We start from the raw sequence: 55612 nt of genomic DNA on the forward strand, positions 1-55612 counted from the left end.
CGAACGCCGCGATCCTCAAGGACATGATGATCGCTTCCGAGGGCTTCACCAAGGGCGGTGGCAAGCGCGCGGACGTCAAGATCGCGTCGAAGACCGGCACCGCCGAGCACGGCACGGACTCCAAGAACACCGCCCCGCACGCCTGGTACACCGCCTTCGCCCCGGCCGACAACCCGCAGATCGCGGTCGCCGTGATCGTCGAGGACGGCGGCAACCGCGGCCTCGCGGCCACCGGCGGCACGGTCGCGGCGGAAATCGGCCGCGCGGCCATCAACGCGAAGCTCGGGGGTGGATAGCGCATGCTGTCCTCCGGTCAGCTGCTGGCCGACCGCTACAAGCTGACGAGCCGGATCGCCGTCGGCGGGATGGGTGAGGTCTGGCAAGCCAGCGACACCCGGCTCGACCGGACGGTGGCCGTCAAGATCCTCAAGACCGAACTCTCCGGCGACGCCGAGTTCCTCCACCGCTTCCGCACCGAAGCGCGGATGACGGCGTCCCTCAACCACCCCGGCATCGCCGCGGTGCACGACTACGGCGAGACCATCCTCGACGGCGACCTGTCGATCGCCTACCTGGTGATGGAGCTCGTCGACGGCGACCCGCTGGCCGGGTTGCTGGCCAAGCACGGGCGGCTGTCGGCGGAGTTCACGCTCGACATGCTCGAGCAGGCGGGCAACGCGCTGCAGGCCGCGCACTCCCACGGCCTGGTCCACCGCGACGTCAAGCCGGGCAACATCCTGGTGACGTCGGCCGGGCAGGTGAAGATCACCGACTTCGGCGTGGCGAAGGCAGCCGACGCGGCCCCGGTCACCCGGTCCGGCATGGTCATGGGCACGGCGCACTACATCGCTCCGGAGCAGGCGCTCGGGCAACCGGCCGAGCCGGCGTCCGACGTCTACTCGCTGGCGGTGTGCGGCTACGAATGCCTCGCCGGGCACCGGCCGTTCCTGTCCGAGAACGCCGTGACGGTCGCGATGATGCACATCCGCGACATCGCGCCACCGCTGCCGCCGGACGTGCCGCCCGCGGCGCGCGCGGTGATCGAGGCGACGCTGGTCAAGGACCCGCGGCAGCGCTACAACAACGGCGGTGAGTTCGCGTCCGCCGTCGCCGCGGTCCGCGCCGGGCTGCCGCTGCCCACGCCGTCCGGGCTGGTGAACGCCACCTACACGACGGGCCAGCAGCCGGTGGTGCCCCAGCAGGTGCCGCAGCAGCCGCCCCCGTCGATGCCGGTGCCGATCCCCCAGCAGCAGCTGCCCCCGCAACAGCAGCCGATGCCGGGCGGCCCGCCGTCACCCGCGATGAACCCGATGATCGCCATCGGCCCGCCGTCCCGCCCGGCCCCGCGGCAGGTCATGCCGCCGGCCCCGCGGAAGAAGACGCAGTGGGGCTGGTGGGCACTTCTCGCCGCGATCCTGCTCGTTGTCCTGGTGGCGGGCATCGTTCTGGTGGCGAAGATGCTGGGCGCCGGCAGCGGTGCACCGCCGCACAACGGTCAGCCGCAGAGCCAGGTGGTCCCGGGCAGACAGGTGCCCGCGGAGCAGTCTTCGAGCTTCTACCCAGCGGACACTCCCGGCACGACCGACGCGGGCCGGCAAGGCCTCATGACCACACCTTGGACGGAATGGAACGGCATCCAGAGATGAGCACACCCAGACTGCTCTCCAACCGGTACGAGCTGGGCGAGACGCTCGGCTACGGAGGCATGTCCGAGGTCCACCACGGCCACGACGTGCGTCTCGGCCGGGAAGTCGCGATCAAGATCCTCCGTGCCGACCTCGCCAGGGACCCGCAGTTCCAGGAGCGCTTCCGCCGGGAGGCGCAGAACGCCGCCGCGCTGAACCACCCGGCGATCGTGGCGGTCTACGACACCGGTGAGGCGAACACCGAGTTCGGGCCGTTGCCGTACATCGTCATGGAGTACGTCGAAGGCCGGACGCTGCGCGACATCGTCAAGACCGAAGGCCCGATGTCGCAGAAGCGGGCGATGGAGGTCATGGCCGACGTCTGCGCGGCGCTGGACTTCTCGCACCGGCACGGCATCGTGCACCGCGACGTCAAGCCGGCCAACGTGATGATCACGAAGAACGGCGCGGTCAAGGTGATGGACTTCGGCATCGCGCGCGCGATGCACGACGGCCAGTCCGCCATGACCCAGACGGCCGCGGTGATCGGCACGGCGCAGTACCTGTCGCCGGAGCAGGCCCGCGGCGAGTCGGTCGACGCCCGGTCCGACGTCTACGCCGCCGGCTGCGTGCTCTATGAGCTGATCACCGGCGAGCCGCCGTTCACCGGTGATTCGCCGGTCGCGGTGGCCTACCAGCACGTCCGGGAGGACCCGAACCCGCCGTCATCGGTGAACCCCGCCGTGGCGCCGGAGCTGGACGCGGTCGTGCTGAAGGCGCTGGCCAAGGGCCCGGCGAACCGCTACCAGTCGGCGGCGGAGATGCGCTCGGACCTGGTGCGCACCCTTTCGGGCCAGCGCCCGGTGGCGCCGATGGTGATGTCCGAAGACGAGCGCACGCAGGTGATGAACGCCGACCGGCGGCAGCCGCAGCGCTACGACGAGTACAGCGAGCCGGACGACGAAGACCCGCGCGCCAAGCGGCGGCGTCGCACGATCCTCACCGCGGTGGCCGCGGTGTTCGTGCTGGGCGCGGTGCTGCTGATCATGTGGCTGGCGGGTTCGTTCAAGAGCAACGACGCGAGCACCGTGGCGATCCCCAACGTGGTGCACCAGACCGTCCCGCAGGCGCGGGAGATGCTGAGCAGCAGCGGGTTCAACGGCAAGGTCGAGCAGAAGCCGGTGACCTGCGGGGTGCAGCCGACCGACGGCAGCCCGTCGTGCACCCAGGACGACGTCAACCGGGTCGTCAAGGTCGACCCGACGGTCGGGGTTTCGGTCGCGCCCAACACGACGATCACGCTGTACGTCGGCGTCGCGCCGGGCAAGGCCAACGTGCCGGACCTCAAGAACAAGACGCGTGACCAGGCCGAGCAGGCGCTCACCGAGGCGAAGCTGACCCTCGACCCGACCGTCCAGGAGACCGAGGTCAGCGACCCGAACCAGGCCGGCCTGGTGCTGGGGCAGAACCCGCCCGCGAACTCCCAGGTCGACCAGGGCACCAGCGTGAAGATCACGGTGGGCAAGTCGAAGCAGCTCAAGGCGGTCACCGACTTCACCGGCCAGTCGTACTCGAAGGCGAAGGCGGGCCTGGAAGGCCAGGGCTTCACGACGAGGCGGGTCGACCAGGCTTCGGAGACGGTGCCGAAGGACACGGTCATCACCCAGAACCCGAACGGCGGGCAGCTGGCGGTGGGCAGCCAGATCGTGCTGACCGTGTCCACCGGACCGGACAGCACGAGCCAGATCCAGATGCCGCAGCTGGCCGGGATGACCTTCGACCAGGCGTCGGAGAAGCTGCAGAGCATGGGCTGGACCGGAAAGCTGAACCAGAAGTCCGACAAGCAGAGCAACGCGCCCGAAGGCACGATCACGGGTCAGAACCCGCAGGCGGGCACGATGATCAACCGGGACCAGAACATCACGGTCAACGTGTCGGAAGGCAACGGCTTCCCGTCCATCACCTTCCCCACAACGACAACGTCACGCTGATCCACCGAAAAGGCCCGCACGGTTCGCCGTGCGGGCCTTTCGTCGTTCAGGGCTGGTCGAGAAACCCTTGCACCGCACCGAGAACTTGGTCGGCATCGCTCGCGGCCCCGAAGTCGAGTTCGAGTTCCTCAGCGGCGCCCGAGCGTTTGACCTTCAGCGAGACGCGCGCTTCCCGGTACCGCGTCAGCCACGCGAAGAGCGACCGGCAGAAGACGTCGGCCGAGGTGCTCGAAACGCCGACGACGACGGAATCGAAGACCTGGACACGGCCGCGGAGTTCGTCTTCGCCGCGCAGCCATTCGGCGAGCCCCGGAAGCTCGCTGCCGGAGTTTGGCACGGTGATCGCGACGATCCCAGCCGTCACCCGATCTCCCTTCACCCAGAACCGGAGAGGCCCCGAACCTTAGTCGGCCGCGTGGCCCCGCTGGAAGCCCGGGGCGGAAATTGAATTGTGCAAATTGCAGTCAGCGGCGGCGCGTCGGCCAGGGCTTAGGCCACGCGTTCTCCGTGGCGTGGCGTCGTAGTGCTCGGGCGGCGTTCTCGTAGGTCGTCAAGGCGGCTTGGTGGGTGGAGTAGACGGCGCCGTGGTGGTGGCGCAGCGCGACGGCGAGGGCGCCGGCGCGGTGTTCGTAGAGGGTGAACGGTTCGATCAGGCCGGGCGGGCAGTCGGCGGCGGGGACAATCCGCACGCCGATCCGCGGTTTTCTCGCCCAAGTGCGTAGGTGGTCGAGCTGGTCGCGGAGGACATCGGGGGTGCAAGCGTCGGGCCGCGTGGCGACTTCGCCGATCAGGAAGGTGTGCGGTGGACCGGGTTCGTCGGACAGGGCGAGCTGACGTGCGGTCCGGAGAAGACAACCTACGTCGGCGGCCTCCGGGTCGAGCAGGCCGGTGTCGCGCAAGGCGCGGGCGTACTCAGCGGTCTGCAGGACTTCGGGGATGAGTGTGGGCGACCATTCGGTCACGCGGGTGGATCGCTGTTCGAAGGCGGTGCGCAAGTGGGCTTCGGCGCGCCCGTCTCGGTCGATGAGGTCGTGGTCGTGGGACCGGCGGGCCAGGTCGATGAGGTGCTCGCGCACGCTTTGCGGTGCTCGCAGGACCCCGAGGATGTGGGCCACGATCGTGTCCTGTGGTGCGCGTTGGCCGAGTTCGAAGCTCGACAGCACGGCGGGGTAGATGCCGATCATGTCGGCGAGCCGGCGCAGGCCGATGCTGCGCTGGGTGCGGGCTTCGCGCAGGCCGCCGGCCAGGGCGATGACGGCTGGTCGGAGGGCAGTTTCGGTCACGGTTCAGACCGCTCCGTTCGGTCGTGGGTTTCTGTGTCGGGGTTGGTGAGCAGGGAAGTCGTCAGGTTTGGTGCCGGCGCGGCGGGTGAGGGCAACGCCGATGTGGACGAGTTGGCAGCCGAGGATGTGCAGGCCGACAGTGTCCGCCTTGAGGGTCAGTAGCTCGACCGTGACGCTTCCGATCTTGGAGTTGACCTTCGTGAGCGCGGCGAGCAGTTCGCGGTCACGAGCGTGCACGTGGCCCCCCGATCCGCCGGCGCTCGTTCTGGGCCGCGCAGACCGGACACACCCGACCCGGCTTCGGGATCACCTGGCGGCGGCTGATGCTGGGCCGGTCGTGTTCCAGCGGGAACCGGACGTCAGTCAGGCACCAAGGCAGCAGCATGACCAGCCGCGGGCTGGCCATCTCCGAGTCCAGGTACAGGTGCGCCCACCCGTCGCCCCCGGTGAACTCGTGCCACTCCCAAAAGTCCAGATGCGAGCTGGCGCCCGTCATCGGGCCGTCGTCCAAGGCGGTCATCGAAGCCCTCGCTCGACGTCGAACGCCCGGACCGCGGCGGCGGCCTGCTCCCAGTCGACATCGGTCATGTCCGCGTGCTTCTGCGGATGCTGGTAGGTATCAAGATCGATCTCGTTGAGCCGCTGACCATCCGAGTTGAACAGCGACGCACCGCACCGGAACGTTGGTCGGTCATCGAAGTGCTCCGCGGTCATGGTGCTTTGCACCCCCGAGCGGTGCGAGCGTCGCGCAGCGAGACGGTCAACGCGTCACCCAGCTGGTTCCGAAGCTGCGCGGCCGCCTCGGCGCTGAACAGGATCGGCTCACCTGGAGGCGCCGAGCTGATCAGCGCGATCCGGTCGTCATCCCGTACCTCGACCTCGACGTGTGCCGGACCGCCGAGCTGGTCCACACCCTCGGTGCTCTGTCGCGTACGTCGTCGATCACGCATAGTTAGTGACCGTACAAAGGTGCAGGTCACAAACGTTTCCTGCTGGGAAACCCAAGTCTGTACCCTGAGGCGCATGGACTCGATCGGCATCACGATCCGCCGGCTTCGCCGTTGGCGTGGCCTGTCCCTCGAACAGCTCGCCGGCCTATCCGGCCTGTCGAAGGGCTACCTGTCCAAGATCGAGAACGAACGCACGGCGATCGACAAACGCTCAACCCTGGTCGCAATCGCCGGCGCGCTCCGCGTCAGCCTCTCCGACATCACCGGCGACGGACTGGAAATCCGCGACCCGCAGGCCGACTCCGCCATCCCCGCCATCCGCGACGCCCTGCTGAGCACCGACCTCGACGGCACCGAGCCGCCCATCGGCGACCTCGCACAACTGCTGTCAGAGACGCAATTGGTCGCAGCCCTGCGGCAGGCGAACCAAGACGCCGAGGTCGGCGCCCGGCTCCCCGAACTGCTGCTGGCCCTGCACACTCACGTCGACAAGCCGGACGCGCTCCGCTCGCTCGTCACCGCCACCCACACCACGGCCCTGCTGACGAAGGGTCTCGGCGCGTTCGAGCTGGCTTGGATCGCCGCTGACCGCGGCCACGAGGCAGCGCAGCGGCTCGGCGAACCCGGCTGGATCGCCCTCGCCGAGTTCGCACGCACGCAGGCCCTGTCCGGCCTCGGCGCACACAAGCGAGCATCCAAGCTCGCCGAACGCGCCCTGGACTACGTGCCGGCCGACGCCTACGACGTCCGCGGCGCCCTCACCCTCACAACCGGCTACACCGAATCCGTCCTGGGCGGCGACGCCACCGCAGCGCTCGACGAAGCTGCCGGCCTGGCCGAACACGTCGAATACGGCAACAAGAACTTCCTGCTGTTCAGCCCGGCCAACGTCGTGCTCTGGCGCATCTCATCAGCCCTCGAACGCGGCGACCACGCCGAAGCCGCGCGGCTGGCCGCGACCGTTGACCCGGCCGAGCTGACCATCGACTCCCGCCGCACCACGTTCCTGATCGAGCACGCCCGCGCGCTTTATGGCATCCGTCGTCCTGACGAGGAAGTGTTGGCCCTGCTGGTCAATGCCGAGAAGCTGGGGCACATCCGAACCCGGACGAACCCGTTCGTCCGGGAGATCATCTCGACGATGCTTGCCCGGGCTCGGCGCGAGGGCGTGGCCCGCGAGGTCCGGGGCATGGCTGATCGGATGGGCTTGATCAAGACCGCCTAGAGCCGTGGTCAGGTGCCGACATGGGACGGCCTCTTGGGTACCGGCAAATGGCTAGAGGTGTGCAACCAGTTGCAAAACGTAGCGATATGAGACAAAAAGAAGACCCAGCCCCGCAAGGGGACTGGGTGGGTGTAATGGGAACGTACCACGGTGGTACATCAGTTGCCACTGGTGCGCTCTGGTTCACACGATAGAGGTAACTTAGTTCCCGCCTGTCTCTCCTGTGCGGAGGCATAACGCCTGTTCAGGAGGGGTGTTGGTGAGCGTGTGGTGTTAGTCACCACCCGGGAGGTCTCGTGAGGTGACCGACAGGGTTTGGCAGTTGATGAGCGACGAAGTCGGCTTGCGTCAGCTTGCGCCACCAGTGACGCCCAGCGCCGTCGCTAGCCGTCCCTCGCAGGGCGCCGGCAACCTGGTGCGGCGAGGGGCACACGACACCGACCGGTACGCGGTCGCGAGCTAGGCAAACCGGTAGCGCTAAGTCAGAGTCGTTGGAGATCACCACTGCTGCGTCTATGGCCCCGCTCAACACGTCGACAAGCAAGTGGGAGGCAACGTTGACGTCGCTGCCCTTCTCTTCCCGGATTAGGGCAGTCGCTCGCACCATCTTGTTGCCGTTCTTGGCAGTGATGATCTCCAGTGGAAGGTCTGTCTGAGGGAGTGCAGATGTCGGTTGGAAGATCTCCGGTCGCCCATTCGGAGATTCGGTAGCTAGCGGCACCTTCTTTGCATTCGCGACGTAGTAGCCGTACTCAACGTCGTCGACGGCGCCGGATGCCTTCAGGGCCTTGAGATAGACGTCTTGGTCGCGGTGGGGGCCAGGGGTGTCGTTGGGGTCAATTCTTGCTGTGCAGTAGATAACCCGTTCGATATGGGCTCCTGGCCAGTTGCGGCGCTCACCTACAAGAGTTGCGGCGAGATCGCGCGGTGACAGCCACTTCCATCCGGGTGTGCCGCGGCCAAACCATCGGCGGCCCCCGTAGTAGAGGTTGTAGCCGTCCACGTACACGCCAACACGCATCCAATGAGAATAGCGGCCGAGTGCGACATAGACGCACAACGATCCGCCGCGCGTCCCCATGTCCGGCCTTGATTAACACCTATGGCTGGCTAATCGGCGGATTATCCACAGATCTGCCCCCAGGTGCTGTGTACACGAGGATTCCTAGCCTCCCCAGCGTGAAGCCCTCGACCGGCAATGGCGACGGATGTCAAGTGGGTTTGCGGACGAGGCCGGTGTAGGCGGCGATGGCGAGGGTGGCCAGGCCCCAGAGGAGGGCTTGGAGTACCCAGAGGGCGGCGGTGAAGGTTTGGCCCCAGCCGGTGGTGGTGTCGAGGTCGCAGTGGGCGCGGATGCCGGTGGTGCCGACGGGGAGGCCGCGGTCGATGCCGAGGCCGATGAGTTCGACGGGTGAGCAGGGTGTGCCGGGGTCGGTGGGTTTCGCGGTGGCGAGTGGGACGCGTTCGGCGGCGTGGTGGCCGGGGTGGGTGGTGACGTTCCCCGCGAGCAGGCTGAGTGCGGCGGCGAGGGTGAGGACGACGGCGAGGGCGGTGACGAGGCGGTGGGCGCGGTAGCCGTAGCGGCCGAGCCAGCCCCACAGCGCGTGTCGCGATTGTGCGAGCCGGTTGCCGAGAGCCTGCGGTGTGCGGCGGCGGAGGTCGTTTTGCTGGGTGATGAGGATTTCGCGGGCGTTGTTGTCGTGGCCGGCGGCGCGTTCGGTTGCGGCGAGTTGCTGGAAGGGTTGAGGCCAGTAAGTCTCGGTGTGGTGGACCAGCAGATGCAACCATTGCCGCCACGAGATCGTGGAAAGGCTGGGGTAGGTCAATCCGCGGGCGGTGATGGTGCGGTCGCTGTCAGGGCAACCACGTCGGCTCATCCCCTGCCGACCGGACTTACACACCAGCGCCGATGGTAACTTGAACGCCCCGGCGATCTGTGCCTCATGCAGGACCAGAAGTGGACCTGAACTGCCAGCGAGGTGGGCCACCACCAGGACAGCTTGGCCGTCAATGTGGGCACCGGGCAGCCGGATTGCACCCAGATCTCCGTTGCTGGTGATATCGGCGTCCCGCATGAACAGGCTGCTGCCGACGCGGAGGTCATCGGCGCCCAGGGCGGGCCCGGCGGGGTTGATGATGGTTGCGCGTTCGAGACTGAGTTGGCCGCCGATCCGGGCACCGAGCAGCCGGATCGTGCCGAGTTCTCCGGCGCCGGTGATGTCAGCATCCCGCACGAACAGACTGCTGTCGGTGTGGAGGTCATCGGCGTACAGGGCGGGTCCGGCGGGATTGGTGATGGTGACGCGATCGAGGTTGAGTTGGCCGCCGATCCGGGCACCGAGCAGCCGGATCGCCCCGAACTCGAAGGCGCCTGCAACGGTGGCATCCGACATGAACAGGTTGCTGTCGGTGCGGATGCCGTCAGCGTGCAGGCAGGCGAGCAGACTACCGTTCAAGTAGAGGTGGCTAAGACGTGCGTATTGGCAGTGAATGCCATCAGGGAGCGCACATCGATCTAGGCCCAGACCAGTGATGGCGGTGACGTGATCGAGGTCAAGCCGTCCGACGATCCGCACATCTACTATCTGGATTCCGTGGGGGTCGAGGTCACCGCGCAGGCCGAGGAGCAGTTCGCGGAGCAGGCCGGCTCGTACCTGGAGTTCGGGTTCGTCGGTAACCGCCAGATTCTCCACCGTCATCGTGATAGCGGGTCTGGCGACTTCCCCGCGGCGGGCGGTGTCGACTACCCGTTGTTCAAGCTCGGTCAGGTCGGTAAGCATGGGCAGGGGCTGCGTCTCGTCCACGCTCCCAGTGTCGATTACGTGCTACGGAATGTGACATCCGATGGCCTGACTCGTCCCTAGTGCTTCCTTTGCGATCATAAGTTGCTCCTTCGTGCCGGAGCTGGGGTAGACACTTCCTACCTGCATGCAGCCGGGGTCGCTGAAGGCGAGTGACTAAGTGGGCGACAATTGCGGAGGTCGTCAACGGTGATCCGTGGACGCCCACGGACACCGAAACGCGAGGTTGCCAGGCATCTACCATGATCGGAAAGTCCTGATCTTGGCCTGATAACGAAGAAGTCCTAGGTCCTCGCAGGTCCGCGCGAACGAGTCCGGTTCGCATCTGATCGCGTTCAGACATCGCAGCGTCCCGGGGTCGGCGAAGCGTTGGTCGTGTTCCGCGGCGATTCAGAGATCGACGCGGCTCGGTACAGCCGGTCCTGCAGGTCATGCCTGATCAGTGGCCGACGTGGAATAGCTCAGGAGCGTCGGCGCACCAGTTCCGAAACGGCGAAGTAGCTGACGGCCAGCATCGCCACCGCCGTCACCAGCGCCAGTACCAGCGGCCCGGCGACCGGCTCATCGTCGGTCAGTGCGTGCAGCAACGGGTGGACCAGCGGGATCTTTGCCAGCAGCACGACGACGAGGGTGAGCACCGCGGCGAGCACCGTCCAGCCGATGCGGTTGACCAGCAACCGCGAGCACGGGAGGGCGATCGCGATGCCGAGCACCGCGCACGCGAAGTGCGCGAGCAACCCGATGCCCAGCGCGGCCGGCTGGACCTTGAACGACTTGAGTGCCGACCACACCTCGGTGATCGCGGTGAGGACCAGCGAACAGGCCAGCACCGTCAGCACCGCGCCGGTGATCATCCGGTGCCAGCGGCGCGCGTGGCTCAAGGTCACCAGGCGCTGCACCGGGTCTTCGATGTCGAGCAGGGCGATCGTCAGCCAGCACGAGACGACCAGCAACCCGCCGGCGCTGACGCCGAACAGCGGCAGCGGCGGCGAATGCGGGTCGGCGTAGAGGATCACGCAGAGCGCGAGGTAGGCCAGCAGCGCCGGCAGGTAGCGCTGTGAATGCCCGAGCAGCGCCAGGTAGTACCGGGTCAGGGCGAGCACGGCGCCACCTCCCGCACCGACCAGCCGTCTTCGAGCGCCCTCTTCAGCACCGCGTCGACGCGGGCGACCTCGACCGTCAGCACCACCTGGGGCCCTTCGGCGACGGCGTGCCGGACACCCGGCTCGTCGGTCCAGCCGGTGCCGCCGCCGCGCAGCACGATTCGCGTGGTCGGCTCCGTGCTCTCGGCCGTCAGCCGGCCCGCGTTCATCAGGTGGACGACGTCGGCGTGGTCGTGCACCACCTGCGGCCGGTGGTCGGTGAACACGACGCTCGCCCCGCGCGCCCGTGTCTCGGCGACGAGCTCGCCGAGGATCGCGTGCGTTCCGACGTCGAGGCCGGACCAGGGCTCGTCGAGGATCAGCAGGTCGGGCCGGACCATCACGGCCTGCGCGAGCCCGACCTTCTGCGCGTTGCCCTTGGACAGGGTGCGCAGCGGCGCCGCCGGGCCGCCGACGAGGGCGAGGCGTTCGAGCAGCGGGTCGATCACCGAGAGGTCGGCGAGCCCGTGGATGCGGGCCATGTGCCGCAGGTAGGCGCGGGCGCCCATGCGCTGGCCGGCCGGGAAGCGGTCCGGCAGGTAGCCGATCCGCGGGGTGCCGGTGACGGACCCGGTGGTGGCGTGCGAGACGCCGGCCATGATCCGCAGCAGCGTCGACTTCCCGGAGCCGTTGCTGCCGAGGATGCCGACGACGTGCCCGGGCTCGACGGTCAGGTCGACCTCACGCAGGACGAAGTCGCCGCGCCCGTACCGCTTGCCGACCCCCTCGAGCCGGATCACGCAACAGCGGCCTTCTGGAGCGCCTTGGTCGCCCGCTCGAGCTCGTTCACCCGGGCCGGGTCGACGGGGTGGCCCGCCGCGGCCAGCCAGTTCGCGAGCATCCGGTGGCCGCCCTCGGTGAGCACGGACTCCGGGTGGAACTGGACGCCTTCCAGCGGCAGCTCGCGGTGGCGCATGCCCATCACGATGCCGGACTCGGTGCGGCCGGTGATCTCGAAGACGGCGTCGGAGATGGTGTCCGGCACCACGGTCAGCGAGTGGTAGCGGGTGGCCGTGAACTCCTCGGGCAGGTCCGCCAGGATGCCGGCGCCGGTGTGGCGGACCTGGCTCGTCTTGCCGTGGAGCAGCTCGGGCGCGCGGTCGACGGTCGCGCCGTAGACGACGCCGAGTGCCTGGTGGCCGAGGCAGACGCCGAGCATCGGCGTGCGCGTCTCAGCGCACTTCCGGATGACGTCCATGCTCTGGCCCGCGCGTTCGGGGGTCCCCGGGCCCGGCGAGACGAGCACGGCGTCGAACTCGGGCACGCGGTCGAGGTCCACGACGTCGTTGCGCCAGACCGTGCAGTCGGCGCCGAGCTGGGCCAGGTACTGGACCAGGTTGTAGACGAAGCTGTCGTAGTTGTCGACGACGAGAACGCGCATGAGCCGAGCTTACCGGCTCCCACCTGCTGGACCGTACGCCAAATCACATTTCAGGTTAGGCGAACCTAACTTACCGTGGAGCGGGTGAGCCGTTCTCTTCGTGTAGCCGTGGTGGGCGCTGGTCCTGCCGGCATCTACGCCGCCGACATCCTGGACAAGTCCGACACCGACGTGCAGATCGACCTGTTCGAGCGCATGCCCGCGCCGTTCGGGCTGATCCGGTACGGCGTCGCGCCCGACCACCCGCGCATCAAGGGCATCGTGACCGCGCTGGAGAAGGTGCTCTCGAAGCCGAACATCCGGCTGCTGGGCAACGTCGACTACGGCACCGACATCAAGCTCGACGAGCTGCGCGAGTTCTACGACGCGGTGATCTTCTCGACCGGCGCGTCCGCCGACCGCGCGCTCGACATCCCGGGCATCGACCTCGACGGCAGCTACGGCGCCGCGGACTTCGTCTCCTGGTACGACGGCCACCCCGACGTCCCGCGCACCTGGCCGCTGAACGCCTCTTCGGTCGCGGTCCTCGGCGTCGGGAACGTCGCCCTGGACGTGGCGCGGGTGCTGGCGAAGACGGCCGACGAGCTGCTGACCACCGACATCCCGGACAACGTCTACCAGGGGCTCAAGGCCAGCCCGGTGACCGACGTGCACGTGTTCGGCCGCCGCGGCCCGGCGCAGGCGAAGTTCACCCCGCTGGAGCTGCGGGAGCTGGACCACTCGCCGAACGTCGAGGTCATCGTGTACCCGGAGGACATCGAGTTCGACGACGGCAGCATCGCGGCCCTGCGCGCGTCGAAGCAGATCGACATGGTGGTGAAGACGCTGCAGGAGTGGGCCATCCGCGAGCCGGGCTCCCGGCCGCGCCGGCTGCACCTGCACTTCTTCCACTCCCCCGCCGAAGTCCTCGGCGAGGACGGTCGCGTGACCGGCCTGCGCACCGAGCGGACCGAGCTGACCGGCGACGGGAACGTCCGCGGCACCGGCGAGTTCCACGACTGGGACGTCCAGGCGGTGTACCGCGCGGTCGGCTACCTGTCGTCGCACCTGCCGGAGCTGCCGTTCGACCACGTGGCGGGGGTGGTGCCGAACCAGGCCGGGCGCGTGCTGGACCTGGACGAGAACCAGCTGCCGGGCGTGTACGTGACGGGCTGGATCAAGCGCGGCCCGGTCGGCCTGATCGGCCACACCAAGGGCGACGCGGCCGAGACGATCGCGAGCCTCCTGGCGGACGCCGACACCCTGACCGCCCCGAAGTTCTCGTCGCCGGACGCGATCCTCGACTTCCTCGAGACGCGCGGCATCCCGTTCACGAACTGGGACGGCTGGGGCCGGCTCGACGCGCACGAGAAGGCGCTGGGCTCGGCGGCCGGCCGCGAGCGGGTGAAGGTCGTCGAGCGCGAGGAGATGACCCGGATCTCGCGCGGCTAGGAACCCAGGTACGCGAGAACGGCCAGCACGCGGCGGTTCGTGTCGTCCGAAGCGGCGATGTCCAGCTTCGCGAAGATGTTCGCCGTGTGCTTGCCGACCGCTCCTTCGCTGAAGTGCAGCCGGGCGGCGATCGCCGCGTTGGAACAGCCTTCCGCCATCAGCGCCAGTACTTCGCGCTCGCGCGGGGTCAGCGCCGCCAGCGGGTCGGAAGCGTTGCCCGCCACCAGTTTCGCGATCACCTCGGGGTCCATCACGGTGCCGCCCGCCGCGACCCGGCGGACGGCGTCGATGAACTGCTCGGCGTTGAAGACGCGGTCCTTCAGCAGGTAGCCGATCGCGCCCGTGCCGTCGGCCAGCAGTTCGCGCGCGTACAGCTGCTCGACGTGCTGGGACAGCACGAGAATCGGCAGCCCGGGGACTTCGCGGCGGGCCGCCAGCGCGGCCTGCAGCCCCTCGTCGGTGTTCGTCGGCGGCATCCGGACGTCCACAATGGACACTTCGGGGCGTTCGGCGCGCAGCGCGGCCACGAGCTCCGGGCCGGTGGCGACCGCGGCGACGACGTCGAAGCCGTGCGCCATCAGGAGATGTGTCAGGCCGTCTCGGAGGAGATATTGGTCTTCGGCGACAAGGGTTCGTGGTCGAGCTGACACGGGATCTCCAGGGTCGCCTTCGTCGGGCCGCCGATCGGGCTGGTGAGCGTCAACCTACCGTCGAAGCCACCCAGGCGGCGCTCGATTCCGCGCAGCCCTGAACCACCGGCCGGGTTCGCGCCACCCGGGCCTTCGTCGGTCACCACGACGGTCAGCAGGTCGTCGGCGAACTGCACGTCGACCGCCGCCCGCTTCGCGCCGTGCTTCGCCGCGTTGCCCAGCAGCTCGGACACCGCGAAGTACACGCACGCCTCGACCGGCTCCTCGACGCGCCCCGGCAGCGAGCCGGTGACCTCGGCCTTCAGCGGGCTGTCCATGGCCAACGCGCGCACGGCGTCCAGCAGCCCGCGCTCGGACAGCACCGGCGGGTGGATGCCGCGGATCAGCACCCGCAGTTCGGTGAGCGCTTCCGACGACGCCGTCCGCAGCTCGGCCGCGAGCCGTTTCGCGGCCGCCGGATCGGCGTCCACCAGCGCCTCGACCGCGCCGAGCTTCATCCCCATCGCGACCAGCCGCGACTGGATGCCGTCGTGCAGGTCGCGCTCGATCCGCCGCAGCTCGGCGGCCTGCGTGACGGTGACGTCCGACCGCGTCTGCTTCAGCCGTTCGACGCGCTGGGCCAGCCGCGACGACTTGGTCGGCCCGAACCACACGCGGGCGAAGCGCGCCTGCTGGCGGGCCAGCCACGGCGCCGGCGCCACCGCGGCGGCCAACGCCAGCAGGATCAACGGTGTCTGCGCGAGCGCGCCGAGGTGCGTCGTCACCGCGGGCAGCGGGAACCACTCGGCTCGCGGCGACACGAACGGCCGCCAGAACCAGAGCACCGAGAGACCGGTCATGGCCCAGCCGGCCAACACGAGTGCCGCCACCGAGCAGGCGAGCGACACGAGCGTGCTCAGCGCACCGCCCGCGATGTCGCGCCACGTGGCCCGGTCGCGCAGGATCCACCGCATCCGGGCCCGCTGGAGCGGCCAGTACGGCTCCTCGTACAGCTGCCTGCCGACCTGGTAGAGCCCGTCGGCGCGGGGCACCGGCAACCCGGGCGGCGGCAGGTACGGACGCGGGATCCGCACCCCCGTCCAGTTCTCCGTCTCGCGACGCAGCGTGTCGGTGGCCAACCGGCTCCACTGCACGACCCGGGCCGCCAGCATCGGGGCGCCGGCCATGACGACCAGCTGAACCGCCGAAAAGACCAGCTGCAGCAGGGAGAGCGCGAGGATGCCGAGCTGGTGGCCCAGCGCTTCGAGGTGCCGGTGCAGCCAATTCCCGCTTCCTTGTTCGACGGCCGGCCGCGGCCCGAGCCACCAGCGCGTCCACCGGCCGTAGCCGCGCAGCACCCGCGGCCCGCCGAGCAGGACGGCGACCGGCAGCAGCAACGTGACCAGCGGGTTCACCAGCTGCCAGCTGAATTCCCGGTTCGCCGCCGGGTCCTCCAGCGCCCACGTCAGGCGGTGCTGCCAGCGGATCCAGAACGCCCGCTTGTAGAGCTGGTTGCCGTCGCGGTACCAGCCGTCGCGCTCGCGCACCGGCTCCGGCGGCTCGGACCGGTAGGGCGCTTCGATCTCGACGCCGCACCAGCGCGCCGCGAGCGTCCGCGCCACCGCCGACCGGCCGCGGGTCCACACGACGGCGGGCCCGAGGAAGAAGACCAGCCCGCCGCACAGCAGCGCGAAGGCGATCAGCTCGACGAGCACGTCGACCCAGCTGAGCAGCGAGAAGGCGGCCAGCGCCAGCGCCCGGCCCAGTGCACGCAGGTACGGCATCCGGCACCTCCTTCCCCCGGGAATTCTCGCCTCGCCGCCCCGGACCGCGCAGTGCCCCCAGCCCCACGACGGGGGTGGGTCCAGCCCCACCCCGGCTTCAGCAAAACGCTACCTGAGCTGGGGTTTCAGCGTCATTACCGAGGCCGCCGCCGGTTCGTAGCTTCGAAGCCATGCCACTCATCGAAGTCACCGACCTCCGCAAGCGCTACGGCTCCCGGGTCGCGGTCGACGGCGTTTCGTTCACCGTCGAGCGCGGCGAAATCTTCGGCATCCTCGGCACCAACGGCGCCGGGAAGACCACCACCGTCGAATGCCTCCAGGGCCTCCGCCACGCCGACGGCGGCACGATCTCCGTGCTCGGCCTGGACCCGGCGGCCGACCACGCCGAGCTGACCCGCCGCGTCGGCGTCCAGCTGCAGGAAAGCCGGCTGCCCGCGAAGCTGCGGGTGCGCGAGGCGCTGGAGCTGTTCGCGTCCTTCTACCCCGAGTCCGCCGACATCGACGTCCTGCTCGACCGGCTCGGCCTCCGCGAGCACGCCCGCAGCTGCTTCGGAAAGCTGTCGGGCGGCCAGAAGCAGCGCGTGTCGATCGCGCTGGCCCTGGTGGGCCAGCCCGAGCTCGCGATCCTCGACGAGCTGACCACCGGGCTCGATCCGCACGCCCGCCGCGAAACGTGGCAGCTCGTCGAAGGCATCCGCGCCGCCGGCGTGACGGTGCTGCTCGTCACCCACTTCATGGACGAGGCCGAACGGCTCTGCGACCGCGTCGCGATCTTCGACGCCGGCCGCGTGGTCGCCACCGGCACCCCGACCGAGCTCCGCGCCGCCGCCGGAGCGTCCACTTTGGACGACGCGTTCGTCTCGCTGACCAGGAGCGCCCGATGAGCACCTTCACCAAGATCACCGCGACCGAAGCGAAGATCTTCCTCCGGACGCCGGTCACGGCGATCGCCGGTCTCCTGCTGCCGTCGGTCCTGCTGCTCGCGATCGGTGCGATCCCGGGCATGACCGAGCCGAGCGAGAAGGCGGGCGGCTACCGGTTCATCGACGCGTGGGTGCCGTCGCTGATCGTCATCACCCTCGCGATGCTGGCGCTGCAGTCGATCCCGGCCGCCGTCGCCACCTACCGCGAGCAGGGCGTGCTGCGCCGGCTGGCCACGACCCCGGTGCACCCGGCGAACCTGCTGGTGGCCCAGCTGGTGATCCACGTCGCGGTGGCGCTGGCCGGCATCGCGCTCGTGCTCGGCGCGGGCCGGGTCGTCTACGACGTCCCGCTGCCCGAGCACCCGCTGATGTTCGCGGTGACGCTGCTGCTCGGGGTGGTTTCGACCTTCTCGCTGGGCCTGATCACGGCTTCGGTCGCGGGTACGGCCAAGAGCGCCGGTGCGCTGGCGATGGTCGTGTTCATCCCGATCATGTTCTTCGGCGGCGTGTACCTGCCGCGCCCGCTGCTGCCGTCGGTGCTGCAGCGGATCGGCGACTACCTCCCGCCGGGCTCGCAGGCCCTGCAGGACACCTGGGTCGGGCCCGGCGTGCAGCCGCTGCAGCTGGCCGCGCTCGCCGCCTTCGCGGTGCTCGGGACGGCGCTGGCGGCCCGGTTGTTCCGCTGGGAGTGACCCTTCCGCCAAAGTGGTGATGATCATCGTTTTCTCTTGTGGGCGGGCCACCCGGCCGGTAGCCAGGAGGGTGGCCCTGCTCAAACTGGAGGTTCGATGTCCCTGGACGTGTCACCCGCGTTGCTGGAGAAGGCCGAGCGCGGGGAGGTCACCGACGCCGAGTTCGTCACCTGCGTCAAGGAATCCCTGCCGTACGCCTGGGAGGTCATCACCGGCGTCATCGCCGACGCCGAGGGCGCGGCGGACGGTTTCGCCGACAACGAGACGCCGCCGCCGAGCGAGGCCGCCCGCGGGCAGCTGCTGCGGGCACTGGCCTCGGACGCGATCCGCGGCGGCCTCGAGCGCCACTTCGGCGTCAAGCTGGCGTTCCAGAACTGCCACCGGGTCGCCGTGTTCAAGAAGTCCGAAGTAGACGGTGACCGCTACCGGGCGTTCGTCTCCCCGCGCGGGCAGCTGCTCAACCAGAGCCCGGAGCTGCGGGACTGCTAGCCCGCAGCGCGGGCAGCACCTCGGTGCCGATCCGCGCGATGTTCTCGAACGTGCCCTCCGGCGTACCCGACGCTTCCACGAGCATCAGCACGTGGGAGACGCCGGTGCGCCGGAGGCTCGTTTCCAGGGTCCGGACGCAGTGGGCGGCGTCCCCGACCGGGTGGATGGCGCACAGCCGTTCGGCGTAGTCCTCGGGATCCTTCTGCGGTCCGGGCCTGCCGTCGACCGTGACGTGGGCACCGAGCCCGTCCGTCAGCCACGGCGGCAGTGCGTTGCGCACCACGCCGGGGTCGCCCACCTGGCAGAGCACGGTCGAGACGTGGTTCGCGGGCTTGCCGTAAGCCGCCACGGTGCCGGCTTTTTCCTCGTCGTCGGCGTGCAGGCCGAGCAGGAGCGGGAGGTCTCTCTCGGCAGCCTGCCGGACGGCAGCCGACCGCGGTCCCCCGCACGCGACGACGACGTCCGGCCGCCGTTCCGGCGCCGGGACCACGGGGACCTCCCGGAAGGCGAAGTGCCTCCCCCGGGCCCCGACGCGGCCGGTGGTGGCGCGCAGGAAGACGTCGAGGGTCTCCTCGAAGCCGGTTTCGTACCGGTCCAGCCCGGTCCCGAAGACCTCGAGGTCCTGCCACGGCCCGCCCCGCCCGACGCCGAGCCGCAGCCGCCCGCCCGAGACGGCGTCGAGCAGCGCCCACTGCTCGGCGAGGGCGACGGGGTGCGTGGTCGACAGGACGCTCACGGCGGTGCCGACCCCGATCCGGGACGTCCGCCCGAGCACGTGCGCGGCGAGGGTGATCGCGGACGGGCAGACGCCGTAGGGCATGAAGTGGTGCTCGGCGAACCAGACGTCGTCGAAGCCGGCTTCTTCGGCCAGCTCGGCCGCGCGAACGGACCGGCGGAGGACGTCGGCGTCCGCCTGGCCGGGGAACCGGCCGCTGACCAGGAAGACGCCGAACCTCAGTTGACCGCGACCTCGTTGAACCACAGCCGCGGCTCCAGCCACGGGAACACCACGAACATCAGCAGCGCGATCACGCCGAGCACCAGCACGACCGAGATCGTCAGCTTCGCCGCGAACGGGCCGGGGAGCTTCCGCCAGATCCAGGCGTACATCAGGCCTCCCCGATCTTCGAGAGCAGGTCGCCGTAGTTCTTGACCTGGTCCTTCGGCACCTGCTGGGTCAGCACCGAGGTGATGATGAGCCGTTCCTTGGCGGAGAACTGCGGGTGGCAGGTGGTGAGGGTGAGCAGTGCGGCCTGCTGGGCCTTCGGCAGCACGTCGGCACCCTTGTACGGGACCGGGTTCACCGCGGTGCCCTGGCTGGGCAGCACGACCTTGCGGCCGAAGGTCTCGTTGTAGGCGCCACCGTCTTCGGCGTTCTGGTCGCGCAGGGTCGAGACGCCCTTGCACTTCGGGTCGGCGCCCTTGCCGCCGGCCCAGTCCTTCACCTCGTCGTCGTAGGGCAGGACCTTGTAGATGTAGAAGTCGGTCGAGGTCTCGATCACGATCTGGTCACAGGAGGAGAGGTTGTCCAGGTCGTTGAACGGGGCACCCTTGCCGACGCGGTGGCCGGCGACGGCGAAGTTGCCGGGCTCGCCGGGCAGCGACGTGCCCTTGTAGTGGCCGGGGCCGACCTCGAGGGCGGCGTCGTCGGTGCCTTCCTGGATGGTGAAGTTGTAGTCGACGCCGAAGCTGGGGATGTGGATGCGGGCGAACGCCTTGCCGTCGATCAGCTCGGGGTGCAGCGTGCGGTCGTGCGCCCACTCGCCGTCGAGCTGGTCGCTCGCCTCGGACTGCTTGCCCGCCGAGAACAGGTCGGTCACGTAGAGCTCGTAGACCATGAACAACAGCACGACCAGGCCCAGCGTGATGAGGATTTCGCCGGCCGTCCGGATGGCGACGCCGCCCTTGCCGAGCGGCGGGGCGGTCTTCTCCTTGGTCGCCGTGCCGCCCTTGCCGACCGGGGCGAAGACGATCGTCTCGTCGTTGGCGCCGGGCGGCGGGGGCGGGCTGGTGTAGCGGCGGGACGGCGGGCCCTGCGGCCGCCGCGGCGGCTGCCCCTGGGGGCCGCGCTGGGGCTGGCGGGGCGGCACCTGGCCGCGCGGGGGCGTGGCCGGGCGACGCGGGGGCGTAGGCCGCTGACCGGGGTATCTGCGCCGGTCGTCATCCGGTCCTTCGCGCGTAGTCACGCAAGCTCCTCTCAAGCCGCGTCCAACACTTGGTGACCCCGACGTCACGGTACGGGAAATCCGACCACTCCCGGCCGCTGCTTTCCTGCGGTCGTTTACGTTAACGTGTGCACGTGGCGCCGGTTGCGCACCCTCAGCGGGACATCGCCACCAGACGAGCCCGAAGAGCACCGCGAGGAACACACGATGCCCAAGTCCAAGGTCCGCAAGAAGACCGCTTACACCCCGCCCGCCGACCGGCGCACGCCGGTGAAGGTGCGGGCCGCCGGCCCGACCGGTCTGGCCTGGAAGATCCCGATGTTCGGGCTGATGCTGCTCGGGCTGGTGTGGCTGCTGGTCAACTACATCGCCGGGGACAAGATCTCCTGGATGGCCGACCTGGGCAACTGGAACTTCGCCGGCGGGTTCGCGCTGATGATCGCGGGTCTGCTCATGACGATGCGCTGGCGCTGATTATTACTCCGAACAGCGGCTTGACGTCGAATTACAGCGGTGTGACTCATCCCCAGTGTGGATAACCCCTGTGGATAACTACCCCACCTCCTGGGCCCCTCGTCAGGCCGTTGTGGTATCGGCCTGGGCGGTCACCGCGTTGCTGCTGGTCGGCGTGGTGACCGACGCGCTGACCGGCGACCGCGGCGGGCTGGTGCTGTTCGCGCTGGCGGCCGTCGCCGTCGGCGCGTTCGCCGCCCACGCGACGATCGTCCGCCCCCGGCTGGCCGCGGACGCCGAGGGCCTGGTCGCCCGGACCCTGGGCGGCACGCACCGGCTGCCGTGGGCGCAGACGCGCACCCGGCTGCGCACCACCCGCCGGATGGGCCGCGACGGCGTCACGCTCGAAATCGAGCACGACGAGCAGCTGTACGTCTTCGGGTGGCTCGACCTCGGCGAAGACCCGCGGGACGTCCTGGACGTCCTCAGCACGCTGCGGGCGCGCGGCTAGGCGCAGAAGTAGGTCGGGATACCCCGGTACGGGACGAAGCCGCAGTTCACCGCCGCGTACTGGCCGGACTGGTAAGCCAGCAGCCCGACGATCGCCAGGACGATGATCGTGAGCCCCACCGCCTGCCAGCGCACCTGGTTGACCTGCGGCGCGTAGAGCAGGGCGACGGTGACCAGTGCCCCGGTGACCAGGCCGCCGACGTGCGCGTAGATGGAGATGCCCGAGATGCCGAAGGTGATGAAGGCGTTCAGCGCGAGGGTGATGATCAACCCGGTCGGGTTCAACCGCAGCTTCACCACGATCACCGCGTAGGCCCCCATCAGGCCGAACAGCGCGCCGGACGCGCCGGCCGTCCGCGATTGGGGGTCGTCGAAGAGCAGGACCGCGGCGGACGCGCCGAGCATCGAGATGAAGTAGAGCGCGAGGTAGCGGCCGCGGCCGCAGATCTGCTCCAGGGCGCTGCCCATCATCCACAGCGAGAACATGTTGACCGCGATGTGGATCGGCCCGTAGTGCAGGAACCCGTTGGTGAAGACCCGCCACCACTCGCCGTGGCCCAGTGTCGCGTCGACGTAGAGGCTGCCGCGCTGGAAGGCGTCCGAGAAGTCGTTGTCGTTGAGGCTCTGGGCCTGGAAGACGGTGAAGAGGAAGACCAGGACGTTCACCGCGAGGATGACCTGGGTGACCAGCACCGACTGGGAGAGGCGCGCGCCGAAGACGGTGCGCTGGCCGAAGCCGGCTTCCTGGTAGCCGCGGTGCTGGCGGCGCTGCTCCTGGCCGCCCGCGTGCACGCAGTCGGTGCACTGGAAGCCGACGGGGGCCTCGCGGAGGCAATCCGGGCACGCCGGACGCCCGCACCGGGAACAGCTCAGCCCGGTCGGGCGGTTGGGGTGCCACCAGCACCCGGGCAGCGCGGCTTGCTCGGCGGCGGGGTTCGGCGGTTGGTTCACGATGAGACCAACCTACCGAAACCCGCGTCGGCCGGCCGTCAGTGCTCGATGCTGACCTTTTCGATCACGATGTCGGTCAGCGGGCGGTCCGCCGGCCCCGTCGCGGTGCGGGCGATCGCGTCGACGACGTTGCGCGACTCCTGGTCGGCCACCTCGCCGAAGATCGTGTGCCGGAAGTTCAGGTGGGTGGTCGGCGCGACGGTGATGAAGAACTGCGAGCCGTTCGTGCCGGGCCCGGCGTTGGCCATGGCCAGCAGGTACGGCTTGCTGAACTGCAGCTCCGGGTGGAACTCGTCGCCGAACTTGTAGCCGGGGCCGCCACGGCCGGTGCCGGTCGGGTCGCCGCCCTGCAGCATGAAGCCGTCGATGACCCGGTGGAAGATCGACCCGTCGTAGAAGGGCCCGGAGTTCGTCCCCGCCGCGTTCGGCTGGGTGTACTCCTTGGTGCCTTCCGCCAGCCCGACGAAGTTCGCGACCGTCTTGGGCGCGTGGTCCGGGAGCAGGTTGAGGTGGATGTCACCCTGGTTGGTGTGCAGCGTAGCTTTCACGGAAGCCATCGTGCCATCTGCGGGCGGGCGGCGCGGAAAAGGGGCACGATAGGTTACGGGTAACAGAGCAGCGTCAAAACGAATGATGAGGTGAAGCCCATGTCCCGGGCGACAGCCCAGGCCGTCGAGACCGCCGACAAACTCGTCACCGAGGGTGTCAAGCAGGGGCGGCGCGCGCAGAAGAAGCTCGCGAAGAAGACGGAACTGACCCGCAAGGAGCTCAAGAAGAGCTCGAAGGCCGCTCGCCAGGAGGCGCTCGCGCGCCTGTCCGAGCTGCGCAAGCCGGGTCGCAAGGCGAAGAAGGCCGCCATCAAGGCCGCGAAGGCGGCCGGCGAGTCGAAGCGCCGCGGCAAGAAGGACTTCAAGGCGGCGAAGAAGGACTTCTACGCCGCTGTGTCCGAGGCCAAGTCGGCCGCCAAGGGCACCCGCAGCCGCCGCAAGTGGCCGTGGCTGCTGGGCCTGGTCGTGGTCGGCGCGGGCGCCGCCTACGTCCTCCGCTCGAAGCAGGAACCCCCGGTTGCGCCCGCGCCGCCGAAGGCCACCCCGCCCGCGCCGAAGCCCGCCGAACCGGCGAAGCCGGCCGCGCAGGCGAACGGCAAGGCACCGTCCGCGGCGCCGGCCGAAAAGAAGAACTGAACACCACGCGAAGAGGCCCCCGGGGGTGCAACCGGGGGCCTCTTCAGTGTGCTTGGAAAACCGATCAGACGGCGGCGGCGTGCTTGTCGATCAGCTGGCCGAGCCGCGGCAGCGCCTCTTCGACGTTCTTCTTGCCGTTCGGGCGCAGCTTCGAGTAGACCTTCTTGATGCTGTCGCGGCTGCTCTTCTCGGCGCGCGAGTCGGTGACGCTCAGCAGCGCGTCGGAAGCCTCGTCCGAGCGGCTGGACAGGTAGGCGCCGAAGTCGTTGCCGCCCTTGGCCCGGTAGTCGCCGTAGAACGGCTCGAGCGCGGAGGCGAAGTCCGGCAGCAGCGTGTCGACGGCCGAGGGGATGATGCCCGGCTTGATCTTCTTGACCGCGGCGAAGCCGGTCTTCACGACGGCACCCGAAACGCCGCCCTTGTCGGAGACCTCGGCGTCGACGAGGCTCTCGAAGTCGGAGACGACAGCCGGGCGACGGCCGGAGTCGAGCAGGATTTCCTTGAGGGTGTCAGCCACGAATCTTGTCCTTTGTCCTTGCAGAGTTGGTGCCCCGCCCCGGGGTGGGGGTCCCCGGCGGCTGCGGTGCGCGAGTCCACGAAGCCTGCGCGTGACGCACAGGGTAATACAAGATCAACATCACTCACCCGTGTGGAGGTCGCTACCTAGAGCTTCAGGGTGGAGATAGTCTCCTTGACCACTTTGCGTGCCTTCACGCTCTGTTTCTGGTTCGTGGTCGCGATGACCGCCGTGGCCCCCTTCGCCACCGCGTAGACGGCGCCGTCGTCGGTCGACAAATAGCCTCCCTTCCAGCCGGAAGGGTCGCTCGCCGGGTTGGACGAGTCGAGCGGCGCCGCTTTGTTGACCAGCGCCGTCGCCGTCTTCGCGTCCCCGACGTAGACACGGACGGTGAGCTGGATCTTCCCGTCCGGGCGATAGAAGAAGCACGCCGGGTGCGGCTGGTCGGCCGACACGCGCACCTTCGACACGTGCTGGCCGTTCGAGTCGGCCACGAATTCGCTGCCGAGGTACGGGCAGTCCTCCGTCGCACCCGGCTGGGGGTCCGGCGGCAGGCTGCCGGTGCCGGCCGCGGTGGACGCGGACGGCGGGCTGGGTGCCGCGGTGCCGGTCACGATGGTGGCGCTGCAGCCGGCCAGCAGGGCCACGGCCGGCGCGAGAAGTACGAGTCGTCGCATAGCGCGGACAGTCAACCACGAAGCATGTGTGGAAACCGCTGGCTGACGCCGGCGTGACGGCCGCGCGTGCGACGATGGGGACGTGCTCACCCCCGAGCAGTACCTCGGCGCGATGGCCGAGCGCATCCAGCGGGCCGGTGGCCGGCTGAACACGGTGCAGATCGGCCCGGCCACGGCCGTCGTCGGGCTGTTCACCGAGTCGGTCCTGCTCTCGACGATGAACTACTGCGTGGTCGCGGCCGCCGTTCCCGAGGTCACCGCGGCGGCGCTGTACGACTTCACCGGCCGCGCCACCCAGCACGCCCGCGCGAACCTGGTCGGCAGCGTGGGCTGGACGGCGGCGTCGGTCGTCATCGCCGGGCTCGTCGGCGGCCGGGTGTACCCGGACGCCGCGCAGGCGGCGTCGGCGAAGTCCGGCAACCAGTTCGGCGGCGAGACGCGGATGGTCGCGGTGGACCTCTCGGCCGGGCAGCTGTACGCGTTCGTCGGCGGCAAGCTCTGGGGTGCCGCGGTGCAGGGTTCGGTCAACGCCAAGCTGACGTACTGCTTCCCGCAGCCCGCCGAGGTCTACCAGCAGGTGCAGTGGCAGCAGGCCCAGCAGCAGCCGCAGCACCCGATGCCTCCGCCCGCGCCGCAGGTGCCGCCCCCGCCGTACGCCGGCCCGGCCGGTCCGCAGCCGCCGGTCTACCCACCACCGGGGCACGCGCCCCAGCAGGGTCCGTACGGTTACTGACATGGTGCAGTTGCGCGGCTGGCCGTCGTTCCCCGAAGAGCTCCCCGGGTTCACGCCGGAAACGGCGCCGCCGGATCCGCAGGCGCTGTTCCTCGAGTGGCTGACCGAAGCCGGCGAGCACGTGCTGGCACCGCACGCCGTCACGCTGTCCACAGTGGATGCCGCTGGCGCGCCCGACGCGCGCGTGGTGATCCTGAAGGACGTCGGCCCCGGCGGCTGGGCGGTCGCGACCAGCTCGGAAAGCCCGAAGGGCGTGCAGCTGCGCAAGGACCCGCGGGCCGCGCTGACGTTCTTCTGGCCCGGCCGGGGCCGCCAGGTGCGGCTGCGCGGCCCGGTCTCCCCCGCCGCGCCCGATGTGTCGGCGGCGGACTTCCTCGCGCGGCCGCCGGCGTCGCGCGTGGAGGCGTTCATCGGGCACCAGTCCCAGGTGCTGCACGATCCGGCGGACCTCGAAGCGGCGGCCGCGGAGGCGCGGCGCTGGGTCGAGGCCAACCCGGACGCGGCGCCGGAAACCTGGACGCGGTACCTCGTGGACCCGGACGAGGTCGAGTTCTGGCAGGCCGACCACGACCGGCGGCACGTCCGGCTGCGGTACCGGAAGTCCGGCGACGGCTGGGTCCGCGAGCGGCTCTGGCCCTGATCGGGGGTATGCGCGCTCGGCTCGGGTGTGCGCATGATGCACCCATGCGCTCGAAGATCCTGACCGCCGGGCTGGTCCTGGCGCTGACTGCCGCACTCGGGGGTGTGGCCGCGGCCGACGCGCGTCCTGGGGGACGACCGGAGCTGGCGGATCCGCACCCGTGTCCCGGACAACCGGGCTTCACGTGCTCGACCCTGACCGTCCCGCTCGACCACACCGGCCGTGTGCCGGGCACGCTCGCCTTGCCCGTGGCCACCGCGGACAACGCGGACGCGCCCAAGGGCGTCCTGCTGTTCCTCACCGGCGGCCCCGGCCAGGGCGGCGTCGGCACCATCACGCGGATCGCCCGGCAGCGGCTGCCGGAGGTCGCGCGGGACTACCGGATCGTCATGCTCGACCAGCGCGGCACCGGGCCGTCGGGGGCGTTGCAGTGTCCGGGCCTGCAGGCGGAGATGGGCAGCTCGGACATCGCGACGCCGTCGGCCGGCGCGGTGCAGGAGTGCGCGCGCATCCTCGGTGACACGGCACCGCTGTACTCGACCGACCAGAGCGTGGCGGACTTCGACCGGCTTCGGCAGGCGCTGGGCGTGCCGAAGCTGGTCGTCGACGGCGTCTCGTACGGCTCGTTCACGGCGGCGCGGTATGCGATCGCGCATCCGGGTCACGTCAGCAAGGTCATCCTCGATTCGGTGCTGCCGCACCACGCCTCGGCGTCGGCGTCGCTGTACCTGACCGGCATGACGGCGGAGGCGCGCGTGCTGCGCGCGGCGTGCGCGGTGGCCCCGGCGTGCGGTTTCGACCCGGCCGACGACCTGGCGTGGGTGGTCCGCCACCGCGGCACGGCGGACGGGGTGCGGATCTTCGACACCGTGGTGTCGTACGAATTCGCCGACCCGACCTACCGCAACCCGGCGGCCGGCGACCTCATCGGCGCGCTGCACGAAGCCCGCGGCGGCGCCCCGGCCCGCTTGGACGGCCTGCTGGAGGCGTACAAGTCCGGCGGCGACGACCCGGCGTCGTTCAGCGCCGGCCTCCACGCGGCCACGCTCTGCGCGGACGGCCGGTTCCCGTGGGGTTCCGCGGCGACGCCGCTCGCGCTCCGCCGCCCGCTGCTGTCGCTGGCCTCCCGCGCGCTGCCGGAGTCGGCGACCTGGCCGTACACGAGCGGGGTCGCGACGCAGCAGGGGTTCATCCAGAGCTGCCTGCCGTGGCCGGCGGAACGCCCCGGCTCGAACCCGGCCGGGTCGCTGCCGGACGTCCCGGTGCTGCTGCTCAACGGCGACCGGGACCTGTCGACGCCGATGGAGTGGGCGCGCGAGGAAGCGGCCCGTGCCCCGCGCGGCGAGCTGGTGATCGTGCCGGGCGAGTCGCACTCGATCCAGAACCGCGAGCGCGGCCACGCGGGACGGGACGCGGTGATCAGCTTCCTGCGGTGAGGGAGGCCAATTCGGTCCAGGTGACCGGCAGCTCGTGGACGCCGTAGATGTTCATGTCCGTGCGCAGCTTCACCTCCTCGGCCGGGACCGCCAGCGCCAGGGTCGGGAAGCGGCGCAGCAGGCCTTCGAACCCGGCGCGCATCTCGATGCGGGCCAGCTGCTGGCCGAGGCACTGGTGGACGCCGTGGCCGAAGGACAGCAGGCCGCGGGCGTTGCGGTGGATGTCCAGCGTGTCGGGGTTTTCGAAGCGCCGGGGGTCGCGGTTGGCGGCCAGCAGCGAGACGACGACCGTCGAGCCCTTGGTGATCGTTTCGCCGCCGAGCTCGAGGTCCTCCGTGGCGTAGCGGAAGAAGATGTCGGCCACGGACAGGTAGCGCAGCAGTTCCTCCACCGCGCCCGGCAGCAGCTGCGCGTCGGCGGTCAGCTCGGCGCGCTGCCCGGGGTGCTCCAGCAGTGCGAACGTGCCCAGTGACAGCATGTTCGCCGTCGTCTCGTGGCCCGCGAGCAGCAGCAGGAACGCCGCGCCGGTCAGTTCTTCGATGGCCAGGTCGTCGTGGCGGGCCAGGTCGGACAGGATGTCCTCGCCCGGCTCGGCGCGCTTGGCCGTGACCAGTTCGGTCAGGTACGTGTTCAGCGCGATGTACGCGCCCATCTTCTCCTCGAGCGTCTGCTCCCGGAGCATGAACTGGGCCGAGTTCGCCTGGAACGTGCCCCGGTCCGCGTAGGGCACGCCGAGCAGCTCGCAGATCACCAGCGACGGCACCGGGAGCGCGAACTCCTTGACCAGGTCGACCGGCGGGGCCAGCCGCGCCAGGTGGTCCAGCTGCTGCTCGACGACCTCGGCGATGCGCTCTTCCAGCTGCTTCATCCGCTTGACGGTGAAGGCGCCGGTGAGCTTGCGGCGCAGCCGGGTGTGGTCGGGCGGGTCCATCGCGATGAACATGCCCGGCAGCTGCGGGGACGGCTCGGTGGCGGCGGGCATGCCCGTCTCGTACGGCACGTGGATGACGTCGAGGTCCAGCCGGGAGCTGAACCGCGTGTCCGCCATCATCTGCCGGACCTCTTCGTAGCCGGTGACGAGCCAGCCTTCGTGCCCGTCGGGGAAGACCAGCGGGCTGACCGGGCGGGTGTCGCGCAGCCGGGCGAGCGCGCTCGGCGGGTCGAAGGGTCCCGCGTCGCGGTCCATGGGGAGTCCGTGCTGGCTCATCGGGTTTCCTTTCGTGGCGTGTGCCGATGACGATCACCGAGCGGGCTGACACGGGCCTGACACGCCTCGGACACCGCCGTCCGTGGCAAGATCGGCCGCGTGCAGATCGGGATCCTGGGGCCCTTCGAAGTGCGCACGGACGACGGCGTGCTCGCCGAAGTGCCGGGCGCCCGGCTGCGAGGGCTGCTGGTCGCCCTCGCGCTCGAGCCGGGCCAGGTGGTCCCGAAAGCCACGCTCGTCGACTGGATCTGGGGTGAGCAGCCGCCCGCCGAGGCGCCGAACGCGTTGCAGCGCCTGGTTTCCCGGCTGCGCAAGGCGCTGCCCGACGGCTCGGTCGACGGACGGCCGACCGGCTACCGGCTGGTGGTGGCGCCCGACGACGTCGACGCCGTGCGGTTCGAGCGGCTCGTCGGCGAAGCCCGCCGGGACGACGATCCGCTGCGGCTGCGCGAGGCCCTCGCGCTCTGGCGCGGTCCGGCCGCGCAGGACGTCGAGCTGCCGGAAAGCGCGGCGTTCGAAGCCGCGGTCACCCGGCTCGAAGGATTGCGCCTGGCCGCCTTGGAGGACCGGTTCGACGCGGAGGTCCGGCTCGGCGGCGGTGCGGAGCTGGTCGCCGAGCTGACCGACCTGGTCGCCGCGCACCCGATGCGGGAACGGCTGGTCGCCGCGCTGATGCGCGCCCTCGTCGCGACCGGCCGCGACACCGAGGCGCTGCTCGCCTACGAGCGCACGCGGGAGACCCTGGCCGACTCCCTCGGCGTCGACCCGTCGCCGGAGCTGGCCGAGGTGCACGTCGCGCTGCTGCGCGGTGAGCTCGGCCGTCGGGAGGAGAGCCCGAAGACGAACCTGCGGGCCGAGCTGACCAGCTACGTCGGCAAGGACGCCGATGTCGCCGCGGTCCGCGAGCTCGTCGCCGAACACCGGCTCACCACCCTGATCGGGCCGGGAGGTTCGGGGAAGACCAGGCAGGCCACGGAAACCGCGCGCACGCTGCTCGGCGACTTCCCGGACGGCGCGTGGCTGGTGGAACTGGCGGGGATCGGCGACGGCGACGACGTGGCCCAGGCGACGCTCGGCGCGCTGAAGCTGCGGGACTCGCTCGTCGGCGAGGCACCGGACGCGGAGCCGACGGACCGGGTGATCGCCGCCCTGCGCGAGCGTTCGATGCTGCTGGTCCTGGACAACTGCGAGCACGTCATCGAGTCCGCGGCGGCGTTCGCGCACCGGGTGCTCGGGGAGTGCCGCCGGCTGCGGATCCTCGCGACCAGCCGGGAGCCGCTCGGTATCACCGGCGAGGCGCTGTGGCAGGTCGCGCCCCTGGTCCTGCCCGCGGAGGACGCGGATCCGGCCGAAATCGAGGCCGCTCCGGCGGTCCGGCTGCTGCGGGACCGGGCCGGGGCGGTGCGCAAGGACCTCACGGCGGACGCGCGCACCCTGGCGCGGGTCTGCCGGGCGCTGGACGGGATGCCGCTGGCCATCGAACTCGCCGCGGCGCGCCTGCGCACGATGTCGCTCGACCAGCTCGCGCACCGGCTCGACGACCGGTTCCGCCTGCTGACCGGCGGCAGCCGGACCGCGCTCCCGCGGCACCGGACGCTGCGCGCGGTGATCGACTGGAGCTGGGAGCTGCTCTCCGACGCCGAACGCGTCGTGCTGCGGCGGCTTTCGGTGTTCTCCGGCGGGGCGAGCCTGGAGGCGGCCGAGCGGGTCTGCGGCGACGGTGGCGTACTCGACGTCCTCGACCTGCTGACCTCGTTGACCGAGAAGTCGCTGGTCGTCATCGTCGGCGAGCGCTACCGCATGCTCGGGACGATCAAGGAGTACGCCCGGCAGCGGCTCGTGGAGGCGGGCGAGGCGGACGTCGCCCGGCGTGCCCACCTGGCGTACTTCACGGAGCTCGCCGAGACAGCGGAGCCGCACCTGCGCCGCGCCGAGCAGCTGGAGTGGCTCGCCGTGCTCGACGCGGAGCACGACAACCTCGTGGCGGCGATGCGCGGCGCGCTCGCGGCGGGCGAAGCGGCCGAGGCGATGCGGCTCGCGGCCACCGCCGGCTGGTACTGGTGGCTCGCCGGGCACCGCGCCGAGGGCAACGAGCTGGTCATGGCGGCGACAGCCCTGCCCGGCGAGGTGCCGGACGAAATCCGCGGGGTGGTCTACACGTTCGTCGTCCAGTTCGTGACGTCCGGGCAGCAGAGCGACGAGTACCGGGCGGAGGACTGGATCCGCAAGGCGCACGAAATCGGCCTGCGGGTGGAGCAGCCGCGGCTGGCGCTGCGTTTCGCGGGTGCGTTGGAACGCCTGCTGCACGGACCGGACGCGGCACTGTCGGCGTTCGAACCCCTGCTCGCCGACGAGGACCCGTGGGTCCGCGCGGTGGCCCGGCTGCAGCTGGGCAAGATGCGCATCCAGTTCGGCCACGGCGACCCGGCGGCGGACGCGCTCCTCGAGGCGGCGGTCGCCGAGTTCCGCGCGCTCGGCGAGCGGTGGGGCACGTCGTTCGCGTTGACCGAGCTGGCGGACCGCATTGCCGTGCGCGGCGAGTTCGCCGCGGCGTGCGAGTACTACGAGCAGGCCGTCGAGGTCGTGACCGAGGTCGGCGCCATCGAGGACGTCGTCCGGATGCGGTCTCGGCAGGCGCAGCTGTACTGGCTGCTGGGCGACGAGACGGCGAGCGCGGCCGCGCTGGCCAAGGCTCAGCGGGCCGCCGAGCGCGTGGCCTGGCCGAACGCACTGGCCGAGCTGGCGCTGACCAAGGCGGAACTCGCCCGCTGGCGGGGCGACGCCGCCGAAGCCCGCCGCCAGCTCGACGTCGCGATCGCGATGATGGGCGACGACGCCGGGCGGCCGAACGTCCAGGCCGTGGCCCAGGACCTGCTCGGCTACCTCGCGGAGGACCTCGGGGAAGCCCGGAAGCACCGCGCGGCGGCGTTCGACGCCGCTGCGGAGTCCGGGCATCCGCTCACGATCGCGCAGGTCCTCGTCGGGCTGGCGGACCTGGCTCTGCGCAGCGGGCAGGACGAGCAGGCCGCCCGGCTGCTCGGGGCGAGCACGGGGGTCCGCGGCCTGCCGGACCGGTCGCACCCGGACATCGCCCGGATCGAAGAAAGCGCCCGTCGTCGCCTCGGTGACGAGGGGTTCACCGAGGCGACGCGGGCGGGGGCGGCGGCGAGCTGGCCGGAGCTGGCCGCGGTCACGCTCGCTTCTTGAAGGTGGACGAGGCCCACAGGTAGCCGACGACGGCGATCCCGGTGCACCAGGCCAGCGCGGCGATCAGCGTGCCGGTGGACGGCGTCCCGTTGAGCAGCCCTCGCAGGGTTTCGATGATCGGCGTGAAGGGCTGGTACTCGGCGAACTGCTTGAGGCCGGGGCCCATCTTGTCGGCCGGCACGATCGCGCTGCTGAAGAACGGCAGCATGACGAGCGGCACCGAAGCCATCCCCGCGGTTTCCGGCGACTTCGCCGCCAGGCCGAGCGCGATGGTGAGCCAGCCGGTCGCGAACCCGAGCAGCACGACCAGGCCGAACGCGCCGAGCCAGCCGAGGAAGCCGGCCGCCGGGTCGAAGCCGAGCAGGAAGGCGACGCCGAGCAGGGCGGCGATGGCGACCAGGTTGGTCAGCACGCTGGCGACGACGTGCCCGGTCAGCACCGCGCCGCGGGAGACGTCCATGACCTTGAAGCGGTTGATGATGCCCTTCGTCATGTCGGAGTTCACCGCGGTCGCGGTGGCGCCGAGCCCGTAGCAGACGGCCAGCAGCATCAGGCCCGGCGTCGCGTAGTCGACGTAGTTCACGCCGACGCTGAAGGCGTCACCGAACATGTAGACGAACATCAGCATGACCACGACCGGCATCAGGACCGCGTTGAACACCGACACCGGGTTCCGCGCGATGTGCTTGAAGTTGCGGCGCAGCATCACGATCGAGTGGGCGTTCATTTCGCGGGAACCTCCGTGGCGTGGCCCGTCAGGGCGAGGAAGACGTCGTCGAGATCGGGGGTGTGGACGGAGAGCTCTTCGGCGCTGAGCGCGTATTCGTCGAGTCTGTCCAAAAGGGACCGCAGCGACCTGGTGCCGCCGTCACTGGGCACGCGCAGGGCGAGCGCTTCGTCGTCGCGGGTGGCGTCGGTGAGGATCCGGGCGGCCGCGTCGAGCTCGGTGGCGGTGGTGAAGCGGAGCCGGACGTGGGTGCCGGGGATCCGGCGCTTCAGTTCAGCGGCGGTGCCCTGGGCAACCAGCCGGCCCTGGTCGAGGACGGCGATGCGGTCGGCGAGCTGATCGGCTTCTTCCAGGTACTGGGTGGTCAGGAAGATGGTGACGCCGTCGGCGACGAGGTCGCGGATGATGTCCCACATGGTCCGGCGGCTGCGCGGGTCCAGCCCGGTGGTCGGCTCGTCGAGGAAGATGATCCGCGGCCGGCCGACGAGGGTCATGGCGAGATCGAGCTTCCGCCGCATCCCCCCGGAGTAGGTCGACGCGGGCTTGCGCGCCGCCTCGGTGAGCTCGAACCGCTCCAGCAGCTCACCAACGGTGTTCTTCCCGGCCCCACGCCGGTTCAGGTCGACCATGAGCTGCAGGTTTTCCTGCCCGGTGAGCAGTTCATCGACGGCGGCGAACTGCCCGGTGACCCCGATGGCAGCCCGCACGGCCTTGGCCTCGGCGGCAACGTCGTGCCCCGCGACGTGAACGCGCCCGGCGTCGGCCTTGGTGAGCGTGGTGAGGACGTTGACGGTGGTGGTCTTGCCGGCCCCGTTCGGTCCGAGCAGGGAGAAGATGGTGCCGGCTTCGACTTCGAGGTCGACACCGTCGAGGACGGTTTTGTCTTGGTAGGCCTTCCGCAGTCCGGAGGCCGTGATCGCCAGGTCGGTCATGGGAGTGACTTTCGAGGGACCGCCTGACACCACCCTGATCCGAACCTGACACGGGTCGTCGCCGGCATGACGAAGGCCAGGTCACGCGGACCTGGCCTTCGGGAATGTGGAGCTGAGGGGAATCGAACCCCTGACCCCCGCCTTGCAAAGGCGGTGCTCTACCAATTGAGCTACAGCCCCGGACGCGGGCGGCGCACCGCCCGCGCGGAGGATCAGTTCTGGGAAGCGCCCGCCGGCTTGGCGGGGGTGGTGCCGTTGGTGGAGGGAACCGGAGCGGTCGCCTCGCGCCAAAGGTCGGCCTCGGCCTTGGCGGCCTTGTTGCGCTTGACGACGAACAGGACGCCGCCCGCGATGACCGCGAGTGCCAGCAGCTTCTTCACCGAAGCCCCCTTCTCAGCTTGCTTCCCTTACCCGGCGATGTTACTGCACCGGACCGGAGCGGGTGGCAGGCACTGGTGGTTCCACGTGGAACCACTGGTAACGCACGTCACACACGCGGGGAAATACCGGACCGGTCCGTCCTGTTTTAAGGAGTGGTCGGTGTGCCCACCGTGTCCCCCGGGCCGCACCCATCGCCTTCGCGGAATTCCGTCAGGCTGGAGCCGCGATGCGCCACTCGCCGAGAGGCGACCGTGCGGCGCGCCGACCGCGACCGCTCAGCCCTGCCGGCTTTCTCTTCCCGGCAGGGCTGACCTGTAGCGGCACGTCTCCCTCCGACGACTCCCCTCGCGTGGCAAAAGACGCGAAGCCGGGCCTGAGCTGGTGGGTGGTGGTTGCGGCCGCCGCGCTGGTCGGGGCCATCGCCTGGGGAGCGACGAGCTGGCTGCTGGGCGAAGCCGACCACGCCACCGACCGCGGCGCCGCTCGCGTGGACGCGATCAAGACCGGCCTCGGAATCGGCGCCGGCACCACAGGCGTCTTCGCGCTTCTGCTCGCCATCCGCCGCCAGAACCACCACGAGCGCACGGCCGCGGACACGACCCACGACGCCACGGAACGCCGCGTCACCGAGCTCTACACGAAGGCCGTCGAGCAGCTGGGGTCACCGAAAGCCCCGGTCCGGCTCGGCGGTCTTTACGCACTGGAGCGACTCGGCGAAACCCAGGAGACCCAGCGCCCCACGATCATCAACGTGATCTGCGCTTACCTGCGGATGCACTACACGTTGCCCGTCGAACCGGCCGCCGACGCTCCGCCCGAGCAACACGACCGCTACGAGGACCGGGTGCGCGAGGCCCAGGTCCGCTTCACAGCGCAGCGCATCCTGCGACGCCACCGGCAGCCCACGACGAGGCCGAACCTGTATTGGCGCGGCGTCACGATCGACCTCAGCGGGGCAAACCTCCGGGCGATGGACTTCGCCTCCGTAGACCTCGAGATGGCAAACCTCAGCGGCGCAACCCTCACGGACGCGAACCTCGGCGGAGCGGATCTGAGAGGCGCCGACCTTTCCCGAGCCAACCTCAGCAGCGCGCGAGTCAGCCCCTCGACCCGCCTCGACGTGCCATCGGCGTACGAGGTCCGGGACGGCAGGCTCGTCCCCAAGCAAGACGTCGAGACAGCGCCGGGCTGAGTGCCGGCTCTCGTTGCCGGTGTCATACAGGTCATCGCTGGTCGTGTGTACTGGGGGTATGCCGGATCATGAGGTGGCGGGTGCGCGGATATCACCCCGTGAACTCGAAGTGTTGACGGCGTTGGGCGAGTACCTGACCAACCCGGAGATCGCGGCCCGGTTGTTCATCTCGACCCGTACGGTGGAGAGCCACGTCTCCTCGTTGCTGCGCAAGCTCGAGGTGAGCGACCGGCGTGCCCTGGCCGCGATGGCGCGGGACCTCGCCGCCACCGGCGGCCCGGTGCTGCCGCAGGCACTGACGCCCCTGGTTGGCCGGCTCACCGAGCGGCAGGCGCTGGCCCGGGCCCTGGACGGCAACCGGCTGGTGACGGCGGTGGGTCCGGGCGGGGTCGGCAAGACCCGGCTGGCGCTGGCGGTGGCCGCGGACGTGGTGTCGCAAGACGGTGTGCGCTACGTCGACCTCGTGCCGGTCTCGAGCGAGGCGATGGTGCCGCAGGCGGTGGCCGCCGGGCTGGGAGTGGCCGAGGAAAACCTCATGACGTGGGCCAGGAACCGGCGGCTGCTGCTCGTCCTGGACAACTGCGAGCACGTCGTGGACGGCGTGGTGGTGCTGGTCGAACAGTTGCTGCGGCACAGCGCGGACATCACGGTGCTGGCGACCAGCCGGGTCCGGCTGTCGGTCCCGTTCGAGCGGGTCTTCCCCGTGTCCGGCCTGGCCCCGGCGGAAGCGGAGCAGTTGTTCGTGACACGCGCGGAGACCGCGGGTGCCACCCGGGTCGCGGGCGAGGCGGTCGGCCGGATCTGTGAGGCGTTGGACGGCGTGCCGCTCGCCATCGAGCTGGCGGCGGCGCGGGTGGCCGCGGTCGGCCTGGACGGAGTCTCCGAAGGGCTGGCCGACCAGCTCGGCTTGCTGACCGGGGCCCGGCGGGCCGACGACCGGCACCGCTCGCTGCGATCCGCACTGGACTGGAGCTACCAGCTGCTCGACGAGCAAGCCCGAACGGTGCTGCGGCGGGTCTCGGTCTTCGCGACCGGCTTCGGGCTCGCCGCGGCGGCGGCCGTCACCGGCGAGCCCACCGCCGACGTGCTCGCCGGCCTGGCGACCCTGGCCGATCACAACCTGCTCAAGACCGTCCCGTCCCCGGACGGGACCAGGTACACGGCGTTGGAGTCGGTCCGCCAGTACGGCGTCGAGCTCCTCGCGGCCGAGGAGCCGGAGGTCCGCGACCGGCACCTGCGCTGGTTCCTGGCCCAGGGCACCACCCTGCTGGCGGCCGACCACGAAGACACCGGGTGGCGCGCGGATTTCGACCGGATCGCCGACGAGCTGCGCTGGGCGCTGACCCGGACGTCCTCCGGCGAGGCGGCGACACTGCTGGCCGCCTTGTGCCACCGGCGGGGTCTGCTGGCGGAAGCGCAGCTGCGGTCCGAGCAGGCGGCCGACCTGGCCGCCACCCCGCTCGCCCGCTTCGACGCGCTGCACCTCGCCGCCGGATCCGCCGAAGCCCGGCATGCCGGCGACGACGCCCTGCGGCTGCGGCGCGCCGCCGGGGAGGCCGCCCTGCTCGCCGGCCGGCCCGAACTGGCGGCCCGCGAGCTGGCCCGGGTGGTCGAGCTTCTGCACCGGTCGGCCGGCATCATCACCACACCCCCTGACCCGAACGCGGTGCGCACCACCTTGGCCGATGCCCGGCGGTACGCGGGCGAAGACCCCGTCGCGCTGGCCAGGATCGCCACGGCCGAGGCATTCGCGGGGTCCGTCCACGACCCCTTGACCGTCGCGGCCACCGGCACCGCGATACAGCTGGCCGAACGCAGCGGTGATCCGCTGGTGGTGAGCGCCGCGCTGGACCGGCTGACCGTGATCCACCTCGGTCAAGGAAACGCCGGGGCCGCACTGACCTCCGCTCGGCGGCGTACCGAACTGCTCGGCCGGCTGCCTCTGGACGCCGAGCTGGGCTACGAAATCAACGACGCGTACGGCATGGCGACCTACGCCGCGATCGCTGCCCAAGACCTGGCCCTCGCCCGGGAAACGGCCCGGCGCTGCCGGGACCTGCCGCAGAACCGCGAGTCCGGGCACCTGGCCACCTACCGCCTGATCATCGTCGCGACGCTGAGCGGCGAGTGGGATGAGGCCCGAGCCCACGGCGTGGTGTTCCTCGACGCGTGGCAGGAGGCAGGCCGGCCACGGCTGAGCACTCTGCGCCGCGCCGCGAAGGCCCTGGCCACGGTGTACGCGATCGAGGGAGCCACCGAGGAGGAGAAACGCTGGTCCGGGATCGTCGACGACCTCGCGCCCGCCGGCCGCGCGCCGAACGACCAGCAGGTCATGGCGTTCTTCGACGCCTGGGTGCTGCTGCGCCGGGGTGACCACGCTGCCGCGGCGGCGCTGCTGCGGCGGCCGGACGGGTTCACCGGCTGGGTCGACGGCATCTGGCGGCCGTGGCACGGTTCTCTCCGCGAAGCCGCCGCCCGGGGCACGGAGTGGAATCCGTGGTCCGTTCCGTGAGTTCCACGGATGTCCGCGCACGGCTCCGCCGACAGACTGGTGACCAGCCGAAACCGGAAGGAACACCGAGATGCGCACCATCGTCGCCAGCCTGTTCACCTCCCTCGACGGGGTCACCGACGAGCCCGGCCAGTGGCACTTCCCGTACTGGAGCGACGAGATGGCCAAGGACGTGGACGCCACGATGTCCGGCGCCGACACCATGCTCCTGGGCCGCAAGACCTACGAGGGCTTCGCCGCCTCCTGGCCCGGCCGCACTGACGAGGGCGCCGAGTTCATGAACAACATCACCAAGTACGTCGTCTCCACCACCCTGGCGAAGGCGGACTGGAACAACACCACCGTCATCACCCGCGACCAGGTCGCCGACCTGAAAGCCCAGGACGGCGCCACCATCATGATCTCGGGCAGCGTCAGCCTCGTCCGCTCGCTGCTGCTGGCAGACCAGCTCGACGAACTGCACCTGCTCGTACACCCCATCGTGCTCGGCAAGGGCGCCCGGCTGTTCGACGGCATCGACACCGAACTGCCCCTGACCCTCACCGAGTCCAGGACGTTCGGCACCGGTGTGCTGGCACTGACCTACACCCGCTGATCGAGCGTTTCGGGGAGCGGACCCGTCCGTGCGACCGAGGTGATCCAGGGTCCGTTAGTCAGGCAGGCAGCAAAAAGCCCGGTTCACCAGAGAGGTGAACCGGGCTTGACTTGCGTGGGCCTACCAGGACGCCGAAGCGCCCGACCGCCGCCTTGTCACTTAGGCCAGTAATTGAACCTGTAGCCGCTGTAGCAGATACCTGCACAGCTGGGGTCACGAGGAAAGTACTCGATGGGCCCAACTTTGTAGTATCGGGCGAATTCGCTCCGCTCACGGACACAGTCATCGTAGTTTTCGCCGCACCATTTGCTATTGACATCCGCTACGCCGACACTGGTAGACGGCGCCGCGGCGCCGCCCTGAGCAGCCATCGCGACACCCGGAACAGCCAACGCCGCCACCGCGGCACCGGCCACAATGCACGTCTTTACAAGATTCTTCACAACTCCCCCTTGAAAATTGCAGGTGGAGTTCGGATTCCACCTGTTCAACCAGACAACACATGAGTTATCGAGTTCAATGCATGGCGAAACGCTAAACAGAATCCAACTTCCCCCAGTCAGGTTCGAATATGCCTAGGAGGCTAGCATCATGTTGATCATCCCGCCAGGCCAACCGCGGACCCTCGCGCCGACGGGATCCAGCGCGCACCGCGGTTCCGAGTCGGCGCTGTCGCCGAGCTGGCCAATGGTGCCGGCGAGTGGCGCAACAGGGACACCCGTACGAGTCCTTTGCCGGCCCTCTATCGCGCCGTAGCCAGTTGACGCGTGCGCTCGACACCCATCCAGACCGTCCGCAGGCACCGCCGGACTGAAGTTCCGCTCCGCATGTCACCCGGGTCACGCAAAAGCCCGGTCCGCGAGACGCGAACCGGGCTTGACTTGCGTGGGCCTACCAGGACTTGAACCTGGGACCTCTTCGTTATCAGCGAAGCGCTCTAACCGCCTGAGCTATAGGCCCTTGAACGAGGAGAACTTTACAGGACCCCCGAAGGGGCCCTGCAACCGGGTCACTCCCGTTCGGACAAGGTGACCTCCAGGCCTCCTGCCAGGTCGGCTGAGACGTTGTAGATGAACGCGCTCACCGTGGCCAGCGCCGAGACCAGGACGATGTTGATCGCGCCCAGGATGGCCGCGATGCCGAACACGCGGCCGGCGCTGATCAGGGGTTCTGCCGAGGCGTTGGCGCCCTCGCCGCCGACCAGGGAGGAATACGTTCCGTTCAGCTTGTCCCAGACGCCCATTCCGTCCAGCACCGTGTACAGGACGCCGACCGCCACGAGCCAGACGAAGAACATCGCCACGCCGAGCACCAGGGACAGCTTCAGCACCGACCACGGGTCGAACCGCTTGACCTGCAGGGATGCCCTGCGGGGGCCGCGGCCCGGGCGGCGCAGCGCGCTCGGGCGCGCCCGCTGCGTCGAGGCCGGGGGGACCTCGGCGCCGGCCGGTGGGGTTTCCGGGCCCCCGCCGAAGAGGCGGGGGGCCGCGCTGCCCGTCACCACCGGGCGCTCGACGGCGACGGTGGCCTGGGCGTCCTCGGTGGCCAGCTTGACCGTCGCTTCGGCGTCGCCTTCCTTGTCGACCCGCTGCCAGGGCGGGCTGGCCGGCGTTCCGTTCGAACCCGCTGCCTCGGGATTCTCGGTCGGTGTCACGAAGAGTCAGTCCTTACCCGTGCCGTGGGGCGCTGTCCGTAGTTGTGAACTTACTGCTCCGGCGGCGCCGTCGTCTCGTCAGCCGCTTCCGGTGCTTCGGGAGCGTCACCATTGGCGACGTCCGAGGGCTCGTCCGCGTTGCGTGCGACGGCCAGAAGAGTGGTGCCTTCGCCGAGATTCATCAGCCGGACCCCCTTCGTCTGCCGTCCTGCCTTGCGGACGTCGCCCGCCGGTGTGCGGATCACGCCGCCGCTCGAGGTGATCGCGTACAGCTCGTCCTCGGCGTCGACGATGAGTGCACCCACCAGCCTGCCACGTTTGCGGTCGTGCTGAATGGTGAGCACACCCTTGCCGCCGCGGCCCTGGACCGGGTAGTCCTCGATGGCCGTCCGCTTGGCGTACCCGCCGTCGGTCGCGACAAGCAGGAACTTGCCCTCCTTGACCACGCTGATGCCGAGCAGCTCGTCGCCGTCGTTGAAGCGCATGCCCATCACGCCGGACGTCGGGCGGCCCATCGGCCGCAGTGCCTCGTCCGTCGCGTGGAAGCGGATCGACTGGCCCTCCGCCGACACCAGCAGCAGGTCGTCTTCCGCCGCCGCCAGCACCGCGCCGACCAGCTCGTCGCCCTCGCGCAGGTTGATCGCGATGAGGCCGCCCGAGCGGTTGGAGTCGAAGTCGGTCAGCTTGGTCTTCTTCACCAGGCCGCGCTTGGTGGCGAGCACCAGGTACGGCGCGACCTCGTAGTTCTTGATCTCGATGACCTGGGCGATCTGCTCGTCCGGCTGGAACGCCATCAGGTTCGCCACGTGCTGGCCGCGCGCGTTGCGGTTGGCCTCGGGCAGCTCGTACGCCTTCGTCCGGTAGACGCGGCCCTTGTTCGTGAAGAACAGGATCCAGTCGTGCGTCGAGCAGACGAAGAAGTGCTGGACGATGTCGTCCTGCTTCAGCGTCGCGCCCTGCACGCCCTTGCCGCCGCGCTTCTGCGACCGGTAGAGATCCGTTTTCGTCCGCTTGGCGTACCCCGTGCGGGTGATCGTGACGACGACGTCCTCGACCGCGATGAGCTCTTCGTCGGTCACGTCGCCGCTGAACCCGATGATCTTCGTGCGCCGGTCGTCGCCGTACTTCTCGACGATCGTCATCAGCTCGTCGCGGATCAGCGCGCGCTGCCGCTCCGGCTTCTCGAGGATGTCCTTCAGGTCGGCGATCTCGAGCTCGATCTCGGCCAGCTGGTCGATGATCCGCTGGCGCTCCAAGGCGGCCAGGCGGCGCAGCTGCATGTCGAGGATCGCGGTCGCCTGGATCTCGTCGACGTCCAGCAGCTCCATCAGGGCCGGCCGGGCCTCGTCGGCCGACGGCGACCGCCGGATCAGGGCGATGACCTCGTCGAGCATGTCCAGCGCCTTGACGTACCCGCGCAGGATGTGGGCCCGCTCTTCGGCCTTCTTCAGGCGGAACCTGGTCCGCCGGACGATGACCTCGACCTGGTGCTTGACGTAGTGCCGGATGATCTGGTCGAGCCGCAGCGTGCGCGGCACGCCGTCGACCAGCGCCAGCATGTTGACGCCGAAGTTCTGCTGCAGCTGGGTGTGCTTGAACAGGTTGTTCAGCACGACCTTCGCGACCGCGTCCCGCTTGATCGTGACGACGATCCGCATGCCGGAACGGCTGTTGGACTCGTCCGCGATGTCCGCGATGCCGGTGAGCTTGCCGTCGCGGACCAGGTTCGCGATGTTTTCGACCAGGTTGTCCGGGTTGACCTGGTACGGCAGCTCGGACACGACCAGGATCGTGCGGCCCTTCGCGTCTTCTTCGACCTCGACGACCGCGCGCATCCGGACCGAGCCGCGGCCGGTGCGGTAGGCGTCCTCGATGCCGGACGTGCCGAGGATCATCGCCTTGGTCGGGAAGTCCGGACCCTTGATCCGGACCAGCAGCGCCGCGAGCAGCTCGTCGTCGGTCGCGTCGGGGTTCTCCAGCGCCCAGACGACGCCCTCGGACACCTCGCGCAGGTTGTGCGGCGGGATGTTGGTCGCCATCCCGACCGCGATCCCGGAACCGCCGTTGACCAGCAGGTTCGGGAACCGGGACGGCAGGACGTCCGGCTCCTGCGTGCGGCCGTCGTAGTTGTCGGAGAAGTCGACGGTGTCTTCTTCGATGTCGGCCAGCATCTGCATGGCCAGCGGCGCGAGCCGGGACTCGGTGTACCGCATGGCGGCCGCGGGGTCGTTGCCCGGCGAGCCGAAGTTGCCCTGGCCGTCGATCAGCGGGTAGCGCAGCGACCACGGCTGGGCGAGCCGCACCAGCGCGTCGTAGATCGCCGAGTCGCCGTGCGGGTGGTAGTTGCCCATGACGTCGCCGACGACGCGCGAGCACTTGTTGTACCCGCGGTCCGGCCGGAAGCCGGAGTCGAACATCGAGTACAGGATCCGGCGGGCGACCGGCTTGAGGCCGTCCCGCACGTCCGGCAGCGCCCGCGACACGATCACGCTCATCGCGTAGTCGATGTAGGAGCGCTGCATCTCCTGCTGGATGTCGACCGGTTCGATCCGGTCGTGTTCCGGAGCCGGCGGCAGAGTTTCCGTCATGGAGTCCTTCTCGAGTGGAGAGTCCTAAGCGGGGGCGAAGAGCGGGGGAACGCCTAGACGTCCAGGAAGCGCACGTCCTTGGCGTTGCGCGTGATGAACGACCGGCGGGCCTCGACGTCCTCGCCCATCAGGACGGAGAACAGCTCGTCCGCCTGGGCGGCGTCGTCCATCGTGACCTGGCCCAGCAGCCGGTTCGCCGGGTCCATCGTGGTCTCCCACAGCTCTTCGGCGTTCATCTCGCCGAGACCCTTGTAGCGCTGGATCGCGTCGTCCTTCGGGAGCTTCTTGCCGGCCTCGACCCCCGCCTGGATGACGGCGTCGCGCTCGCGGTCGGAGTAGGCGTACTCCGGCTCGGACCGCGGCCACTTGATCTTGTACAGCGGCGGCCGCGACAGGAAGACGTGGCCGTGCTCGATCAGCGGGCTCATGAACCGGAACAGCAGGGTGAGCAGCAGCGTGGTGATGTGCTGGCCGTCGACGTCGGCGTCCGCCATCAGCACGATCTTGTGGTAGCGCAGCTTCGAGAGGTCGAACTCGTCGTGGATGCCGGTGCCCAGCGCGGTGATCAGCGACTGGACCTCGGTGTTCTTGAGGACGCGGTCGATGCGGGCCTTCTCGACGTTGATGATCTTGCCGCGGATCGGCAGGATCGCCTGGTACATCGAGTCCCGGCCCTCCTTGGCCGAGCCGCCGGCCGAGTCACCCTCGACGATGTAGAGCTCGCACTCCTCCGGGTTGGTCGAGCGGCAGTCCTTCAGCTTGCCGGGCAGGCCGCCGATCTCCAGCGCGCCCTTGCGGCGGACCAGGTCACGCGCCTTGCGCGCGGCCATCCGGGCCTGCGCCGAGGAGATCGACTTGTTGATGATCGTCTTCGCCTCGGTCGGGTTGCGCTCGAACCAGTCCGCCAGCCACTCGTTCGACGTCTGCTGCACGAACGTCTTGGCCTCGCTGTTGCCCAGCTTGGTCTTGGTCTGGCCCTCGAACTGCGGCTCGGACAGCTTGATCGAGACGATCGCGGCGAGGCCCTCGCGCACGTCGTCGCCGGTCAGGTTGGCGTCCTTCTCCTTGAGCAGCTTCTTGTCGCGCGCGTATGCGTTGACGACGCGGGTCAGCGCGGCGCGGAAGCCCTCTTCGTGGGTGCCGCCCTCGTGGGTGTTGATCGTGTTGGCGAACGTGTAGACCGACGGCGTGAAGCCGGTGTTCCACTGCATCGCGACCTCGACCTCGAGGCCGGTGCCCTTGGCGTCGAAGGAGATGACGCTGGGGTGGATCGGTTCCTTGCTGCCGTTGATGTGCTTGACGAAGTCCTCGAGCCCGCCCGGGTAGCAGTAGGTCTTCTCCTTGACCCGCGCGACCTTGCCCTCGGCGTCCGCCTCGGTCTCCTCGTCGGCGACGCGCTCGTCGCGCAGGGACAGCGTCAGCCCCTTGTTGAGGAACGCCATCTCCTGGAGCCGGCGCGAGATGGTCTCGAAGTTGTACGTCGTGGTCTCGAAGATGTTCCCGTCGGCCCAGAAGGTGATCGTGGTGCCGGTCTCGCTCGCCGGGCCGAGGTCCTCGAGCGGGCCGGGGACCTGGTCGGTGTACTCCTGGCGCCAGCTGCGGCCGCCGTACTTGACCTCGGCGAGCAGCTTCGTCGACAGCGCGTTCACCACCGAGACGCCGACGCCGTGCAGGCCGCCGGACACCGCGTAGGAGTCGCTGTCGAACTTGCCGCCCGCGTGGAGCACGGTGAGCACGACCTCGAGGGTCGGCTTCTGCTCCTTGGGGTGCATGTCCACCGGGATGCCGCGGCCGTCGTCCACGACGCGGACACCGCCGTCGGCGAGGAGGGTAACCTCGACCTTGGTGGCGTACCCGGCCATCGCCTCGTCGACGGAGTTGTCGACGACCTCCTGGACGAGGTGGTGCAGGCCGCGCTCACCGGTGGAACCGATGTACATGCCGGGGCGCTTGCGGACCGCTTCGAGGCCTTCGAGCACCGTGATCGACGACGCGTTGTACTCGCTCTTGTTCTCGGTCACCGGCGTTGTTTCTCCTCGTCTCGCCCGAGCGGACGCTCGCTCTCCTCCAGTGTACTTGGCCGCGTCCGCTGACATGCGGCAAGGACACCCCTGAACGCGTCACAGACGGACGAAATCGGTTCGAGCCGAGTCTTGACGTATCTCGGGAGGTCTGGATGCGTTCTCGGGGCATTCAACCGAGCATCGCGCAAGCCGGGTCAGCCGTACGTGTCACGGGGGCCGCGACCCGGCACGTGCCGGGGCCCTTTCCGCCAGCTCGGGGCGGTCGGACCCTGGATCCGCATCCTCTTGACGACACCGTTGCCGACCCCCGCCGCGATCTTGGCCAGCAGCTTCCCCTGCAGCAACCGGAGCTGGGTGGCCCACGCCGTCGAGCTGGCGCGGACGGTGAGTTCGCCGTCCTTCAGCGCGACGGGCTGGGCGTGCTCGGCGACGTCTTCGCCGACCAGCCGCGCCCACTGCGCGAAGACGCGGGCGCTCGTGACGCTCTCGTTCCAGCCGCGGTCGCTGACCAGCCGGGAGACGAGCCGGCCGAGCGGCTGCGGGTCGCGCGCGTCGGCGCCGGGCCCCGACCAGCGGCGACGGCGCGGGTGCTGCCCGCCGCCGGTCGCGGGACGGCGCCGTCCGGGCGAGGTGCCCCGCTCCTTGGCTTTCGCCTTGGCGGCCTCCAGCGCGGCGTGCGCGAGATCGCGGCCGCTCATCGGGCTCTCGTTCGGCCCAGCGTCACCATCACGCTCAGTGTCCGAAGCCGGCTTCGAGGCGGCGGCAGGGCCGCTACCCTGCGTTTTGCGCCACCCATCTGGCCGCATGGTCACACGGGGCGATAACTCATTCACCGTGTTATCCACACTGTCCACAGGGTTGTCCCCAGATCGGGTGCCATTTGTGCCGCCCGTCACACGGGGTGGTCGCTCGCCCTGCTCAGCCACGCGTGATCTCACCATCCGCCACCACGAACCGGCCGCCGGCCAGCTCCCCGGGCACGTCTTCGTCGACCGCGGCGGTCACCAGCACCTGTTCGGCGCTCACGGCCACTTCGGCCAGCCGGGCCCGGCGCTTGCGGTCCAGCTCGGCGAACACGTCGTCGAGCAGCAGCACCGGCTCACCCGCCTCCCCGCGCAGCAGCTCGTAGCTGCCGAGCCGCAGCGCCAGCGCGAACGACCACGACTCCCCGTGGCTCGCGTAGCCCTTGGCCGGCGCCTCGCCCAGGACCAGCTCCAGCTCGTCCCGGTGGGGGCCGACCAGGCTGATGCCCCGCTCGAGCTCCGCCTTGCGGGCTTCACCCAGCGCCTTGAGTAGGACGTCCTTCAGCACCTCGGGTTGCGCCCGTTCGCCATCCGGTACGCCGTACGTCTCCGGCAGCGCGTCACCCAGCGAAGACTTGTACGAAATCTTCGCCGGCCGCGAGTCGGGGGCCACGCCCATGTACGCCGCCGCCGCGTGCGGCCCGAGGTCCGCGACGAGGTTCAGGCGCGCGGCCAGCAGCTCCGCGCCCGCCACCGAGAGGTGGTCGTCCCAGACCTCGAGCGTCGACAGCGCGTACGGGTCTTCGCGGCCCGTACGTCGTTTCCCTGCCGTCTTGAGCAGGGCGTTCCGCTGCTTAAGCACCTTCTCGTAGTCCGCCCGGACCCCCGCGTACCGCGGCGCGCGCAGCACCAGGAGCTCGTCGAGGAACCGTCTTCGCTCACTCGGGTCGCCCCGCACGAGCGCGAGGTCCTCCGGGGAGAACAGCACCGTGCGCAGGATCCCCAGCACGTCCCGCGGACGGCCGACCGCACCGCGGTTGACCCGGGCGCGGTTCGCCCGGCCGGCGGTGATCTCGAGCTCGACGGTCAGTTCGCGGTCGTCGTTGACCACCGCGACCCGGACCAGCGCGCGCTCGCAACCGTGCCGGATGAGCGGCGCGTCCGTCGCGACGCGGTGCGAGCCCAGCGTCGCGACGTACCCGATCGCCTCCAGCAGGTTGGTCTTGCCGCGGCCGTTCTGGCCGACCAGCACGGTCGGCCCGGGTTCGAGGGCGAGATCGGCCTGTGGCCAGGAGCGGAAGTCGGTGACCTGCAGGTGTCGCAGATACACCAGCTGCTCCTTATCCGCCGACCTTCTTCACGGCGTGCCCGCCGAACTGGTTGCGCAGCGCGGCCACCGCGCGCATCGCGGCCGAGTGCTCCTGCCGCGACGCGAACCGGGCGAACAGCGCGGCCGAGATGACCGGCGCCGGCACCGCGTTGTTGATCGCCTCTTCCAGCGTCCACCGGCCTTCGCCGGAATCCTCGACGTACCCCTCGAGGTCGTCCAGCTCCGGGTCCTCGTCGAGCGCGCGCACGAGCAGGTCGAGCAGCCAGGACCGGACGACCGTGCCGCGCTGCCAGCCCTTGATCACGGCCGGGACGTCCTTGACGACCTTCGCGGCCTCGAGCAGCTCGAAGCCTTCGGCGAAGGCCTGCATCATGCCGTACTCGATGCCGTTGTGGATCATCTTCGCGTAGTGGCCCGCGCCGACGTCGCCGGCGTGCGAGAAGCCCTCTTCGCGCGGACCCTCCGGGCGCAGCGCGTCGAAGATCGGCATCGCCTTCTCGACGTCGGCGGCCGCGCCGCCGACCATCAGGCCGTAGCCGTTGTCCTTGCCCCACACGCCACCGGACACACCGCAGTCGACGTAGCCGATGTTCTTCGCCGCCAGCAGCTCGGCGTTCAGCTTGTCGTCGGTGTACTTCGAGTTGCCGCCGTCGATCACCATGTCGCCGGCGGAGAGCAGGTTGCTCAGCTCGGTGACGGTCTGCCGGGTCGGCTCGCCGGCCGGGACCATGATCCAGACGATCCGCGGCCCGTCCAGTTTGGACACCAGGTCCTCGAGCGACGTCGTGTCGCTGACGTCCTGGTTGCGGTCGTAGCCGACCACCTCGTGACCGGCCGCGCGCAGCCGCTCACGCATGTTGAAGCCCATCTTGCCCAGGCCGATCAGACCGAGCTGAACCATGAGATCCCCTTACGTGCTCTGAAAAACAGGTCAGCCCGGCAGCCGGACCGGCATCAGGAGGTACAGGTAGCCGGGGACGACGTTGCCCTCGGCGTCGGCGGGCTTGATGAGCGCCGGGCGGTTCGGCGTCGTGAACGTCAGCTCCGCCCTGTCGCTGTGGAGCGCCCCGAGGCCGTCGACGAGGTAACCGGGGTTGAACGCGATGGTCACCGGATCACCTTCGTACTCGACCTGAAGCTCCTCTTCGGCGCTTCCCTCGTCGTCGCCGCCCGCGGACAACCGCAGCGAGTTGTCCCCGAACTCCAGTCGTACCTGAGTCCCCCGCTCGGCCACCAGTGAAACGCGCTTGATGGACTCGGTGAGAGCCGACACGTCGATCACCGCGCGCGACGTGTGCGACGCGGGCAGCAGCTGGCGGTACGGCGGGAATTCCGCGTCGAGCAGGCGGGTCGTCGTGTAGCGCCCGGAACCGGACAGGCCGAGCAGGCCTTCGCCGCTGGCGAGGGCGAGCCGGATCGTGGCACCGGACGCGCCGAGCGTCTTGGCCGCCTCGGCGAGCGTGCGCGCGGGTACGAGCACCGCGGCGTCGGCCAGGCCCTCGGCCGGCTGCCAGGTGAACTCGCGCATGGCGAGCCGGAACCGGTCGGTCGCGACCAGGGTCAGCGAGCTGCCGGAGATCTCGAGCCGCATGCCGGTGAGCATCGGCAGCGTGTCGTCCTTGCCCGCGGCGACGACGACCTGGGTGACGGCCTGGCCGAACGCGTCGCCGGCGAGCTCGCCCGCGAACGCGGGCTGGGACGGCAGCTGCGGGTAGTCCTCGACCGGCATGGTCGGCAGGGAGAAGCGCGCGCTGCCGCAGGTGATGGTGGCGCGGGCGCCGTCGACGGAGATCTCGACCGGCTGCGCGGGCAGCGCCTTGGTGATGTCGGCCAGCAGGCGCCCGGACACGAGGAGGCGGCCGCCGTCGGCGATCGTCGCGGGGACCCCGACCGTGGCGGAAACTTCGTAGTCGAAGCCGGAGACCGTCAGCGCGTCGGTTTCGCCGTCCGAACCGGCGTCGAGGAGGACACCGCCCAGCACCGGCACCGGAGGCCGGGAGGGGAGGCTTCTGGCCACCCACGCGACGGCGTCGGCGAGCCCGTCACGCTCGACGCGGATCTTCATGCGCGCATCCTTTCGACGATCGAGCCCCCTGCGGGCTCGGGCCAGGCCTCTTCTCGCAGGACAGTGACCGGCTGCCCCCTCCGGCCGGTCCGCCCTCCGCGTGAGCGGCCGGAGCGCGGACCAGGTGCAGGCGTCCACGTTAGGCCGTCGCGGGCGCCGCCGTCACCTCGGCCTCCCCTTGACTTTGTCGACATGACGACTCGATCTCGCAGCTGTCCCCAACTTCGTCCTCCGCCTGTTTTTATCTTTTTTTCCCTTAGAAGAGATCTAAAGGCAGCAGCAGTAGTAGGTGTTGTGGATTGTGTGGATCGAGCTCGTTCGCGCAGGTCGGACGGTTCGCGGGCGTGTGGGTAACCGTGGTGGCGGACCTGTGGGTAACCCGGGGCGTCCGTGGATGGTTTCGGGCGTCCCCTGATTCGTCCACAGATCCGCCTGGTTGTCCCCATGGTTGTCCCCAGGTTTGGGACTGTTTCTGGGGGCGGACAGAACGGCCCGAACCCCTCTTCCGAGTGATCGCCGCCTCCTGTGCACAGCGTGTGGGCAACCTGTGGAATCAGCGTGGACAAGCTTGTGGATGTGCTGTGGATCGCCTGTGGGCGGGGTGTGGAGGGAATCCGGGTCTTCGCTGGTGGGAGATCCGTTGGCACTGTGGGCAATCCGCCCACACGGTGGGGAAAACTCCTTGTGTACAAACAAATTTCACGAGTTTGGCGAAGCACGCGTACGCGCCTTCGCTGCTTCGCGGGCGTACGCGTGCTTAAGACACTCCAAAGACGACCAAGGGGCGTCCACTGTGTGCGGACGCCCCGAAGTCGTTGGGAGGTAAGGGATGTGCTACTGGCGGGCGCGCTGCTTGATGCGCGACGTCAGCTCCTGCACCTGGTCGTAGATGCGCCGGCGCTCGGCCATCTCCTTGCGGATCTTCTTGTCCGCGTGCATGACGGTCGTGTGGTCGCGGCCGCCGAACGTCTGCCCGATCTTCGGCAGCGACATGTCGGTCAGCTCGCGGCAGAGGTACATCGCGATCTGGCGGGCCGTGGCGAGCGCCTTCGTCTTGCCGGGGCCGCACAGGTCGTCGAGCGTGACGTCGAAGAACTCGGACGTGACGCCCATGATGGTCGGCGCGGTGATCTCCGGCGCGTGCGAGTCGGGGATCAGGTCGCGCAGCACGATTTCGGCGAGCGCGCTGTCGACCGGCTGCTGGTTCAGCGAGGCGAACGCGGTGACGCGGATCAGCGCGCCTTCGAGCTCGCGGATGTTCGCCTCGACGCGCGAAGCGATGAACTCGAGGACTTCGCCGGGCACCGCCAGCCTGTCCTGCGCCGCCTTCTTGCGGAGGATCGCGATGCGCGTCTCGAGCTCGGGCGGCTGGATGTCGGTGATCAGGCCCCACTCGAACCGCGTCCGCAGCCGGTCCTCCAGCGTTTCGAGGCGCTTGGGCGGGCGGTCGGAGCTGACGACGATCTGCTTGTTCGCGTTGTGGAGGGTGTTGAAGGTGTGGAAGAACTCTTCCTGCGTGCCTTCCTTGCCCTCCAGGAACTGGATGTCGTCGACGAGCAGGATGTCGATGTCGCGGTAGCGCCGCTGGAAGGCGACCTTGCGGTCGTCGCGCAGCGAGTTGATGAAGTCGTTGGTGAACTCTTCGGTCGAGACGTACCGGACGCGCATGCCCGGGAAGAGCCGCTGCGCGTAGTGGCCGACCGCGTGCAGCAGGTGCGTCTTGCCGAGCCCGGACTCACCCCAGATGAAGAGCGGGTTGTACGCGCGGGCGGGCGCTTCGGCGACGGCGACCGCGGCCGCGTGCGCGAAGCGGTTGGACGCGCCGATGACGAACGTGTCGAAGGTGTACTTCTCGTTCAGCTTCGTCTTCGACGTCTGCGGCTGCGCCGGCGCGGTGTACGGCTGGCCGGCGATCGGCTGCCCGGAGAAGGTCGGCCAGATCTCGTGGACGGCGGCGAGCGCCTCGCCCTCTTCGTCGACTTCCTCGTCGGTGTCCTCGCCGTCGTCCGGCTTCGGCGCGACGGCCTGGTGCGCCGGCATCGGCATCGGGGGCATCGGCTGCGCGGGTTCGGCGGGCCGCGGCGGCGGCATCATCGGGGCGCCGTTGGCCGGCCTCGGCGGGGCGGGTTCGGGGCTCGCGCCGTTTTCCACCCGGCCGGGTGACGGCGCGTAGCGGGGCGCGGGCGCCGGGGCGACGGCTTCGGCGCTGTCGACCTTCACCGCGAGCGAGATGGCGCGGCCGAGCCGCCGGGAAAGCGCGTCGGTGATCGCGCCGCGCAACCCGCGTTCGATCGCTTCCTTCGCGAAGTCGCTGGGCGCCGCCAGGAGCGCCGTGCCGTCGAGCAGGCCGATCGGCCGGGTCACCCGCATCCAGGCGCGCTGCTGGGGAGACAGGGTCCCGTCGGACAGTTCACGTACCACCTGTTCCCAGATGACACCCAGATTGTGCTGGTGATCCGACACCTGTCTGGCTCCCCTCCCCTCGTCTCCGTGGACGGCCGAACCGGCCCCGGAACGCCCCGGTCACTCCACCCGGCGATCGCAGGAGACCTGTCCGCGCACCGGCACAGCGAATATCCACATAGTTGTCCACAGCTGTGCACTAATGTACGGCGACCCGCGGTGCCGCCACCTGCGGGCTCGTCGTACGCCGGTGGGCACTCCACCACCCGGATACTCGTGCACCTGGAACCGGTGACCCGAGAGAGGCACGCTAACAAGCCCCGCTCGCGGCCACAAGGCATCCTGGGCGGCCAGCATTTCACGGTGCACGGGCGGTTGCCATTCGGTGCCGCGGCGTCGAACTCCCCGGGCGCGCCGACCGGTCGCGTACCGTGGCCGAGGGGGTGCTTACCGGCCGCCCGACGGGGGTGCGTACCCTCGTAAGGTCTCCCGTATGCGCGGGGTGCGTTTCGCGTGCCCACGTTGTCGTCGCTCGTCGTGACGAGGCCACACGTTGGTAGGAGACACCAGAGACTGCCGTGCGCCCGCACGACACGCCAGGCGGAGGAAGAGATTTCTCCGCAGGGCGGGTTCGGGGCAGACGACACAGTGAGACACAGGAGAAGCAGTGAGCAAGGGTAAGCGCACCTTCCAGCCGAACAACCGCCGCCGCGCGAAGACCCACGGGTTCCGCCTGCGCATGCGGACCCGCGCCGGCCGGGCCATCCTGGCGGCCCGCCGTCGCAAGGGCCGCGAAGCGCTGTCCGCCTGATCGCGCCGATAGAGGCGCGCCGTGCTGCCGGCTGCCGCACGCCTGCGGCGGAGTGAGGATTTCCGCGTGGTTCTCCGTCGCGGGTCCCGGGCAGGCAGGCGCCGCCTCGTCGTCCACGCGCTGACCACGGACCCGTCCGCGGCCGCCGACGCTGTGCAGTCCGACAGCGTGTCGGCGGCCAGGGCGGGTTTTGTGGTGAGCAAGGCCGTCGGCAATTCGGTGGTCCGCCACCGGGTCAGCCGCCGGTTGCGCCACCTCGTTTCGGCCAGGCTCGGAACACTGCCCGCCGGCACTGCGTTGGTCGTACGGGCATTGCCGCCGTCGTCGACCGCGTCCAGCGCCGAGCTCGGGTCCGATCTCGATGCCGCGTTGCGTCGGCTGGGGCTTCTGTCGTCGCGCCGTCCGGCCGGGGATGTCCCGCGCCCGACGCGTCCCGCGGACGCGACCCCCGACCACGGATCAGCGGTGTGACCGGCATGCGAGCCACCCCCGAGCACGACCACGACCACGAAGCAGTGCCCGAGCCCCCGCGGCCCGGCCCGGTCGCCTGGGTCCTGCTGCTCCCCATCAAGCTCTACCGCAAGGCGATCTCGCCCTTCCTCCCGCCGGCTTGCCGGTTCTACCCGAGCTGCAGCGCGTACGCAGTCGAAGCCCTCACCCGGCACGGTGCCGGCCGCGGCTCCTACCTCGCGCTGCGCCGGCTGCTGCGCTGCGGCCCCTGGACGCCACCCGGCCGCGACCCCGTGCCCGAGACGTTCTCGTGGCGACACCGCAGACCTGAAACACCGATCGAGGAGTAGCAGCAGTGCTCGATTTCATCTACTACCCCGTGTCCTTCATCTTGTGGTGTTGGCACAAGGTCTTCGGGTTCGTCTTCGGGGAGTCGACGGCGGTCGCCTGGATCCTCGGCATCATCTTCCTGACGTTCACGGTCCGCGGCATCATGTTCAAGCCGTTCGTGAACCAGGTCCGGTCGATGAAGAAGATGCAGGACTTCGCGCCGGAGATGAAGAAGATCCAGAAGAAGTACGCGAACGACCGGCAGCGCCAGGCCGCGGAGATGCAGAAGCTCCAGCGCGAGCACGGCGTCAACCCGCTGGGCAGCTGCCTGCCGATGCTGCTCCAGATCCCGGTCTTCATCGGCCTGAACCACGTCCTGCGCGCGTTCACGATGCCGCCGCCCGGTGGTGGCCCCAAGACCGAGAACTACTTCTTCAGCCAGCACGACGTCGAGTCCTACGTCAACGCGAAGCTGTTCGGCGTCAACCTCGGTGAGGCCGTCTACAACGGTGTCGGTGTCGTCAGCGGCGGGGCCACGAACGTCGGCTTCCACTGGAGCGTGCTCCCGGTCGCGCTGCCGCTGATGATCGTCGCGTCGATCGCCACGCACCTCACCGCGCGGCACTCGGTGGCCCGGCAGAACGCCGCGTCGGCCACCCCACAGACCGCGATCATGAACAAGCTGACGATGTACATCTTCCCGCTCGGTGTGCTCGTCTTCGGTGCGCTGTTCCCGCTCGGCCTCCTCTTCTACTGGCTGGCGAACAACGGCTGGACCCTGATGCAGCAGCGGCTCGTCTACACGAAGATCGACAAGGAAGAGGCGGCCCGCAAGGCGGAGGCCGCCGAGAAGCGCGCGACGCTCGGGCCGAAGCCGGGCCAGAAGCCGACCGCGCCGAAGGTCGGTCAGAAGCCCGTCCAGCAGAAGAAGAACCAGCCCGCGCAGACCGGCACGGCGAAGAAGGTCACGAAGGCGGGCTCGGCCCACGGCTTCGCGCAGACCTCTCCGGCCGCCGCCGCCGACGGCGACCAGACCCCGGCCGACACGAACGGCCAGAACGGTTCGAAGGACAACGGCACGGGCGTGCCGGGCCTTCTCAAAGACTCGACCAGGAAGTCGGGCCGGAAGCGCCGCTGAGGCGCGACCGGTTCGGAGAGGAGACGAATGATGTCGGAGACGATCGACACGATCGACGCCGATAAGGACGACGTGACCCCGGAGCCGGCCGCGGAGGCAGCGGGCGAGGAGAAGGCGGGCGGTGACGACATCCTCGTCCAGGAGGGCGACATCGCCGGCGACTACCTCGAGCGCCTGCTGGACCTGCTCGACTACGACGGTGACATCGACCTGGACGTGGAAGCCGGCCGCGCGATCGTGAGCATCGACGGCGGTGAGGACCTCGAGAAGCTCGTCGGCCCGCGCGGCACGGTGCTCGAGGCGCTGCAGGAGCTGACCCGCTTGGCGGTCCAGCAGGAGACCGGCTCGCGCAGCCGCCTGATGCTGGACATCGCGGGCTGGCGCGCGGACCGCCGCGAGGAGCTCAAGGAGCTCGGCCGCTCGACGGCGGAGTCGGTCCTCAAGAGCGGCGAGCGGGTTCGGCTGCAGCCGATGAGCCCGTTCGAGCGCAAGGTGGTCCACGACGCGGTGGCGACGGTCTCGGGCGTCACGAGCGAGAGCGAAGGCGAAGACCCGAAGCGGCGCGTGGTGATCTTCCCGGAGTCCTGAGCTTCGGTTCGCTTCGCGAGCGGCCCCACTTGACTCGGTCAGGTGGGGCCGCTTTCTTGTGTGCATGCGTCCGGCGCCCGGCGAGGTCCTCCACTTCTCGGAGGACCCGACGATCACCCGCTTCGAGCCCCACGTCGCCGCGACGGCGCAGCAGCCGGAGGCGTACGTCTGGGCGGTCGACGCGGCCCGTGCGCCGGACTACTGGTTCCCGCGGCAGTGCCCGCGCGCGCTGGCGTGGGTGACGCCGGAGACGGCCGAGGCGGACCGGGTGTGGCTCGGCGCCGAACGCGTGCACGTGATCGAGTACGGCTGGCTCCCCGCGATGCAGTCGGTCCGGCTGTACGCGTACCGCTTCGCGGCGTCGGAGTTCGAGGCGTTCGGTGCGCACGAGCACGCGATGGTGGCGACCGTCCCGGTGGTGCCCCTCGGGCCGCCGGAGCCGGTCGGCGATCTGCTCGCGCACCACGAAGCGGCGGGGATCGAGCTGAGGCTCACGCGCAACCTGTGGGCGTTCTGGGACATCGCGACGAAGAGCACGCTCGGCTTCAGCGGCATCCGATTGAGGAACGCGGCGCCGCGTCCGAGCGAATTACACGGGTGATGTTTCACGTGGAACCGCCCACAGCGGCGGCCGGCTGAGTGGAGTTGTCCACATCTTCGGACTGTCGGCTCGTCTTCTCCGGTTCATCGGGGACAATCGAACGAGCGCGGTTTCACGTGAAACCGGCGGACGAGGAGTAGACGGAGTGAGCTTGGAGCAGGCCGCGGAGCGAGTGTTCGGAAGGCACGTCGACCAAGCGGCCGGGTACGTCGAACTCCTGGAGCGCCACGGCGTGGAGCGCGGGCTGATCGGTCCCCGGGAAGTCGAGCGGCTGTGGGAGCGCCACGTGCTCAACTCGGCGGTGATCGGCGAGCAGATGCCGGAGGGCGCTCGCGTTGTCGACGTCGGGTCGGGAGCCGGGCTTCCGGGTGTACCGCTGGCGATCGCGCGACCGGACCTCGATATCGTCTTGCTCGAACCGATGGCCCGCCGGGTGGACTGGTTGGCCGAGGTTGCCGAGAAGCTGGAACTCCCGATCACCATCGTCCGTGGCCGCGCGGAGGAGCGGCCTGTGCGTGAGCA

57 protein-coding genes and 2 tRNA genes (2 of these 59 running past the window's edge) are annotated in these 55612 nt (G+C 69.8%); 25 read left to right on the forward strand and 34 right to left on the reverse strand.

The genetic code is table 11. The features are described from left to right. The 3 genes in view from ACWEGE_RS11350 to pknB are tightly spaced (at most 3 nt apart) and all read left to right on the forward strand, a layout consistent with a single transcriptional unit that may run on beyond the window. On the forward strand, positions 1-296 hold the 3' end of the coding sequence (locus tag ACWEGE_RS11350) for a peptidoglycan D,D-transpeptidase FtsI family protein (protein ID WP_449660322.1). Its footprint begins 1174 nt before the window's first position; the window shows 296 of its 1470 coding nt (coding positions 1175-1470); the start codon falls outside the window, past its left edge; its stop codon occupies positions 294-296. 3 nt (positions 297-299) lie between these two features. After that, entirely contained in the window at positions 300-1646 is a 1347-nt protein-coding gene (locus ACWEGE_RS11355; protein WP_449660323.1) for a serine/threonine-protein kinase, read from the forward strand. Then, positions 1643-3616, forward strand: coding sequence for a Stk1 family PASTA domain-containing Ser/Thr kinase (gene pknB / locus ACWEGE_RS11360; protein WP_449660324.1), 1974 nt, complete (start codon positions 1643-1645; stop codon positions 3614-3616). Before ACWEGE_RS11355 ends, pknB begins: the two co-directional genes overlap by 4 nt. A 46-nt stretch (positions 3617-3662) precedes the next feature. On the opposite strand, the gene ACWEGE_RS11365 is transcribed toward pknB, so the two are convergent. The 6 genes from ACWEGE_RS11365 to ACWEGE_RS11390 all read right to left on the reverse strand — a co-directional run bounded on the left by ACWEGE_RS11365 (position 3663) and on the right by ACWEGE_RS11390 (position 5810). Then, the gene (locus ACWEGE_RS11365; RefSeq protein WP_449660325.1) at positions 3663-3980 is read right to left on the reverse strand and encodes an effector-associated constant component EACC1; all 318 of its coding nucleotides are present in this window, start codon (positions 3978-3980) and stop codon (positions 3663-3665) included. Positions 3981-4080: 100 nt separating this feature from the next. Then, on the reverse strand, positions 4081-4899 hold the full coding sequence (locus ACWEGE_RS11370) for a helix-turn-helix domain-containing protein (RefSeq protein WP_449660326.1): 819 nt from the start codon (positions 4897-4899) through the stop codon (positions 4081-4083). A gap of 3 nt (positions 4900-4902) precedes the next feature. Then, positions 4903-5136, reverse strand: coding sequence for a hypothetical protein (locus tag ACWEGE_RS11375; RefSeq protein WP_449660327.1), 234 nt, complete (start codon positions 5134-5136; stop codon positions 4903-4905). Beyond that, positions 5123-5419, reverse strand: coding sequence for a hypothetical protein (locus ACWEGE_RS11380; RefSeq protein ID WP_449660328.1), 297 nt, complete (start codon positions 5417-5419; stop codon positions 5123-5125). Before ACWEGE_RS11380 ends, ACWEGE_RS11375 begins: the two co-directional genes overlap by 14 nt. Then, complete coding sequence (locus tag ACWEGE_RS11385) at positions 5416-5613, reverse strand: hypothetical protein (protein WP_449660329.1); 198 nt, start codon at positions 5611-5613, stop codon at positions 5416-5418. Before ACWEGE_RS11385 ends, ACWEGE_RS11380 begins: the two co-directional genes overlap by 4 nt. Beyond that, positions 5610-5810, reverse strand: coding sequence for a hypothetical protein (locus ACWEGE_RS11390; protein ID WP_449660330.1), 201 nt, complete (start codon positions 5808-5810; stop codon positions 5610-5612). The genes ACWEGE_RS11385 and ACWEGE_RS11390 overlap by 4 nt, the downstream gene beginning before the upstream one ends. A 112-nt stretch (positions 5811-5922) precedes the next feature. Between ACWEGE_RS11390 and ACWEGE_RS11395 the strand changes: the two genes are divergently transcribed. Beyond that, positions 5923-7074 (forward strand): helix-turn-helix domain-containing protein, encoded by a 1152-nt coding sequence (locus ACWEGE_RS11395; RefSeq protein WP_449660331.1) that lies wholly within the window; start codon positions 5923-5925, stop codon positions 7072-7074. A gap of 277 nt (positions 7075-7351) precedes the next feature. Here ACWEGE_RS11395 and ACWEGE_RS11400 read toward each other — a convergent pair whose 3' ends face one another. From ACWEGE_RS11400 to ACWEGE_RS11420, 5 genes are all read right to left on the reverse strand, one after another. Continuing rightward, positions 7352-8095 carry an NYN domain-containing protein gene (locus ACWEGE_RS11400; RefSeq protein ID WP_449660332.1) on the reverse strand — a complete coding sequence of 248 codons (744 nt, stop codon included), beginning with the start codon at positions 8093-8095 and terminating at the stop codon, positions 7352-7354. 190 nt (positions 8096-8285) lie between these two features. Next, positions 8286-9878 (reverse strand): hypothetical protein, encoded by a 1593-nt coding sequence (locus tag ACWEGE_RS11405; RefSeq protein WP_449660333.1) that lies wholly within the window; start codon positions 9876-9878, stop codon positions 8286-8288. Between the two features lie 458 nt (positions 9879-10336). After that, a complete protein-coding gene (locus tag ACWEGE_RS11410; protein ID WP_449660334.1) occupies positions 10337-10978 on the reverse strand; it encodes a hypothetical protein in 642 nt (213 codons plus the stop codon). After that, positions 10966-11757 (reverse strand): ABC transporter ATP-binding protein, encoded by a 792-nt coding sequence (locus ACWEGE_RS11415; RefSeq protein ID WP_449660335.1) that lies wholly within the window; start codon positions 11755-11757, stop codon positions 10966-10968. Before ACWEGE_RS11415 ends, ACWEGE_RS11410 begins: the two co-directional genes overlap by 13 nt. Continuing rightward, positions 11754-12398: an aminodeoxychorismate/anthranilate synthase component II gene (locus ACWEGE_RS11420; RefSeq protein WP_449660336.1), complete on the reverse strand. Its 645-nt coding sequence runs from the start codon at positions 12396-12398 to the stop codon at positions 11754-11756. The genes ACWEGE_RS11415 and ACWEGE_RS11420 overlap by 4 nt, the downstream gene beginning before the upstream one ends. Positions 12399-12509: 111 nt before the next feature. Between ACWEGE_RS11420 and ACWEGE_RS11425 the strand changes: the two genes are divergently transcribed. Continuing rightward, entirely contained in the window at positions 12510-13829 is a 1320-nt protein-coding gene (locus tag ACWEGE_RS11425; RefSeq protein ID WP_449660337.1) for an FAD-dependent oxidoreductase, read from the forward strand. Here ACWEGE_RS11425 and ACWEGE_RS11430 read toward each other — a convergent pair. Both ACWEGE_RS11430 and ACWEGE_RS11435 read right to left on the reverse strand, forming a co-directional pair. After that, positions 13826-14479, reverse strand: a complete 654-nt coding sequence (locus tag ACWEGE_RS11430; RefSeq protein WP_449660338.1) for a response regulator — start codon at positions 14477-14479, stop codon at positions 13826-13828. The two genes, ACWEGE_RS11425 and ACWEGE_RS11430, sit on opposite strands and share 4 nt — an antisense overlap. Continuing rightward, positions 14419-16242, reverse strand: a complete 1824-nt coding sequence (locus ACWEGE_RS11435; protein WP_449660339.1) for a histidine kinase — start codon at positions 16240-16242, stop codon at positions 14419-14421. Before ACWEGE_RS11435 ends, ACWEGE_RS11430 begins: the two co-directional genes overlap by 61 nt. 170 nt (positions 16243-16412) lie before the next feature. On the opposite strand from ACWEGE_RS11435, the gene ACWEGE_RS11440 reads away from it, so the two are divergent. From ACWEGE_RS11440 to ACWEGE_RS11450, 3 genes are all read left to right on the forward strand, one after another. Then, positions 16413-17126 (forward strand): ABC transporter ATP-binding protein, encoded by a 714-nt coding sequence (locus ACWEGE_RS11440; RefSeq protein ID WP_449660340.1) that lies wholly within the window; start codon positions 16413-16415, stop codon positions 17124-17126. After that, a complete protein-coding gene (locus ACWEGE_RS11445) occupies positions 17123-17857 on the forward strand; it encodes an ABC transporter permease (protein WP_449660341.1) in 735 nt (244 codons plus the stop codon). The genes ACWEGE_RS11440 and ACWEGE_RS11445 overlap by 4 nt, the downstream gene beginning before the upstream one ends. Positions 17858-17953: 96 nt before the next feature. Continuing rightward, positions 17954-18346, forward strand: a complete 393-nt coding sequence (locus ACWEGE_RS11450) for an SCO5389 family protein (protein WP_370969812.1) — start codon at positions 17954-17956, stop codon at positions 18344-18346. Here ACWEGE_RS11450 and ACWEGE_RS11455 read toward each other — a convergent pair. From ACWEGE_RS11455 to ACWEGE_RS11465, 3 genes are read right to left on the reverse strand one after another with little or no spacing between them, the layout of a single operon-like run. Further along, positions 18315-19328 (reverse strand): LLM class flavin-dependent oxidoreductase, encoded by a 1014-nt coding sequence (locus ACWEGE_RS11455; protein WP_449660342.1) that lies wholly within the window; start codon positions 19326-19328, stop codon positions 18315-18317. The genes ACWEGE_RS11450 and ACWEGE_RS11455 overlap by 32 nt on opposite strands. After that, positions 19301-19456, reverse strand: a complete 156-nt coding sequence (locus ACWEGE_RS11460; protein WP_086853103.1) for a hypothetical protein — start codon at positions 19454-19456, stop codon at positions 19301-19303. Before ACWEGE_RS11460 ends, ACWEGE_RS11455 begins: the two co-directional genes overlap by 28 nt. Continuing rightward, positions 19456-20532, reverse strand: a complete 1077-nt coding sequence (locus ACWEGE_RS11465) for a class E sortase (protein ID WP_449660343.1) — start codon at positions 20530-20532, stop codon at positions 19456-19458. The genes ACWEGE_RS11460 and ACWEGE_RS11465 overlap by 1 nt, the downstream gene beginning before the upstream one ends. A 186-nt stretch (positions 20533-20718) precedes the next feature. On the opposite strand from ACWEGE_RS11465, the gene crgA reads away from it, so the two are divergent. Next, positions 20719-20985 (forward strand): cell division protein CrgA, encoded by a 267-nt coding sequence (gene crgA / locus ACWEGE_RS11470; RefSeq protein ID WP_043787021.1) that lies wholly within the window; start codon positions 20719-20721, stop codon positions 20983-20985. A 112-nt stretch (positions 20986-21097) separates the two neighbouring features. After that, positions 21098-21475 (forward strand): PH domain-containing protein, encoded by a 378-nt coding sequence (locus ACWEGE_RS11475; RefSeq protein WP_449660344.1) that lies wholly within the window; start codon positions 21098-21100, stop codon positions 21473-21475. Here ACWEGE_RS11475 and ACWEGE_RS11480 read toward each other — a convergent pair. Both ACWEGE_RS11480 and ACWEGE_RS11485 read right to left on the reverse strand, forming a co-directional pair. Beyond that, positions 21472-22425, reverse strand: a complete 954-nt coding sequence (locus tag ACWEGE_RS11480; RefSeq protein ID WP_449660345.1) for a rhomboid family intramembrane serine protease — start codon at positions 22423-22425, stop codon at positions 21472-21474. The two genes, ACWEGE_RS11475 and ACWEGE_RS11480, sit on opposite strands and share 4 nt — an antisense overlap. Before the next feature lie 38 nt (positions 22426-22463). Continuing rightward, positions 22464-22982, reverse strand: a complete 519-nt coding sequence (locus ACWEGE_RS11485; protein WP_176173816.1) for a peptidylprolyl isomerase — start codon at positions 22980-22982, stop codon at positions 22464-22466. A 90-nt stretch (positions 22983-23072) separates the two neighbouring features. Here ACWEGE_RS11485 and ACWEGE_RS11490 point away from each other — a divergent pair, with 90 nt between their 5' ends. Then, positions 23073-23609 carry a hypothetical protein gene (locus ACWEGE_RS11490; RefSeq protein WP_449660346.1) on the forward strand — a complete coding sequence of 179 codons (537 nt, stop codon included), beginning with the start codon at positions 23073-23075 and terminating at the stop codon, positions 23607-23609. Between the two features lie 64 nt (positions 23610-23673). Here ACWEGE_RS11490 and ACWEGE_RS11495 read toward each other — a convergent pair whose 3' ends face one another. Next, entirely contained in the window at positions 23674-24126 is a 453-nt protein-coding gene (locus ACWEGE_RS11495; RefSeq protein ID WP_449660347.1) for a DUF6918 family protein, read from the reverse strand. A 146-nt stretch (positions 24127-24272) separates the two neighbouring features. Then, complete coding sequence (locus tag ACWEGE_RS11500) at positions 24273-24803, reverse strand: DUF2020 domain-containing protein (protein WP_449660348.1); 531 nt, start codon at positions 24801-24803, stop codon at positions 24273-24275. Positions 24804-24885: 82 nt separating this feature from the next. On the opposite strand from ACWEGE_RS11500, the gene ACWEGE_RS11505 reads away from it, so the two are divergent. Genes ACWEGE_RS11505 through ACWEGE_RS11515 form a run of 3 tightly spaced genes read left to right on the forward strand, consistent with a single transcriptional unit; the run spans position 24886 to position 27612 of the window. Beyond that, positions 24886-25536: a hypothetical protein gene (locus ACWEGE_RS11505; protein ID WP_449660349.1), complete on the forward strand. Its 651-nt coding sequence runs from the start codon at positions 24886-24888 to the stop codon at positions 25534-25536. Position 25537: 1 nt separating this feature from the next. Next, entirely contained in the window at positions 25538-26176 is a 639-nt protein-coding gene (locus ACWEGE_RS11510; protein ID WP_449660350.1) for a pyridoxine/pyridoxamine 5'-phosphate oxidase, read from the forward strand. Positions 26177-26220: 44 nt separating this feature from the next. Further along, entirely contained in the window at positions 26221-27612 is a 1392-nt protein-coding gene (locus tag ACWEGE_RS11515) for an alpha/beta fold hydrolase (RefSeq protein ID WP_449660351.1), read from the forward strand. Here ACWEGE_RS11515 and ACWEGE_RS11520 read toward each other — a convergent pair. Further along, entirely contained in the window at positions 27596-28819 is a 1224-nt protein-coding gene (locus ACWEGE_RS11520) for a cytochrome P450 (RefSeq protein WP_449660352.1), read from the reverse strand. The genes ACWEGE_RS11515 and ACWEGE_RS11520 overlap by 17 nt on opposite strands. Positions 28820-28918: 99 nt before the next feature. Here ACWEGE_RS11520 and ACWEGE_RS11525 point away from each other — a divergent pair, with 99 nt between their 5' ends. After that, positions 28919-32026, forward strand: a complete 3108-nt coding sequence (locus tag ACWEGE_RS11525) for a BTAD domain-containing putative transcriptional regulator (protein ID WP_449660353.1) — start codon at positions 28919-28921, stop codon at positions 32024-32026. On the opposite strand, the gene ACWEGE_RS11530 is transcribed toward ACWEGE_RS11525, so the two are convergent. The 4 genes from ACWEGE_RS11530 to ACWEGE_RS11545 all read right to left on the reverse strand — a co-directional run bounded on the left by ACWEGE_RS11530 (position 32010) and on the right by ACWEGE_RS11545 (position 34065). Beyond that, positions 32010-32753: an ABC transporter permease gene (locus ACWEGE_RS11530; RefSeq protein ID WP_449660354.1), complete on the reverse strand. Its 744-nt coding sequence runs from the start codon at positions 32751-32753 to the stop codon at positions 32010-32012. The two genes, ACWEGE_RS11525 and ACWEGE_RS11530, sit on opposite strands and share 17 nt — an antisense overlap. After that, complete coding sequence (locus tag ACWEGE_RS11535; RefSeq protein WP_449660355.1) at positions 32750-33685, reverse strand: ATP-binding cassette domain-containing protein; 936 nt, start codon at positions 33683-33685, stop codon at positions 32750-32752. The genes ACWEGE_RS11530 and ACWEGE_RS11535 overlap by 4 nt, the downstream gene beginning before the upstream one ends. A gap of 107 nt (positions 33686-33792) precedes the next feature. Continuing rightward, positions 33793-33865: transfer RNA gene (locus tag ACWEGE_RS11540), tRNA-Ala, on the reverse strand. A gap of 32 nt (positions 33866-33897) precedes the next feature. Continuing rightward, the gene (locus ACWEGE_RS11545; RefSeq protein WP_285987514.1) at positions 33898-34065 is read right to left on the reverse strand and encodes a DLW-39 family protein; all 168 of its coding nucleotides are present in this window, start codon (positions 34063-34065) and stop codon (positions 33898-33900) included. 350 nt (positions 34066-34415) lie between these two features. On the opposite strand from ACWEGE_RS11545, the gene ACWEGE_RS11550 reads away from it, so the two are divergent. The 3 genes from ACWEGE_RS11550 to ACWEGE_RS11560 all read left to right on the forward strand — a co-directional run bounded on the left by ACWEGE_RS11550 (position 34416) and on the right by ACWEGE_RS11560 (position 38365). Further along, positions 34416-35258, forward strand: a complete 843-nt coding sequence (locus tag ACWEGE_RS11550; RefSeq protein WP_449660356.1) for a pentapeptide repeat-containing protein — start codon at positions 34416-34418, stop codon at positions 35256-35258. 58 nt (positions 35259-35316) lie between these two features. Continuing rightward, a complete protein-coding gene (locus ACWEGE_RS11555; RefSeq protein ID WP_449660357.1) occupies positions 35317-37770 on the forward strand; it encodes an ATP-binding protein in 2454 nt (817 codons plus the stop codon). Positions 37771-37840: 70 nt separating this feature from the next. Beyond that, positions 37841-38365, forward strand: coding sequence for a dihydrofolate reductase family protein (locus ACWEGE_RS11560; protein WP_449660358.1), 525 nt, complete (start codon positions 37841-37843; stop codon positions 38363-38365). Between the two features lie 886 nt (positions 38366-39251). Here ACWEGE_RS11560 and ACWEGE_RS11565 read toward each other — a convergent pair. From ACWEGE_RS11565 to dnaA, 9 genes are all read right to left on the reverse strand, one after another. Next, a tRNA-Ile gene (locus ACWEGE_RS11565) sits at positions 39252-39325 on the reverse strand. A gap of 49 nt (positions 39326-39374) precedes the next feature. Next, positions 39375-40019 carry a DUF3566 domain-containing protein gene (locus ACWEGE_RS11570; RefSeq protein WP_449660359.1) on the reverse strand — a complete coding sequence of 215 codons (645 nt, stop codon included), beginning with the start codon at positions 40017-40019 and terminating at the stop codon, positions 39375-39377. A gap of 50 nt (positions 40020-40069) precedes the next feature. Next, the gene (gene gyrA, locus ACWEGE_RS11575) at positions 40070-42607 is read right to left on the reverse strand and encodes a DNA gyrase subunit A (RefSeq protein ID WP_449660360.1); all 2538 of its coding nucleotides are present in this window, start codon (positions 42605-42607) and stop codon (positions 40070-40072) included. 53 nt (positions 42608-42660) lie between these two features. After that, positions 42661-44628, reverse strand: a complete 1968-nt coding sequence (gene gyrB / locus ACWEGE_RS11580) for a DNA topoisomerase (ATP-hydrolyzing) subunit B (RefSeq protein ID WP_449660361.1) — start codon at positions 44626-44628, stop codon at positions 42661-42663. Between the two features lie 197 nt (positions 44629-44825). Beyond that, the gene (locus tag ACWEGE_RS11585; protein WP_449660362.1) at positions 44826-45329 is read right to left on the reverse strand and encodes a DciA family protein; all 504 of its coding nucleotides are present in this window, start codon (positions 45327-45329) and stop codon (positions 44826-44828) included. A 220-nt stretch (positions 45330-45549) separates the two neighbouring features. After that, positions 45550-46704: a DNA replication/repair protein RecF gene (gene recF, locus ACWEGE_RS11590; RefSeq protein ID WP_449660363.1), complete on the reverse strand. Its 1155-nt coding sequence runs from the start codon at positions 46702-46704 to the stop codon at positions 45550-45552. 10 nt (positions 46705-46714) lie between these two features. Continuing rightward, positions 46715-47605: a phosphogluconate dehydrogenase (NAD(+)-dependent, decarboxylating) gene (gnd, locus tag ACWEGE_RS11595; RefSeq protein ID WP_449660364.1), complete on the reverse strand. Its 891-nt coding sequence runs from the start codon at positions 47603-47605 to the stop codon at positions 46715-46717. 30 nt (positions 47606-47635) lie between these two features. After that, the gene (gene dnaN / locus ACWEGE_RS11600; protein ID WP_449660365.1) at positions 47636-48769 is read right to left on the reverse strand and encodes a DNA polymerase III subunit beta; all 1134 of its coding nucleotides are present in this window, start codon (positions 48767-48769) and stop codon (positions 47636-47638) included. Between the two features lie 834 nt (positions 48770-49603). Continuing rightward, entirely contained in the window at positions 49604-51232 is a 1629-nt protein-coding gene (dnaA, locus tag ACWEGE_RS11605) for a chromosomal replication initiator protein DnaA (RefSeq protein ID WP_449660366.1), read from the reverse strand. Between the two features lie 607 nt (positions 51233-51839). On the opposite strand from dnaA, the gene rpmH reads away from it, so the two are divergent. From rpmH to rsmG, 7 genes are all read left to right on the forward strand, one after another. After that, on the forward strand, positions 51840-51983 hold the full coding sequence (rpmH, locus tag ACWEGE_RS11610; protein ID WP_091288857.1) for a 50S ribosomal protein L34: 144 nt from the start codon (positions 51840-51842) through the stop codon (positions 51981-51983). A gap of 21 nt (positions 51984-52004) precedes the next feature. After that, positions 52005-52454 carry a ribonuclease P protein component gene (rnpA, locus tag ACWEGE_RS11615; RefSeq protein ID WP_449660367.1) on the forward strand — a complete coding sequence of 150 codons (450 nt, stop codon included), beginning with the start codon at positions 52005-52007 and terminating at the stop codon, positions 52452-52454. Positions 52455-52459: 5 nt separating this feature from the next. After that, positions 52460-52783: a membrane protein insertion efficiency factor YidD gene (gene yidD / locus ACWEGE_RS11620; RefSeq protein ID WP_449660368.1), complete on the forward strand. Its 324-nt coding sequence runs from the start codon at positions 52460-52462 to the stop codon at positions 52781-52783. Positions 52784-52788: 5 nt separating this feature from the next. Continuing rightward, a complete protein-coding gene (gene yidC / locus ACWEGE_RS11625; protein ID WP_449660369.1) occupies positions 52789-53901 on the forward strand; it encodes a membrane protein insertase YidC in 1113 nt (370 codons plus the stop codon). A 30-nt stretch (positions 53902-53931) separates the two neighbouring features. Then, positions 53932-54489 carry a Jag family protein gene (locus ACWEGE_RS11630; protein WP_176173842.1) on the forward strand — a complete coding sequence of 186 codons (558 nt, stop codon included), beginning with the start codon at positions 53932-53934 and terminating at the stop codon, positions 54487-54489. A gap of 64 nt (positions 54490-54553) precedes the next feature. Next, positions 54554-55090, forward strand: coding sequence for a DUF6886 family protein (locus tag ACWEGE_RS11635; protein WP_449660370.1), 537 nt, complete (start codon positions 54554-54556; stop codon positions 55088-55090). A 145-nt stretch (positions 55091-55235) separates the two neighbouring features. Then, positions 55236-55612 carry the 5' portion of a 16S rRNA (guanine(527)-N(7))-methyltransferase RsmG gene (gene rsmG, locus ACWEGE_RS11640; RefSeq protein ID WP_449660371.1) on the forward strand. The gene runs 286 nt beyond the window's last position, so the window shows 377 of its 663 coding nt (coding positions 1-377); its start codon is at positions 55236-55238; the stop codon falls past the right edge of the window.

The sequence above is a fragment of the Amycolatopsis sp. NPDC004747 genome, from assembly GCF_053601335.1.

Excerpts from the sequence above, each read along its gene's own strand:
- ACWEGE_RS11355 (WP_449660323.1), top strand. The coding sequence starts at position 300 with ATGCTGTCCTCCGGTCAGCTGCTGGCCGACCGCTACAAGCTGACGAGC.
- pknB (WP_449660324.1), top strand. The coding sequence starts at position 1,643 with ATGAGCACACCCAGACTGCTCTCCAACCGGTACGAGCTGGGCGAGACG.
- ACWEGE_RS11380 (WP_449660328.1), bottom strand. The coding sequence starts at position 5,419 with ATGACCGCCTTGGACGACGGCCCGATGACGGGCGCCAGCTCGCATCTG.
- ACWEGE_RS11385 (WP_449660329.1), bottom strand. The coding sequence starts at position 5,613 with ATGACCGCGGAGCACTTCGATGACCGACCAACGTTCCGGTGCGGTGCG.
- ACWEGE_RS11395 (WP_449660331.1), top strand. The coding sequence starts at position 5,923 with ATGGACTCGATCGGCATCACGATCCGCCGGCTTCGCCGTTGGCGTGGC.
- ACWEGE_RS11400 (WP_449660332.1), bottom strand. The coding sequence starts at position 8,095 with ATGCGTGTTGGCGTGTACGTGGACGGCTACAACCTCTACTACGGGGGC.
- ACWEGE_RS11420 (WP_449660336.1), bottom strand. The coding sequence starts at position 12,398 with ATGCGCGTTCTCGTCGTCGACAACTACGACAGCTTCGTCTACAACCTG.
- ACWEGE_RS11435 (WP_449660339.1), bottom strand. The coding sequence starts at position 16,242 with ATGCCGTACCTGCGTGCACTGGGCCGGGCGCTGGCGCTGGCCGCCTTC.
- ACWEGE_RS11440 (WP_449660340.1), top strand. The coding sequence starts at position 16,413 with ATGCCACTCATCGAAGTCACCGACCTCCGCAAGCGCTACGGCTCCCGG.
- ACWEGE_RS11445 (WP_449660341.1), top strand. The coding sequence starts at position 17,123 with ATGAGCACCTTCACCAAGATCACCGCGACCGAAGCGAAGATCTTCCTC.
- ACWEGE_RS11450 (WP_370969812.1), top strand. The coding sequence starts at position 17,954 with ATGTCCCTGGACGTGTCACCCGCGTTGCTGGAGAAGGCCGAGCGCGGG.
- ACWEGE_RS11460 (WP_086853103.1), bottom strand. The coding sequence starts at position 19,456 with ATGTACGCCTGGATCTGGCGGAAGCTCCCCGGCCCGTTCGCGGCGAAG.
- crgA (WP_043787021.1), top strand. The coding sequence starts at position 20,719 with ATGCCCAAGTCCAAGGTCCGCAAGAAGACCGCTTACACCCCGCCCGCC.
- ACWEGE_RS11485 (WP_176173816.1), bottom strand. The coding sequence starts at position 22,982 with ATGGCTTCCGTGAAAGCTACGCTGCACACCAACCAGGGTGACATCCAC.
- ACWEGE_RS11490 (WP_449660346.1), top strand. The coding sequence starts at position 23,073 with ATGTCCCGGGCGACAGCCCAGGCCGTCGAGACCGCCGACAAACTCGTC.
- ACWEGE_RS11500 (WP_449660348.1), bottom strand. The coding sequence starts at position 24,803 with ATGCGACGACTCGTACTTCTCGCGCCGGCCGTGGCCCTGCTGGCCGGC.
- ACWEGE_RS11510 (WP_449660350.1), top strand. The coding sequence starts at position 25,538 with ATGGTGCAGTTGCGCGGCTGGCCGTCGTTCCCCGAAGAGCTCCCCGGG.
- ACWEGE_RS11515 (WP_449660351.1), top strand. The coding sequence starts at position 26,221 with ATGCGCTCGAAGATCCTGACCGCCGGGCTGGTCCTGGCGCTGACTGCC.
- ACWEGE_RS11520 (WP_449660352.1), bottom strand. The coding sequence starts at position 28,819 with ATGAGCCAGCACGGACTCCCCATGGACCGCGACGCGGGACCCTTCGAC.
- ACWEGE_RS11530 (WP_449660354.1), bottom strand. The coding sequence starts at position 32,753 with ATGAACGCCCACTCGATCGTGATGCTGCGCCGCAACTTCAAGCACATC.
- ACWEGE_RS11535 (WP_449660355.1), bottom strand. The coding sequence starts at position 33,685 with ATGACCGACCTGGCGATCACGGCCTCCGGACTGCGGAAGGCCTACCAA.
- ACWEGE_RS11555 (WP_449660357.1), top strand. The coding sequence starts at position 35,317 with ATGCCGGATCATGAGGTGGCGGGTGCGCGGATATCACCCCGTGAACTC.
- ACWEGE_RS11560 (WP_449660358.1), top strand. The coding sequence starts at position 37,841 with ATGCGCACCATCGTCGCCAGCCTGTTCACCTCCCTCGACGGGGTCACC.
- gyrA (WP_449660360.1), bottom strand. The coding sequence starts at position 42,607 with ATGACGGAAACTCTGCCGCCGGCTCCGGAACACGACCGGATCGAACCG.
- ACWEGE_RS11585 (WP_449660362.1), bottom strand. The coding sequence starts at position 45,329 with ATGAGCGGCCGCGATCTCGCGCACGCCGCGCTGGAGGCCGCCAAGGCG.
- gnd (WP_449660364.1), bottom strand. The coding sequence starts at position 47,605 with ATGGTTCAGCTCGGTCTGATCGGCCTGGGCAAGATGGGCTTCAACATG.
- dnaN (WP_449660365.1), bottom strand. The coding sequence starts at position 48,769 with ATGAAGATCCGCGTCGAGCGTGACGGGCTCGCCGACGCCGTCGCGTGG.
- yidD (WP_449660368.1), top strand. The coding sequence starts at position 52,460 with ATGCGAGCCACCCCCGAGCACGACCACGACCACGAAGCAGTGCCCGAG.
- ACWEGE_RS11630 (WP_176173842.1), top strand. The coding sequence starts at position 53,932 with ATGTCGGAGACGATCGACACGATCGACGCCGATAAGGACGACGTGACC.
- ACWEGE_RS11635 (WP_449660370.1), top strand. The coding sequence starts at position 54,554 with ATGCGTCCGGCGCCCGGCGAGGTCCTCCACTTCTCGGAGGACCCGACG.